This is a genomic window from Streptomyces sp. NPDC049541 (assembly GCF_044465725.1).
Lineage (GTDB): Bacteria > Actinomycetota > Actinomycetes > Streptomycetales > Streptomycetaceae > Streptomyces.
In genome coordinates, this window is record NZ_JBITLY010000001.1 from 1,291,486 (window position 1) to 1,346,406 (window position 54,921).

Here is a 54,921-nt window from a genome sequence, read left to right on the forward strand (position 1 = left end):
GAGGTACGGCGGTCGCGTCGTGGCCGGTCCTCCGGGGCGAGGTGTCGGCGCCTCCAGCCCCCGGAACGGGCCCTCCGGCCGATGGCCGTGCGGGCTTGTTCGCGGCGGTCTGCTGTGCCTGGTCGGGGCGTGGAGGTACGGCGGTCGCGTCGTGGCCGGTCCTCCGGGGCGAGGTGTCGGCGCCTCCAGCCCCCGGAACGGGCCCTCCGGCCGATGGCCGTGCGGGCTCGTTCGCGACGGCCCGCAGGTGCTGCGCCTGCTCGGGGCGTGTCGCATCGCTGCCGGCCGTGCGGGGCGGGCCGTCGGTGTTTCCCGGTGGCAGAAGGGGCAGGCCGTCGGTGTTTCCCGGTGCCAGAAGGGGCAGGCCGTCGGTGTTTCCCGGTGCCAGAGGAGGTGCCTCGATGGACGGCCGTGGGAACTCCTTCGCGACCGCCCGCAGGCGCTGTACCTCCGTGCGCCACCGTGTTGCGTAGGCGTCGACGCCGCGGCGGGCGGTGCGCAGAGCGGTGGTCAGGTCGTCGCCGTACTCGCGTGGCGGCTCCTCGGAGAGCAGTGCCACTGCTTCGGCGCCCTCGCCGGCCGTGTCCAGCAAGGCACGCCCCAGCCGCGGGTGCACCCCGAGCCGGGCCAGCGCGGCGCCCCGCTCCGTGGCCCGTCCGGCGGAGTCCACCGCCCCGATCGCCGTCAGGACGGCCCGCGCCGCCGCCATCGCACCGCCCGGCGGCGGGTCCAGCAGCGCCAGCCCGGACGCCTCCGGATCGCCCCAGCACGCCGTCTGCAGGGCGAACGCCGTCAGGTCGGCCAGCTTGATCTCCGGTGCCGGGAAACGCGGCAGACGGGCGTCCTCGGCCTCCGTCCAGCACCGGTACACCGCCCCCGGCGCCTCACGCCCGGCCCGCCCCGCCCGCTGCCGTCCGGCCGCCTGTGAGGCCCGTACGGTCGTCAGCGCGCTCAGCCCGCGCGCGTGGTCGACACGCGGCTCGCGCGCCAGCCCCGAGTCGACGACCACCCGCACACCCGGAACCGTCAGCGACGACTCGGCCACCGAGGTGGCAAGCACGACCCGGCGCCGTTCACCCGGGGTCAGCACCGCGTCCTGCACGGCGGCCGGCGCCCGACCGTGCACCTGCAGCACCTCGACGCCGCCCAGGTCCCCCAACTGCCCCGCCACGCGCGCGATCTCGCCCACGCCCGGCAGGAAGCACAGCACGTCCCCGTCCCGCTCGGCCAGCGCCCGCCGGACCGTCGACGCCACGTGTGCGAGCAGCGCCGGATCGATCCGCATGCCGTGCGGTGGCCGTACCGGACGGGCCGGCGGGGACCAGATCACCTCCACGGGGTGGGAGACGCCCTCCGCCTCGACCACCGGTGCGCCGCCCAGCAGCCGCGCCCACCCCTCGGCGTCCGTGGTCGCCGACGCGGCCACCAGCCGCAGCTCCGGCCGCAGCATCTCCCGTACGTCCCACAGGAAGGCCGCCGCGGTGTCCGCGTCCAGATGCCGCTCATGGCACTCGTCGAGCACCACCACGTCCACACCGGCCAGCTCCTGGTCGCGCTGCAGCCGCTGCAGCAGCACCCCGGTCGTCACGACCTCCACGCGGGCGCGTGGTCCGACGACCCGCTCGCCGCGCACGGTGTAGCCGACGCTCCCGCCGGCCTTCTCGCCCAGCAGCCACGCCATGCGCCGGGCAGCGGCACGGGCCGCGATACGGCGCGGTTCGGCCACGACCACGCGGCGCGCAGGCCCGTCCCCGAGCAGCCCGGCCAGCGCCAAGGGCACCAGCGTCGTCTTGCCGGTACCGGGCGGCGCCACCAGAACGGCGGTGCCGTGCCCCTCCAGCGCAGCGCTCAAGGCGGGCAGCGCACCACGTACCGGCAGCGCGTCCAAGGCGTCGTAACGGATCACGCACTCAGTCTCGTACGCACACGAAGATCGCGGTCCCCGGGATCAGGTTTCCGCGCAACGGCGACCAGCCGCCCCACTCGGAGGTGTTCCAGGCCGGCCACTCCGGCTCGACCAGGTCCACCAGCCGGAAACCCGACGCGACGACGTCCCGGACCCGGTCGCCGAGCGTCCTGTGGTGCTCGACGTAGACCGCGCGGCCCTCCTCGTCCTGCTCGACGTAGGGCGTGCGGTCGAAGTAGGAAGCGGACACGGACAGGCCCTCGGGGCCCGGCTCGTCCGGGAACGCCCAGCGGATCGGGTGGGTCACCGAGAAGACGAAACGCCCGCCCGGGCGCAGCACCCGCCGCACCTCCGTGAGGACCCGCACCGGATCGGCGACGAACGGCAGCGCCCCGTACGCCGAGCACGCCAGGTCGAAGGAGCCGTCCGCGAACGGCAGCGCGCCCGCGTCGGCACACACCAGAGGGAACGTTCCGCCGATGCGCAGCGCGTGCTGCAGCTGGCGGTGCGAGATGTCCAGGGCGACCGGGCGGGCGCCCTGGGCGGCCAGCCAGCGCGCGCACTGGGCGGCACCGGCGCCGATCTCCAGGACGTCCCTGCCCTTGAGCTCCTCCGGCGGGCCGAGCAGCTCCGCCTCCACCTCGTCGAGGCCCTCGGGACCCCACACGAAACGGTCGTCGCCGAGGAACGTGCCGTGCTCGACCTGGTACTCGTCCGCGTTCCGGTCCCACCAGCCCCGGTTGGCGCGGGCGCTCTCCGTGACGTCGGACGCGCGGCGGGTGGCCTCCGGCTCGAACGCGGAATCGGAAGATACGGGCTCTTGGATGATCGGCTCCCTCGTCGTACTCTTCCGTCACCCAGATGGCGCAGCCGGCCTCTCGACGGCGTCACGGAAGAGGTCTCTCAGGCCTGCGTGGCCTCCAGAGACAGTTCTTGTGCCGGGTATGCGGCGATCCGCCCCGGGTGTGCGCGTTCGCGCATTGACCCTGTCCGGCTGCCCCCGTATGCTACAAGTTGCGCTGCGGGCCTGCGCACCTCAGACGTAGCAGGCTGCGCTCGCATCTGTTGTATGTCCCCTCGGTTGTCGAGGCGCCATCACCAGTATCTGGATTTCCAGTTGGCTGTTGGGGCGCTTCCTTGGCTGTCCGGCTTCTTCAGAGCGATACGGGCTCCCGGCGTAGCAGTACCTACGACTTCAATGTCCGTACCGGAGCCCTTTCCCACATGACGAGCAGCACCGAGACCACCGCCACCACCCCGCAGGTTGCGGTCAACGACATCGGTAACGAGGAAGCCTTCCTCGCCGCGATCGACGAGACGATCAAGTACTTCAACGACGGCGACATCGTCGACGGCGTCATCGTGAAGGTCGACCGGGACGAGGTCCTGCTCGACATCGGTTACAAGACCGAAGGTGTCATCCCGAGCCGCGAGCTCTCGATCAAGCACGACGTCGACCCGAACGAGGTCGTCGCCGTCGGTGACGAGATCGAGGCCCTTGTTCTCCAGAAGGAGGACAAGGAAGGCCGCCTGATCCTCTCGAAGAAGCGCGCCCAGTACGAGCGTGCCTGGGGCACCATCGAGAAGATCAAGGAAGAGGACGGCATCGTCACCGGTACCGTCATCGAGGTCGTCAAGGGTGGTCTCATCCTCGACATCGGCCTCCGTGGCTTCCTGCCGGCTTCTCTCGTCGAGATGCGCCGTGTCCGCGACCTCCAGCCCTACGTGGGCAAGGAGCTCGAGGCGAAGATCATCGAGCTGGACAAGAACCGCAACAACGTGGTCCTGTCCCGCCGTGCCTGGCTGGAGCAGACCCAGTCCGAGGTCCGCCAGACGTTCCTCACGACCCTCCAGAAGGGTCAGGTCCGCTCCGGTGTGGTCTCCTCGATCGTCAACTTCGGTGCCTTCGTGGACCTGGGTGGCGTCGACGGTCTGGTCCACGTCTCCGAGCTGTCCTGGAAGCACATCGACCACCCCTCCGAGGTTGTCGAGGTCGGCCAGGAAGTCACCGTCGAGGTCCTCGACGTCGACATGGACCGCGAGCGTGTCTCCCTGTCGCTGAAGGCGACCCAGGAAGACCCGTGGCAGCAGTTCGCCCGCACGCACCAGATCGGTCAGGTCGTGCCCGGCAAGGTCACGAAGCTGGTTCCGTTCGGTGCGTTCGTCCGCGTGGACGAGGGCATCGAGGGTCTGGTCCACATCTCCGAGCTGGCCGAGCGCCACGTGGAGATCCCGGAGCAGGTCGTCCAGGTCAACGACGAGATCTTCGTCAAGGTCATCGACATCGACCTCGAGCGTCGTCGCATCAGCCTCTCGCTGAAGCAGGCCAACGAGTCCTTCGGTGCCGACCCGGCCTCGGTCGAGTTCGACCCGACCCTGTACGGCATGGCTGCCTCGTACGACGACCAGGGCAACTACATCTACCCCGAGGGCTTCGACCCCGAGACCAACGACTGGCTCGAGGGCTACGAGAAGCAGCGCGAGGAGTGGGAGCGCCAGTACGCCGAGGCGCAGACCCGCTTCGAGCAGCACCAGCAGCAGGTCATCAAGAGCCGCGAGGCCGACGCCGCCGCTGCCGCCGAGGGCGGCGAGGCTGCGGGTGCGGCTCCGGCCGCGGGCGGTGGCTCGTACTCCTCCGAGGGTGCGGACACCTCCGGTGCGCTCGCTTCCGACGAGGCGCTTGCCGCTCTCCGCGAGAAGCTGGCCGGCGGCCAGAGCTGAACGCTGGCTCGCTGAGGCTTAGCCGGTAACTGAAGGGCCGTACCTTTCGAGGTGCGGCCCTTCAGCGTTGCCCGGGGCTGTTCCTCAGCTGCGGGCCGGTGGGGGTTTCTCGCGCAGTTCCCCGCGCCCCTGAAAGCCGCTGCCCTTCCCCTGCCATGAAAAGCGCCCCCCGCCATGAAAACGCCGTAAGAGATGGCTGATCAGGCGTACCGGCGGGAATGCCCTTGCTCCAGGGGGCGTTGGAACGTACGAACACGAGGAGGAGCGGTCACTGTGCTTGATCCGCAGGGTTTGTACGCATGGGAGCCGAAGGGGCTGGCTGTCGTCGACATGGCGCTCGCCCAGGAGTCGGCCGGTCTTGTCATGCTCTACCACTTCGACGGATACATCGACGCGGGCGAGACCGGCGACCAGATCGTCGACCGGATCCTCGACTCGCAGCCCCACCAGGTCGTCGCCCGCTTCGACCACGACCGGCTCGTGGACTACCGCGCCCGCCGTCCGCTGCTGACCTTCAAGCGCGACCGGTGGACCGAGTACGAGGAGCCCACCATCGACGTGCGGCTCGTCCAGGACACCACCGGGGCGCCCTTCCTGCTGCTGTCCGGCCCCGAGCCGGACGTCGAGTGGGAGAGGTTCGCCGCGGCCGTCCAGCAGATCGTGGAGCGGCTGGGCGTGCGCCTGTCCGTGAACTTCCACGGCATTCCGATGGGCGTTCCGCACACCCGCCCCGTGGGCCTGACCCCGCACGGCAACCGCACCGACCTCGTCCCGGGCCACCGCAGCCCCTTCGACGAGGCGCAGGTCCCCGGCAGCGCCGAGTCCCTGGTCGAGTACCGCCTCATGGAGGCTGGTTTCGACGTCCTCGGGGTCGCCGCGCACGTCCCGCACTACATCGCGCGGTCCCCGTACCCGGACGCCGCCCTGACCGTCCTGGAGGCCATCACCGCGGCCACCGGCCTGGTGCTCCCCGGCATCGCGCACTCGCTGCGCACGGACGCCCACCGCACCCAGACCGAGATCGACCGGCAGATCCAGGAGGGCGACGAGGAGCTCACCACGCTCGTCTCGGGCCTGGAGAACCAGTACGACGCCGTCGCGGGCGCCGAGAGCCGGGGCAACATGCTCGCCGAGCCCGTCGACATCCCGTCGGCGGACGAGATCGGCCTCGAGTTCGAACGTTTCCTGGCCGAACGGGAAGGCGACAACTGACCTCCGGCAGTCCCGCTGTCAGTGGCAGGCCCTAAGCTTCCGCTCATGCTGACTGTGGGTCTGACCGGCGGGATCGGTGCCGGCAAGAGCGAGGTGTCGCGGCTGCTCGTCGAGTGCGGTGCCGTGCTGATCGACGCCGACCGCATCGCGCGCGAGGTCGTCGCGCCGGGGACGCCCGGGCTTGCGGCGGTCGTGGAGGCCTTCGGCGAGGAGGTGCTCGACGCCGAGGGCGGTCTCGACCGGCCGAAGCTGGGCTCGATCGTCTTCGCCGACCCCGAGAAGCTGGCCGTCCTGAACTCGATCGTGCATCCCCTGGTGGGCGCGCGCTCCCGGGAGCTCGAGGCGGCGGCCGCCGAGGACGCGGTCGTCGTCCACGACGTGCCGTTGCTCGCGGAGAACGGCCTCGCGCCGCTGTACGACCTCGTGATCGTCGTCGACGCGAGCCCCGAGACCCAGCTCGACCGGCTCGTACGGCTGCGCGGCATGACCGAGGAGGACGCACGCGCGCGCATGGCCGCGCAGGCGACCCGCGACCAGCGCAAGGAGATCGCCGACGTCCTGATCGACAACGACGTACCGCTGGAAGAGCTCCAGGCCCGGGTGAAGGAGGTCTGGGCGGACCTCGTACGCAGGGCGCAGAGGTCACCGCAGGAATAGGGCCCCCGGAACGGGGCGTTGAACCCGTCGAGTGAGGGAAGGACTCTGCCGTGCCCGAGACCAGCGGTTCCACCGGACGTACTCCGGAGACGCATGTCATCGACTTCCGTGCCGCCGAGCAGCTGCTCAACGCACGGGACCCGCGGGGCGCGGTGAAGCTGCTCGACTCCGTCATCGCCGCCCACCCGGAGAACACCGCGGCCCGGCTGCTGCGCGCGCGTGCCTTCTTCGCCGCCGCGCAACTGCGGCCCGCCGAGCTGGAGTTCACGATCGTCCTGGAGCGCGAGCCGGACAACGCGTTCGCGCACTTCGCGCTCGCCCGGACCTACCAGCGCCGGGGCGAGGCCGAGCAGGCCAAGCGCCATTTCCGGCTGGCGGCCGCGCTCGACCCCAACCCGGAGTACCTGAGGGCGGCACGGTTCGACTCCTGAGCCTCCGCTAGCGAGGCCGGCTCTCCGGTGGCCGGTACGGGGGGATGTCCCGGCCCGGCTGGTAGTGCGGGCCCTCCCGCATGTGTTTGAGGATGACGGTCATGTCGACCGTGACCACCAGCCACAGCACCCCGCACGCGGCGGCCCACCCGGGCCGGCCCACCAGAGCGAACGCGGTCGTGCCGAAGATCGCCCAGACCAGCCCCCACACGCTCAGCCAGAACCGCGCCCGCAGTGCACTGCGCGCGGTCGTAGGCTCACTGCCCGTACGCATTGGGATCATCACTCCTGTTTGCAACGTACTCTTCCGGACGGACGTTCACCAAGGGGAACGGGACTAGGGGGTCGCCGCGTGCTGCCGGATGCCGATGAGCTCGCCGAGGTGCTGCTGGACCTCGCCGTACCGCACGAGGACATCAACCAGCTCGTACGGATGGGCCGACGGGTGACGGACGACCCCGAGCTGCTGCGCGCCCTCGAGGGGTCGGTGGAGGAACTCGTCCGGGGGATGGGAGAGGTCGGCACCGCCGTCGACCTGCCCCAGCTGGACTGGGCTTCGGGGCCGCTGCAGCGCTGCTTCCCCGTGTACGTGTTCGTGGCCGCGCTGCCGTACACGCGTGCCTACCACCGTGCGCGGGGCGTTCCGGACGACGTCTCCCGGCGCACCCTCGCCGACCTCGGACGGAACATGGCCGTCCATCGCAGACGGCACCGCCGGGCGGGTGTGCAGGCGCCGTGGTGGCTCACCCACCACTTCCGGGGCGAGCTGTACCAGCTGGGCCGGCTGCAGTTCGAGCGGGCACGGCACGGGCAGCGCACCGCGCGGGTGCTCGCGGCGGCCGGCCTGGACGTGGCGCCGGGCACGCCCTGCCTGAACGTCCACATCCCGGACTACCTCGGCCCGCTGTCACCGGCGGCCTGCGAGCGCTCGCTGGCGCTGGCGACGGAGTTCTTCGCGCGGCACTACCCCGAGGAGAAGTACCGGGCCGCGCTGTGCCACTCCTGGCTGCTGGATGCGCAGTTGAAGGAGTATCTGCCGGCGGACTCCAACATCGTGCGGTTCCAGGACCGCTTCCGGGTCGCCCGCGAGGACCGGGAGCCGGCCGACAAGGAACCGGTCCAGTTCGTGTTCGGCGACCCGGAGCTGCCCGTCGAGACCCTGCCCCGGCGTACGGCGGTGGAGCGGGCGGTCGGCGACCATCTGAGGGCGGGCCGCCACTGGTACATCGGGCACGGATGGCTCCCGTTGTAGGGAATTCCACGAAAGTCCGCTGGGCGGCGATGAGTTCCCGGGCGGCGGCCGGTCTACCCCTGTGACAGCACGACGAACCGCTCACCACAGGAGAACCCCATGTCCGAGACCACCGCCCGCATCGCTTCGGCCCCCGTCGTCGCCGAGTCCGCGACCGCCCGCGGCCGGCGCGCCCGGATCGCCCTGCGCACCCTGCAGGTGCTGCTCGCCCTCTTCTACGGCATCGCGAGCGCCCTGCCCAAGCTGATCGGGAACCACTACGCGGTGGACGCCTTCGCGAAGATCGGCTGGGGCAGCACGGGCATGTACACCATCGGCGCCCTCGAACTGGCCGGTGCGGTGGCCCTGTTGATCCCGGTGCTGCAGTCGGTCGCGGCGATCGCACTGAGCGGGCTCATGGTGGGCGCGTTCGTCGTCCAGAGCACCGTCTTCGACGGCGAGAACGCCGCGACCCCGCTGATCCTGATCGTGCCGCTGGCCCTCATCGCCTGGGCCCGTCGGGGCTCCAACGGGGAACTGCTGAAGCTGGTACGACGACGGGTGTGAGGCCCGACATACGCAGGTGGCGTCCGGCCCGGGCCGGACGCCACCCCCGTATGTCAGCGTCCGCTCGGCCTCGGCTTGCCGCCCTCCATGAGCCCCCGCAGGCGTTCCATGTCGCGGCGGTCCCGCTTGGTCGGGCGGCCCGTGCCACGGTCGCGGATGCCGGCCGGGGCGGCGAAGGGCTGGCGGGGCGGCGGGGGCGGGGAGTTGTCGATGTAGCACTGGGCGGCCACGGGGGCACCCACCCGCTTGCGGATCAGCCGCTTGACGACGACGATCCGCTCCCAGCCCTCCTGCCGTACGCGCACCTCGTCGCCGATCCGCACGGTGTGCGCGGGCTTCACGCGCACCCCGTTCACCTGCACATGGCCGCCCTTGCAGGCGGCCGCGCCGACCGAACGGGTCTTGGCCAGACGTACGGCCCAGATCCAGCTGTCGATCCGCACGGTCACACCGTCCGCCGGGCCCGCGGCCTCCGCGGCGGCGATGGCGGCCGCGATCTTGGGGTCGACCGCCTCGGGTGCCGGCTGCTCGGCGGGGTCCGGCCCGCCCTTCTCCTCATCAGCTTCGGAAGCCATGCTCCCGACCTTAGCTCTCCGAAGCGGGTGAACCGACCGGCACCGGGAGGAACAGGCGCCCGACGCAGCCGCGGGTCAGCGCCCGCGTTCCACGTACTTCTTGAAGTGCTGCAGATCGGTGCGGACGATCCGCTCGATCGTGCTCGCCTGGGCGAAGCCCCGTGGGCCGCCGAAAGCCGCCCTGAGGGCGTCGGGGTCGTACTCGAGGCGGGCCTGGACCCGGGTGTGGTTCCGGTCGATCGGCTGCAGGGAGAAGGAGCCCGTCAGCTCGGGGGTGCCCATGGTGTGCCACTCCATGACGCGTTCCCCGTAGCGGTCGGAGACCTCGGCGTCGACCTCCCGGCCCCGGCCGCCGGCCTCGACGTCCAGATGTGCCCGCCCTTGCGGCTCCGCATGGGCCTCGCGGACTCCCTCCACGAAGCGTGAGTAGTTCTCCACCTGGTGGAGGCTGTCCCAGGCCTGGTCGATCGGAACTCCGACATCGACGTGTTCTTCGAGGGTGCTCATGGCCCACCTCCAGGTTCGGCTCATGGCGCGTGCCGGCGGCTATGTCGTGCCGTTCCACTCGTACGGCCCGCCGCCACGCCATTCGATCAGCTCGGGGTCGTCGACGGCCCGGTCCTCGTCGGCGGGCAGGCCCGCACGGTGCACGAAGTCCAGCACGTCGAAGAGGGTGTAGGCGGTGCCGACGCGCTTGCCGCGGATCGTCACGCGCCGTCCGCCGTCCGCCTGCGGCGCGAGCACGACGACAGGGGGTTGCACGTCCATGACTCCAGCATGGGCCGGGATCGGCGGACCCGCCGCTCGACGCCCGCCCATCCGGTGGTCATACCGTGGGGGCATGGACAGCCTGGCCGAGCTCGACGCCCGTGTCGCGGGCTGCTCCGTGTGCCCTCGGCTCGTGGAGTGGCGGAAGGAGGTCGGGCGGACGAAGCGGGCGGCCTTCCAGGACTGGACGTACTGGGCGCGCCCGGTGCCCGGCTTCGGCCCCGCCGACGCCTCGCTCCTGGTCATCGGCCTCGCGCCCGCCGCCCACGGCGGCAACCGCACCGGCCGCATGTTCACCGGCGACCGCTCCGGGGACGTGTTGTACCGGGCCATGTTCGACGTCGGCCTCGCCTCGCAGCCCACGTCGGTGACCGCGGACGACGGCCTGGAACTGCACGGCGTCCGCGTCACCGCGCCCGTGCACTGCGCCCCGCCCGAGAACAAGCCCACCCCCGGGGAGCGCGACACCTGCCGCCCCTGGCTGGTGCAGGAGCTCACGCTGCTGCGGCCGACCCTGCGCGCGGTCCTCGTGCTCGGCGCCTTCGGCTGGCAGGCCGCGCTGCCCGCGTTCACCGAGGCGGGCTGGACGGTGCCCCGGCCACGGCCCGTCTTCGCCCACGGCGCACATGTGCCGCTCGACGGCCTCGACCTCTTCGGCTGCTTCCACGTCAGCCAGCGCAACACCTTCACCGGCAAGCTCACCCCCGCGATGCTGCGGGACGTGCTGCGCAGGGCGGGGGAGGCGGCGGGACTGCCCGTGAAATGAGGGGGCGGGGACGGCCGTAGGAGCATTGCCGTGCCCGGAGAGCAGAGCGTCCTCGGTCGGGTCGGGGCCGGAATGTCCAGGGCGAAGTCAGTCGGGCATCTCGGTCTCGCCGAACAGATGCCGCACCGTCGAGCGGTAGTTGGTCCGCACATGGGCGAGGGCGTGGGCGCGGGCACGGTCCGGGTCCCCGGAGGCGATCGCCTCGTACAACTCGCGGTGTTCCACGAGGAGTTGAGGCCATTCCTCGTTCCGCCGGGTCATCCACCGCAGTCGCCCGGCGACCGGCTCCAGGGCCTCGGTCAGCAGGCTGTTGCCGGCCATCGCCACGATGCGGTCGTGCAGACGGCTGTTGACGTCCGTGATCGCTTCCGCGTCCCCCGCCTCGGTCGCGGTGGCCGCGAGGTCGAGCAGCTTCTGGACCTCGGCCAGGTCCTGCGGTGTCGCGCGGGCGGCGGCGAGCCCGGCGGCGTAGACCTCCAGGGCCTCGCGCAGTTCGAACAGCTCCTGGACGTCGTGCGGGGTGAGACGGCGTACGACCGTGCGGCGGGGCGTCTCGAAGTGGACGAACCCCTCGGTGACCAGCGCGCGGATCGCCTCGCGGACCGGCACCCGGGAGACGCCGAAACGGTCGGCCAGCTCCCGCTCGACCAGCCGGTCACCGGGGCGGAGACTGCCCGCGATGATCTCCTGCCGCAGACTCGCCAGGACCCGCTCGCGGACCGCGCCCAGGGGTTCGATCTTCGTCGTCGTGGAGCTCATGAGGCCATCTTCTCCGACACCGGGGGTGTTTTACCGAGCGTTAACAATCGCGACATCGGACGGAATGCTTGACGGCGGGACCATGTCCGCAGTTTGGTATACCAAACGGCTGCCGTCTCCACCTCCGCTCCCGTCACATGGAGGCCCCGTGTCCCTGGCCGACCGCGCCGAAGCCACCGGCGCACCAGTGTTCGTCCCCGATCCCCGGCTCACCAACGAAGACCTCGCACCCGCCGAGAAGCGGAACTGGAAGGTCTTCGACCTCTTCGCCATGTGGATGTCCGACGTCCACAACCTCGGCAACTACACCTTCGCCGCCGGACTGCTGGTCCTCGGAATGAACGTGTGGCAGGTCTTCACCTCCCTGCTCGTCGGCTTCGTCCTCATCTACATCGGCATGAACTGGATGGGGAAGATCGGCCAGCGCCACGGCGTGCCCTTCCCGGTCGTCAGCCGCATCAGCTTCGGCGTCTGGGGCGCCAACATCCCGGCCCTCATCCGGGCCGTGATCGCCATCATGTGGTACGGCATCCAGACCTACCTCGCCTCCGTCGCCGTCAACGTGATGCTGCTGGCCGCCTGGCCCGGTCTGGAGTCCTGGACGCACCACTCCTTCCTGGGGCTCAACGCCCTTGGCTGGGTGTCGTTCCTGTCGCTCTGGCTGGTCCAGGCGCTGATCATCAGTCAGGGCATGGAGTCCGTACGCAAGTTCCAGGACTTCTGCGGCCCGGCGATCTGGCTCGTCATGATCGCGCTGGCGGTCTGGGTCCTGTCCAAGGCCGACTGGAGCATCTCGCTCACCTCCACCCCGCACCCGGTCTCCACCGGTGAGCAGTGGCGTCAGTGGTTCGGTGCGATCGGCCTGATCCTCGCCACCTACGGCACGCTGATGCTCAACTTCTGCGACTTCTCCCGCTTCGCGCCCGACTACAAGACGGTCCGCCGCGGCAACTTCTGGGGCCTGCCCATCAACTCCACGGCCTTCGTGGTCGTGTCGGTGATCGTCACGGCCGGCTCGCTGAAGGTGTTCGGCCAGGCGATCACGGACCCCGCGGAGCTGGTGGCGAAGGTGGGCAACACCTGGGTGCTGGTCGTGGCCGCGTTCACCTTCGCCGTCGCCACCATGGGCGTCAACATCGTCGCCAACTTCGTCTCACCGGCGTACGACCTGGCCAACGTCTGGCCGCAGAAGATCACCTTCAAGCTCGGCGGCATGATCAGCACGGTGGCGGCCCTGGTCGTGACCCCGTGGAACCTCTTCTCCAACCCCACGGTCGTCAACTACTTCCTGGGTGGCCTCGGCGCCTTCCTCGGCCCGCTGTTCGGCGTGATCATGGTCGACTACTACCTCGTCAAGCGCGGCCGCGTCGACGTGGACGAGCTCTTCGACGCCCGCCCCGGCTCCCGCTACTACTACCGCAAGGGCGTCAACCCCAAGGCCCTGTGGGCGTTTCTGCCCTCGGCGGCGGTCGCGGCGGTGCTCGCCCTGGTGAAGACCTTCAGTGACGTCGCCCCGTACTCCTGGTTCATCGGCACGGCCCTGGCCGCCGGCCTGTACCTGGTGATCTGCCGGTCCGAGCGCGCCACCGGGCCGACTCCTGTGGAGGTCTGACGGACGTGCGGATCGTCGTCACCAACTGCAACACCACGCAGGAGATGACCGAGGAGATCGTACGAGGTGCCCGGGCCGCCGCAGGCCCGGGCACCACCGTGCTCGGCCTGACCCCCGCGTGGGGTCCGGAGTCGGCGGAGGGCTGGCTCGACAGCTACCTGTCGGCCACGGCCGTCATCGACCTGCTGCGCACCTACGAGGGCCCGTCGTACGACGCCGTCGTGATGGCCGGCTTCGGGGAGCACGGGCGGGAAGGCGTACGGGAGTTGGTGGACGTACCGGTCGTCGACATCACGGAGGCCGCGGCCCATCTGGCCTGCCTGCTGGGGCGCCGGTACGGGGTCGTGACCACGCTGGAGCGCTCCTGCGGCCAGATCGAGGACAGCCTGGAGTTGGCGGGGGTCGGGCGCAACTGCGCCGCCGTCGTCGGGACCGGCCTGGGAGTGCTCGACCTGGGCGACGCTGACCGCACGGAGGCCGCTTTCCTGACGGCTGCCGAACGGGCGCGGGATGCCGGGGCCGAGGTCCTGGTGCTCGGGTGCGCCGGGATGACCGGACTGCAGCGGGTGGTGGGGGAGAAGCTCGGGCTACCGGTGGTGGACGGGGTCGGGGCGGCCGTCAAACTGGCGGAGTCACTGGTGGCGTTGGAGCTGACGACCAGCCGGTCGGGCAGCTATGCGAAGCCGGTGCCGAAGAGGCGAACGTGGGGGGCGCCGGCCGAACTCGCGATCAACGTCCCCGACAATGAGCGCCATGAACCTTCCTGACGGACTCGTCCCGGTCGCCGACGGACTCCACCTGTGGTCCCCGGGCCACGCGGGAACCTGGGGCTTCGCGAACTGCCTGCTCATCACCTCCGGCGAGCAGGCCGCCCTGGTCGACACCCCCTACGACCGGCCGATGACCGAGGCCCTGCTCGCCGCGGCCCGCCCGGTCCTGCCGACGGGTGCGGCCGCCGTGACGACGATCGTCAACACCCATGTCAACGGCGACCACACCTTCGGCAACGGCTGCTTCCCGGGCGCCGAGATCATCGCCACGAAGGCGAGCGCGGAACACCTCTGCCGCGAACCCTCCCCGCAGCAGATGCACTTCCTCACCCACCAGACCCCCGCCGACCAGCCGCTGGGCTGGTACGCGCGCGAGCACTTCGGCCGTTATGCGTACGAGGGCGTGGAGGCCGTCCCGCCCACCACCACCTTCTCCGGCCGGTACACCCTGAACGTGGGCGACATCGAGGCCGAACTGATCGAGGTGGGCCCCGCGCACTCGGCCGGTGACCTGATGGTCCACCTGCCCGGGCAGCGGGTCGTGTGCGCGGGGGACGTCCTGTTCGCAGGGGACCACCCCGTCCACTGGGACGGCCCGCTCGCCCGGGTCGCCGCGGCCTGCGAGACGATCCTGGCCCTGCAGCCCGAGGTGGTGATTCCCGGCCACGGACCGGTGATGAGCGCCGAGGACGTCCGCGGTCACGTCACCTACCTGCGGGAACTGGAAGCCCTCGTGCACGCCCGCCACGCGGCTGGCGTCCCGGCGGGCGAGGCCGCCGCGGACATCCTCGCCGCCGGCTTCCACGACCACCTGGGCCTGCGCGAACGGATCGTGATCCTCACGGCGGTCGAATACCGGCACCTCGACGGCGACACCGGAGAGGTGGACGTGGTGGGGCTCGCGGCGCAGGCGGCGGCCTGGGCCTACCGGGACTACGGTCCCGGGAAGCCCTGAACACCGAGGCGTTCAGGGGCGTTCAGGGGCGCCACACGTACTGCACGTCCGGCTCGCGCTCCTCGTTCCCGCTGCCGTCCGTGTACTCGACGGCGACGAAGCCGTGCCGCTCGTAGAACCGGTGGGCCGGCTTGTTGACCTGGAAGGTCCACAGGCGGAGCCCGCCGGGACTGCGCTCCTTGGCGAGCGCGACGAAACGGTCACCGATACCGCGCCCACGCCAGTCGGGACGCAGATACAGCTGGGAGAGCTCGTCGTCGTGGAGCACCATCACACCGACGATGCCGCCCTCCGCTCCGGCGTCCGCGACCCAGGTCTCGCGCAGGGGTACGACGACGTCCCGGAAGTAGGTGCGCACCTCGTCGGCTGAGCGGGGGCTGACGACCGTGGGCAGGGCGGCGGCGAAGGAGGTCAGCCAGACGTCGGCCGCGGCCGCTGCGTCGGGGCCCGGGGCGGCTCGGCGGAGAGTGGGGGGAGCGGCTTCGGAAGGCACGTGTGATCCCGTCAGTCGTTGAGGGTGAGGTCGTGGTGATGGGCGCCGTAGTAGTCGACCTGGCGCGCCATGATGTCCCGCATGGAGGTGCCCCGCGGGACGCCGTAGAGCGTGCCGGGGAAGTCCAACTCCTGCTGCACGGCCCAGAGTTGGTCGTGCTCACCGGGTGCGAACAGCCGAGCGGTGGGCGTCCCGGCCGCGATCCAGCCGATGGGCAGGACGGTGCCGGGCGGCAGCACCGAGTTGACGTGCAGCACGCTGTTGATCCGCAACTCGCAGCCGGCGCCCGCTACGGCCCCCGGGAAGACGGAGGCCCCGGTGGCGACGAACACCTCGTCCTCGATGGTCGCCCCGTTGACATGGGCGTGCGGTCCGACGAGCACGGCATCACCGATGAAGGCGGGGTGCCCGGCCCGCCCGCGCACCAGCGCGTTCTCCATGACGACGACGTCCGAGCCGACGCGGACCTCCCCGTCCTCGGCGGTGAGCACGGCGCCGTGCAGCACCCTGGCCCGCTCGCCGAGGGTCACGGCACCGCACAGGACAGCCGTCGGGGCGACATACGCGGAATCGGGGACGACGGGACGCCGCCCGCGATGCTCGATCAACATGCGACCCCTTACGAAACGTGGGAAACCTCGGGAACCACGGCGGTGGCTGTAATCTCCACCAGTTGCCCCGTGTACCCCAGACACGCCACGCCGATCAGTGTCGACGAGTGCGGCCCGACACTGAGCCCGGACGCCTCGACGACGTCCCAGACGGCGGAGAGCACGGCGGTCTCACTGCTGACGACGTACACCTCGGTTGCCACGACATGCGCCAGATCGCTGCCGACCGCGTGCAGTTGCTCCTCGAGGTTCGCCAGCACCTGCTCGGCCTGCCGCACCGGATCGCCCTCCCCGACCAGCTTCCCCTCGGCGTCGAGGGGGACGGAGCCGGCGAGGAAGGCGAGCTCGGTGCCGGCCTCGACGACGGAGGCATGGGAGTAGCGGGGCGGCGGGAAGAGGGAAGGGACGGTGACTCGTCGGATCACGACGCGGCTCCTTGGCTGGGCGGCGGACAACTCACCGATGGTCCGGCCCGGCCGCCGGCAGCGCATCCGAATTTCCCTCCGCCCAGCCCGGGTCGCCGCTAGTTCCGGTACCGGAACACGATCCGGCCGCGCGTCAGGTCATACGGCGGCAGCTCCACCAGCACCCGGTCCTCCAGCAGGATCCTGATGTAGTTCTTGCGGATCTTGCCGCTGATGTGCGCGAGCACCTGGTGGCCGTTGTCGAGCTCCACGGTGAACATGGCGCTGCGCAGGCACTCGACGACCTTGCCCTCGACCTCGATGACGTTCTTGTTCCTCGTCATCGCACCAGCTCCAGGTTGCTGCTCCCCGGCCGGGCGCCGATGCCCTCGAACAGCGCAGAGGCCGCCCGGTTGGACTCCTGGACCTCGGCCCAGCCGTGGCGAACCCGGAGTGGTGCGCCGTCCCCAGCACGTGGGCGAGCAGCGCCCGCGCGATGCCGCGGCGCTGTTCACCGGCCCGCACGGCGACCAGCCCGATGCGCGGCCGGATCACCGTCACCGCCCGGACCAGCCCCAGGTAGCGGTCCGCCGCCGCGGCCACCGCGTACTTCGACGGATCGACGATGGTGTCGTCAGCGGAGCGGCGAACGACCTCCGCGGGCATCGAGTGCCATCCGACACTCGCCTCGACCTCGGCACGGATCGCGCGGTCCGCCGCCCGCAGCAGGCCCTCGTCCGCCCGACCGGCGGGCACGATCGTCACGCCCTCAGGCGGCAGGACCGCTTCGAGCCCCGTGACCTGCGGGTCGGTCGGCACGGCGTACTCCCACTCGCGGCGCCGGACCGTGAAACCGGCCCGTCGCCAGCCGGCCGTCAGCTCGACGTCGGCTTCGTCGACCACCGTGTACAGCGGCGCCGGAAGTTCCGCGAGCATCGCCTCGGCGAGCCGGTCGAAGGTGGCCTCGTGCCAGGCGTCGATGCTGACGAACAGGCGTCCGTCGGGCCGGTGCTCCGCATGCCCGCGGCCGACCACCAGGTCGTCGTCCAGTGCATGCCATTGCCGGTCCGCGACGCGCGTGATCACCACAGCGTTCTCGCCCGGGCCGGATGTGAAAGGCTTTGTGTTCATCGGAGTCTCCCTCCAGGAGTGCCTCGAACTCAGGCGCTCCTGGCGACACCGAACGTCAGCCGCCGGACCGTGACGGGTTGAGGGAGCACCCACGGGTAACTGCGTTCACGGGGCTCACCTCCATACGACGACTTCACGGTCCATCAGGAACGTAGCAGTGGGGCTCGGCCTCGCTCAAACCATTTCCGAGCGCTCGCCGTTCGGCTCCGTCTCCGGAACGTGCAGCACCGCCGTTCCCTTCCGGTGAGCGAGGCGTTCGAGGGTCCAGGTCGGGTGCTGCTGCAGCCAACGGGCGACTATGGCCTGCTCATCGGCGCGATCGTGGTCGTCGAGGAGGACCGCCGCTCCGGGGAGGAGAGCGTCGGCCAGCAGGGGTACGGCCGGGTAGCGGGCGAGCGGTGCGGACCATCCGGGAGGGCCGTCCACGAACAGCAGGCCGCAACCCCTCAGCTCGCGCCAGGCCGCCTCGCCGTACCAGGGCCAGGTCTCGCCCCGGATGGTGAACTGCTCCAGCGGAGCGAGCCGTACCTCGGCGAAGTCACCGAGACCCAGGCGGTGGAGCTCCTGCGCGGTCTGCTTGTGATAGCCGGGATCGTGTTCCAGGCTCACCACCCGGCCCGGTACGCCGAAGGTGCGCAGGGCGGTCGCGAGCCACAACGTCGAGGTGCCGCTGCCCAGTTCGACGACGAGTGCGGGGCGCCGCGACCGTATCTGCTCCACGAGGTACAGCAGCAGATCGGGGGCCGCGGCCCAGTTGTCACCCGGCGGGATGGGGGCGGAGGGCTGGAGAGCCTGTGCCAACTGCGCCAGTACGTCTCCGTCTTCGGTCTGCATGCTGCTGTTCCCCTCCATGGTGGTCGTCGCCGTACAGGGTGAGCGTGCCGCAGGCGCTGCGGCGGCTGCGCACGCCGATGAGGTGGTGTCGGTCACGCCCTGGCAGGATGGCCGGCATGGTGGAGCTGACCAGAGACGATCAGGGGTTCCTCGACACCGTCGCCGACCGCCTCGCCGCCCTTCCCACGGTCCGGGCCGTCGCCCTCGGCGGCTCCCGCGCCCAGGGCACGCACCGTCCGGACAGCGACTGGGACCTGGCCGTCTACTACCGCGGACCGTTCGACCCGGCCGATCTGCGCACCCTCGGCTGGGAGGGCGAAGTCTCGGAGGTCGGCGGCTGGGGCGGCGGTGTCTTCAACGGCGGCGCCTGGCTGACGATCGACGGCCGGCGCGTCGACGTCCACTACCGCGATCTCGACGTCGTCGAGCACGAGTTGGCGCATGCGGAGGAAGGGCGGTTCCGGGTGGAGCCGTTGATGTTCCACCTCGCCGGGATTCCGAGCTATCTGGTCGTGGCCGAACTGGCGGTCAACCGGGTGCTTCGGGGCGAGGCGCCCCGGCCGGCCCCCGTATCCGGAGAAGCTGCGGGTCTCCGCCGCCGAGCGCTGGCGCGACACCGCCCGTTCCACGCTCGCCTACGCGAAGGCCAACCACGCTCCCCAGGGCCGCCTCACCGAGGTCGCCGGTGCCATTGCCACAGCCGCCGTACAGACCGGGCACGCGGTGCTGGCGGCACGCGGGGAGTGGGTGACGAACGAGAAGCGGTTGCTGGAGCGGGCCGGACTGCGAAGGACTGACGCAGTCCTCGAGCAACTCGCCTTCGAACCGGAGGCGTTGGTGCGGGTGATCGAGAACGCGGAGGCTCTCTTCTCATCTGCAATGCAACCCTTGATCTCTCCGGTGCAACCCTTCACCGGCGGCGAATAATCCTTCGAGATTGCGCAGTTGTCGCTGCTACCGTCCCGGACGTGGCGAAACTCAATCAGATCATCGCAGTGGAGAAGGGCATCAAGTCCAAGGCGCACCAGGACCTGACGGCCGCTCATCACGGGCTGCAGAAGCCCGCTCTGCTGGCCGGTATCTCGCGTACCTACCAGCCGAAGGACGAGGAGGGCGAGCAACTGCCGCCCGAGTCGACGCGGGTGCAGGTCCAGGCCGAGGACGTGCTGCGGGAGACCGCGGCGACCCTGACCCGGCTGTTCGACGTGACCGCCACGAAGGACTGGGCCAACTGCACGGCGCGCGCCGATGTGAAGGTGGACGGGCGGGTGCTGGTCGCCGATGTGCCGGTGTCGTACCTGCTCTTCCTCGAGAAGCAGCTTGTCGATCTCAACACCTTCGTACGGAAGCTGCCCGTGCTCGACGCCTCCGAGTCGTGGGTGCAGGACCCGTCCACGGATGCCTGGAAGACCGAGCCGGTACGGACGCTGCGGACCAAGAAGGTGCCGCGGAACCACGTCAAGGCCGAGGCGACCGAGAAGCATCCCGCTCAGGTCGAGGTCTACTACGAGGACATTCCCGTCGGGTACTGGACCACCGTGAAGTTCTCCGGCGCCCTGCCCGCCCGCCGCGTCAACGAACTCCTCGACCGCGTCGAGAAGTTGCAGCAGGCAGTGAAGTTCGCGCGTGAGGAGGCGAACGGCACCGATGTCGTCGACCAGCGGGTCGGTGACGCCGTGTTCGGCTACCTGTTCGGGTAGCCTTTGAGACTCCCCGGCCCCTTGCGGCCGGGGTGCGCGAAGAGCGCAAGCTGAAGCTGAAGCTTGTCGTGACTGCGCGGTTCCAGTGGAGGTTCGAGTCCTCCCCGCGGCATCAAGAGCAATGGGAGTGATCCCCGTGCCGCGGTAGCCCAATTGGCAGAGGCAGACCGCGATCAAACTCAGACTCTCGCTCCAGACTCAGCATTCGCCGTCGATCGCCGGATCGACCGGGCCCAGGCCCCAGCGCGTCGAAATGCTGGTTCAAGTCCAGTCCGCACAGCTCGATGTGCGGTGGTCCAAAGGCAGGACGCGACGACATAACGACTGACCTGGGTTCTCAAGCGTGCCGGCGTGTGAACATGGACGGCATCCCAGGGCCCGGGGGCAGGCTACGCCCCCGGGTCCGTCCGCGTTCCTCGGGGAATTGCGTTCGTCGCGGAATTGCGTTCATAAAGAAAGCGCCCTCCGGGCCAACCGTCACGCCCCGGAAACACAATCGTCCCGTTCGCTCCCGGAACGCGATCTACCGTGGGAACCACACCTCGCATACTCGGCCACCGTCGCCCGAAGGCACACCCCGCCCTCGTCCGTACAGGAGCCCAGCCCCCGTGACCCGTCCTGCCGCCCGCACCGGCTCTGAAACCCGTCACCTCGCGCTGCCGCCCTGGCTCGCCCACGCTCTCCGCGCCCAGCGCGGCCCCATCCCCTGGAGTGCCGTCGTGCGCGGTGCTCTTGCCGCCGGGCCGCTTCTCCTCGCCGCGGTGCTCGTCGGTCGCACCTCCCTCGGTGTCGTCGCCGCCATCGCCGCCATGCTCGCCGGGATCAACGACCGGCCCGGCAGCCGCCGCGCTTCCGTCAAACGGCTCGGCGTCCCTGCGCTCGCGGGGGCCTGTGGGCTGCTCGTCGGGACGTATGCCGGGGCGCATGTCGGAGCGGTCGTGCTCACCCTCCTGCTCACCGGTGTCGGGCTGCTGGCCGGAGGCGTCAGCGTCATCGGGCCCGTCGCCTCCGGCGCGGGGACGCAGTTGCTCGTCGCCTCCGCCATCGGGGCCGGGATGCCGGTCCCGGAGGCGGGGTGGCTGCGTGCCCTGGCCTTCCTCGCGGGCGCCGGATGGCTGCTCGCCCTGCGGCTGCTGCTCCCCACCCCCGGCGCCACCGCCGGTGACTTCCGGTTCGACGGGGAGCGGGCTGCCGTGGCGGCCGTGTACGAGGCCGTCGCGGATCTGCTCGAGGCGGCGGGGTCGAAGGACGGCATCGCGCGCCGGGCCGCGCTGACCGCGGCCCTCGACCATGCGCAGGACGCCCTCGCCGGCCCCCGGCTGCGGCGTTACGCCTCCTCCGCCGCGGAGCGACGGCTGCACGCGCAGTACGCCGCGGCCCTCCCGCTCGCCGAGGCCGCGACCGCACTCGCGTGGGCCGGGGAGGCCGTCCCCGGACGGGCGTCCGAAGGGCCCCGGCGGCTCGCGGCCGCCGTACGGGAGAACACGCACACCGGGCCGCTGCCCGCGCCCCACCGCTCGGCCCCCGCCCTTCGCGCCCTCGACGACGCGCTGCTGCATGCCGCCGACGCCTTCGACCAGGGGAAAGGGGGCGACCTGCACACCCGGCGGCGTACCGCCAAGGACCTGTTCCGTCTCGCCTTCGGGGCCGGTGGTCGGGAGTACGGGCTGCGGGTCGCCCTGTGCTTCGGGGCCGGTGCGGCCGTGGCGCAGGCCCTGCACCACGCCCGCTGGTACGGGCAGCACACGCACTGGTACTGGCTGCCGGCCACCGCCGTCTTCCTCGTCAAGCCCGACCTCGGGCCGCTGGTCTCGCGGGTGTTGTGCCGGGCGGCCGGGACGGTGCTCGGGGCTCTGGTCTTCGCCGGGTTCGCTGCCGTGCTGCCCCGGCCGGAGGGTCTCATCGCTCTCGTGGCCGTCAGCGGGGCCCTCATCCCCGTCGCCACCCGGCACTTCGCCGCGCAGACCGCCGTCGTGACGGTGCTCGTACTCGCCCTGGTGATGGTCGGCGGGGAGCCGCAGGCCTCCGCCAGCCGGATCGGTGAGACCCTGCTGGCCTGCGCGATCGTCCTCATCGTCGGGCATCTGCCGATGCCGGGGCAGCGGGGCGGGACGGTGCGGGCCCGGCTCGCCGCGGCGGGCAGCGCCGCGGACGCCTACCTCGCCCATGTTCTGCGTGAGGCCCGCGACCCCATGGCCGGACCCGACTCCCGGGCCACCCGCTGGACCCTGCGCCGCGAGGCCTACCGCACACTCGCCGAAGCCGAGACCGCCATCACCCTCGCCGCCGCCGAACTCCCCGCACTCGCCCGGCACTCGGAGGGCGCGGACGAGGTCGTCGCCGTCCTCGAACAGCTCGTCGACACCACCACCGCCTGTGCCGTGCAGCTCGACGACTCCGGGCGTCTGTCCGCCCGTCAGCGGGAGCAACTCACCGAGCTGCTGAGGCAGTTCGAGAAGGGACGCGAACGGACCGGACTTCGCCTGCCCGAGCTGCCCCTCGCCGTGTAGCACCCGCGCCGTGACCACGAGGTGAACTCACGGGCGACACACGGTAATTCGCACGACAGTTCCTGTCCCGCGACGCACACTGGTGCCTTCGTGTGCCCTCGTGTGCCTTCGTGCCCCAGTCCCAGGAGAGGTTCATGTCCCAGAGGCTCCTGCACAGACTCCCGCACCTGGTCGGTGCCACCACGGCCGCCGTCGCCCTGGCGGTGCTCGCGACCGCTCCCGCGTCCGCGGACGAACCGACCGTGTCCCAGCCCCGCGTTCTCGCCCACTTCGACCTCGCCGCAGGGCAGACCCCGGAGAACATCGCCGTCGAACCCGACGGCTCCGCCGACCTGACCTTCGCCTCCGCCCGGCAGGTCGCCCACGTCACCCGGCACGGGCACACCACGATCCGCGCGACCCTGCCCGACGAGCCGAACCCGAACACCCCCGTGCTGAAGGCCGCGACCGTCTTCGGCATCGCCCGCGCGCACGACGGCACCCTGTACGTCGACTACGCCACCGGCACCGACAAGACCGGCGTCTGGCGCATCGACCCCGACGGCAGCGCACCCCGGCAGATCGCGCAGCTGCCTGCGACCGCCCTGCCCAACGGCCTCGCCCTCGACGAGCGCCACGGCGTGCTGTACGCCGCCGACTCGGCCCAGGGCATCGTGTGGCGGGTCCCGCAGGCCGGGGGCACGCCGACCGCGTGGGCCGCGGACACCGCCCTCGACCCGGTCCCGGTCACGGGCGCCGGCTTCGGCGCCAACGGCGTCAAGGTCCACGGCGGAGCCGTATGGGTGTCCAACAGCGACCAGGGCACACTGCTGCGCATTCCCGTACGGCCGGACGGCTCCGCGGGCGCGGTCCAGACCCGGGCGACCGGACTCACCAACGTCGACGACTTCGCCTTCCCCGGACCGCACGACGACACCGTGCTCGCCGCCCTGATCGGCGTCAGCGAACTCGTCGAGGTACGCCCGGACGGCACCCACTCCGTCGTCCTCACCCAGGCGGACGGGCTGTCCAACCCCACCTCCGTGGCGGTGCGCGGCTGCACGCTCTACGTCAACAGCGCCGCGTACTTCACCGAGCAGGACCCGAACCTGCTCGTCGCCCACCTGGACCGCTGACGAGCCCGACGGCGGGGCGTGCCACTCGGGTGCGCCCCGCCGAGCCGATCACTGCCCGACCCGCACCCACACCGGCGCATGGTCCGACCCCGGCTTCCCCCGCCGGTCCGCCGGATCCGGCCCCACCGACGGCAGCCGCAGCGCCCCGTCGCCCGGCAGGCCCGTCCCCGCCGCCGTCACCCGCAGGACCAGGCGGTGGCTGACCAGGATGTGGTCGATCAGTTCGCGGCGCCCGGAGTTGATGCGGGAGTAGCGCTGCTCGGCGGGGATCAGCGGGGCCACGTCCCACAGCCGTTGCGCATCGCCCTGGTCGGGATGGTCGTAGCCCGGTGTGCCGATCTCGGAGCCGGGCGGGCCGAGCAGGATCTGCGTGGTCGCGGCCTGCACCTCGTCGTTCAGGTCGCCCAGCACCGCGACGTCCCGTTCAGGTCCGTCCCCGGCCAGCAGGGTGTCCGCCAGCGCCCGCAGGGTCGCCGCCTCGGCGGCCCGCCGGTAGAGGGCGTAGGCGCCGTAGCGGGCCCGTTCGCCCTCGTCATGGGGGAAGAAACGGTTCCCCGGATAGCTCAGCAGCTTCGACTTGAGGTGGGCCACAGCCACCCGCAGCGGACCGAAGTCCGTCACGACCTCGACCGCCAGGAAACCGCGCCCCGCCGCCGACACCTGCGCACCGGAGTCGTCCTCCTGCACCGGCCGCAGCTTCTCCGGGAACGCGTTCGTGTCGGCCACCACCTCCACCGCCGTACGGCTGAGGAAGCCGACCCGGATGCCCCGGCCGTCAGGATGCCCGGACAGCGCGACATGCCAGTCGCCGTCCAGCATGCCGACCAGGTCGTCCAACGCCTCGGGCTCGCCGACCTCCTGCACGCCGAGCAGCGCCGGGTCGAGCTCCGTGATCACGGCGGCGAGTGAGGCCAGCTTCGTCTCGTAGGCGGCCTTGTCCTTGGGCCCGAAGGGGCCGCCGGGCCGGTACAGGTTCTCCAGGTTCCAGGTGCCGAGGAGCATGCCGGGCCCCTTCCAGAAGCCGTGCGGCGAGCTGTGGTGAGGACAGGGTCCCCGAGACCGGCCGTTTCCGCGACCGGACGGGACCGGATGCGCGGATCGGCTCACGCAGGCCGACGACGGCGTCGTACGTTGGCGGGATGACCGACTCTCCCGCCGACCTCGTCATCACCGGCTGCACCGTCCTCGTGCACGACGACCAGGAACGGGTCGGGTTCGAGGAGGACGCCGCCGTCGTCGTACGGGACGGGGTCGTCGAGGCGGTGACGGCCGCCTCCGCGGTCGAGCACCTCGCCGCGGCCGAGCGCATCGACGGACGCGGCCAGGTCGCCATGCCCGGCCTGATCAACTGCCACACACACGCGCCGATGGTCGCACTGCGCGGTGTCGCCGAGGACCTGCCCACCGAGGAGTGGTTCAACGACGTCGTCTGGCCCGTCGAGTCCAACCTCACCGAAAGGCATGTGGAGCTGGGGGCGCGGCTCGCCTGCGCCGAGATGATCCGCGGCGGCGTCACCTGCTTCGCGGACCACTACTTCGCCATGGACGCGGTCGCCGCCGTGGTCGAGGAGTGCGGGATCCGGGCCCACCTGGGCGAGGCGTACTTCTCCTCCCAAGGTCCCCAAGGCCGGGAGAAATCCCTGGAGTTCGCGCTACGGCACCGGGGTGGCGCCGGCGGCCGCATCACCACCGCGCTCGCCCCGCACGCGCCCTACACCGTGGACGACGCGGACCTCGCCGCCACCGCCGAACTCGCCCGCGCACACGGCCTGCCCGTCCACATCCACGCCGCCGAGAACCGCGACCAGACCGACGTCAGCCTCGAACGCCACGGCGCCACCCCCGTCGAGATCCTGCGGCGCACCGGCATCCTCGACACCGACGTCCTCATCGCGCACGGCACCGGCATCACCGAGCGCGACCTGCCCGTGCTCCAAGGTGCTACCGGCCGCGTGTCGGTGGCCACCGCGCCCCGCGGTTACCTCAAGTTCGCGTGGCCCACCACCACCCCGATCCGCGCCCTGTACGACATCGGGGTCCCCGTCGGCCTCGCCACGGACGGCGCCGCCTCCAACAACTCCCTCGACGTGTGGGAGTCGATGGCGCTCACCGCCCTCATCCAGAAGCAGACCACAGGCGACCCACGCTGGCTGACCGCCCGTCAAGCTCTGCACCACGCAACCCTGCAGAGCGCCCGAGCGGTCGGCCTCGGCCACACTCTCGGTACCCTCGCCCCCGGCCGGCGCGCGGACCTCGTGCTCGTCGACCTCACCGGCCCGCACACCCAGCCGGTCCACGACCTCGCCGCCACCCTCGTGCACAGCGCCCGCTCCTCCGACGTACGCACGACCATCGTCGACGGACGGGTACTGATGCGCGACCGTGAGCTGCTGACCCTCGATGTCCCCGCGGTCGTAGGGGAGTTGGGGGAGCGGATGCCCGCACTGCTCGACCGTGGCCATGGCCGCCGGATCCAGGATTACAAGACCTGAAAATCGGCCCAGGAGAAGCGCTTTGCCGCCAACCATGGGTGATCGAACAGTCATGCCAAGTGGTTTCACGCTACACAGGAAGGCCGGGACGTACTCATCTCACGGGAGGCCGGCCGGTGGAGCTCACGATCGATGTGGCGGTGCTGCTCGCTGTCGTCATCTTCCTGCGGGCACGGCGCAAGCCGCTGGCCCGCACCCGTTCCGACGCCTGGCTGACCGTGTTTCTCGCCCTGACCTTCGGCGTGCTGATCGCCCCGACCACCTTCGGCCAGGGCGTCTTCCACGTCGTCGGTCAACTCGCCCAGGGGATAACGCAGTCGGCCCCCAACCCGTGAGCCCCCGCGCCCTACGCTGCTCCCATGGACCCCGCCGACGGCCTCCTCGACCACCCCTACGACGTCTACCGGCGGCTGCGCGAGACCGCGCCCGTGCACCGCATCGCCGGACCGGACGGCACTCCCGCCTGGCTCGTCACCCGCTACGACGACGTACGCGCGGCCCTTGCCGACCCGCGGCTCTCGCTCGACAAACGGCACGCCACCGCGGGCACGTACAAGGGGTTCTCGCTGCCGTCGGCGCTCGACGCCAACCTCCTCAACATGGACCCGCCCGACCACACCCGTGTGCGCCGCCTGGTCGGCCGGGCCTTCACCACGCGGCGCGTCGAGCAACTCCGTACGCCGATCCGCCGCACCGCCGACCGGCTCCTCGACGCGCTCGGCCCGCACGGCACCGCCGACCTGATCGCCGCCTACGCGGCGCCGCTGCCCATCACCGTCATCTGCGACCTGCTCGGCATCCCGGACGAGCACCGCTTCGACTTCCGGATCTGGACCGACACCCTCGTCGCCCCGGCCCCGGACGCCGGGCCCGAGGCCGCCAAGGAGGCGGTGGTGGCGATGCTCGGCTACTTCACCAGGCTCCTCGCGGACAAGCGGAGCGAGCCCGCCGACGACCTGCTCTCCGATCTGATCGCCGTGCGCGAAGAGGGCGACCGGCTCAGCGAGGACGAGCTGATGTCCCTCGCCTTCCTCATCCTCTTCGCCGGCTACGAGAACACGGTGCAGCTCATCGGCAACGCCATCCTCGCCTTGCTGCAACACCCCGACCAACTGGTCGCCCTGCGCGAGGACCTGACCCGACTCACCGCCGCCGTCCAGGAGTTCCTGCGCTACGAGGGCCCCGCACTGCTCGCCATCCGGCGCTTCCCCGTGGCGGACGTGACCATCGGCGGGGTCACGATCCCCGCCGGGGAGACGGTCTGGGTCTCCCCGTCCGCCGCCGACCGCGACCCCGCCCGCTTCCCCCACCCCGACCGACTCGACCTGGCCCGCGACACCTCCGGTCACCTCGCCCTCGGCCACGGCATCCACTACTGCCTGGGTGCACCGCTCGCCCGCGCCGAGACCGAGATCGCCGTCGCCGCCCTCCTGGAGCGCTTCCCCGAACTCGCACTCGCGGACGAGGACCTGCGGTGGCGCCGCTCCCTGCGCGGCCGCGGCCTGGTCGAGCTCCAGGTGACGTATACAGAAGGGCGTCACGATTAGTGCAAAGAGTTGAACAGAAAGTAGTCGAAACCTGGCCGGGATCTTCACTAAGTGACCGGATCCTCACAGTCCGCGGTGAACGAGTGTCAACTACGTCTCAGTCCGGCAACTGGGCGAGGCGTTCGGCCCCTGGAAGGCGTTAACTCCTACAAGTACGACGCTTTCTGGAGGTGCAGGATGGTGAACGGGCGAACAGTGCTCGAACGCTTTCCCGCGGGCGGGCCGCGGGGATCGTGGCCGGCCGAGGAGTTCGCGCATGCGCGGCGCCTGGAGGGGCTGGCCGCCGAGGTCGTCATGGACCTGGCGACGGACGCGTTTCTCGTGGTCGTCCGCGGCGAGGCGACCGCCGACGCGGTCGCCTGACCGCTCCGCAGCGGCGCCGGCTCAACCGGCCTTCGGTACCGGCGCCGAGTACTGCTCGGCCTGGAGCGAGTACAGCTCCGCGTAGATACCGCCGCTCGCCAGCAGCTCGTCCGGGGTTCCGGACTCCGCCAGTCGGCCCTGGTCGAGGACGTGCACCAGGTCCGCATGGCGCACCGAAGCCAGTCGGTGGGTGATCAGTACGACGGTCTGCCCGGCCGAGGCCAGGGCGCGGATCTTCTCGAAGACCTCCAGCTCGGCCCGCGCGTCCAGGGCCGCCGTCGGCTCGTCCACGACCAGGATCCGGCCGCGCCGGTAGGCGGCCCGTGCCACGCCGAGCCGCTGCCACTGGCCGCCGGACAGCTCGTGGCCGCCGTTGAACTGGCGGGCCAGCAGGGTGTCCAGACCGCGCGGCAGATCCGCCACCACGTCCTCCGCGCCGGCCTCGGCGAGGGCCGTGGTCATGCGTTCCTCGGTCAGGGGCACGGAGGAGCGGCCGATGGCCACGTTCACGCGGGCCGTGAACGGCCAGCGCTTGAAGTCCTGGGCGACCATCGCGACCCGCTCGGCGAGCTGGTGCCGGTCCGCGGTCGCCGCGTCGACGCCGTCCCACAGGATCCGTCCGCCGTCCGGCTTGTACAGGCCCGCGAGCAGCTTGACCAGGGTCGTCTTGCCGGAGCCGTTCTCGCCGACCAGTGCCACGATCCGGCCCAGCGGGAGGGTGAGCGTGATGTCGTCGAGGGCGGGGCGGGCGGACTCGCCCGGGTAGCTGAAGGTGACGTTCTCGAAGCGGATCTCCCGCGGGTCCTCGGGCAGCGGATCGCCGCCGACCGGGATCGCCCGCTCGGCCGCCTCTACGTACAGCTTCTGCAGATCGCCCACGAACAGGGCGTCCTCGTGGAGCGAATTGACCGCCACCACCAGGTTGTCCAAGCTGGACGAGCCCGTGCGGATCGCGATCACCGCCGTACCGGCCACGGACAGCGCCATCGCACCGGCGAGCAGCAGCCCGGCGAGCGTCGCGTACGTGGCCACGCTTGCGAGGCCCGTCCAGGCCGACGCGATCACCCCGGTGCGCGCCGCAAGCCGGGCCAGCCGCGCCTGCTCGGCCTCCGCCGTCTCCGCCATGGCGCGGTAGTGCCGCAGCAGGAAGGGCCCGACCCCGTGCACCCGGATCTCGGGCGCGGCGGCCGGTTCGGTGAGCAGGCCGCTGAGCAGATAGCCGGCCCGGGCGTGCTGCACCCAGGTGTGCCAGGACTGGTAGCGCCGCCGGGCGTTCGTCAGCGCGCTCCACGCCGTCGGCAGCGTCATCGTCGCCAGCAGCGGGAGCAGGACGGGGTGCAGTACGGTCAGCACGCCCGCCGCCGCGATCAGTGAGATCAGCGCGCTCACCACGCGCGTGGAGTACGAGATCATCCGCCGCGCCGAACCGGCGCCGTACTGCGCGGTGTCCAGCAGCTTGTGGAAGGCGTGGTCCTCGATCGCGGCCAGTTCCACGGCCGCGGCCCGTTCCAGATACAGCTCGGTCGCGACCCGCTCCACCTTGGGTTCCAGGCGTCCGGTCGCGTACGTCGACGCGCCCCGCAGCAGCGCCCCGAGCAGCGCCACGGCGGCCATCGCGGCCAGCACCGGTACGGCGTCGCGCAGCCGGTCCCCGATCGCGCCGCCGGAGATCAGCCGCCCCAGCACGCTGTTCATGGCGAGCAGGCCCACCGCCTGGGCCACGCCCCGACCCGCCTCGGCCGCCAGCACGATCCGCGCCGCCCGCCGGTCGGCCTGCCAGGCGAGCCGGAAGCTGGAGCCCAGCAGGGCCGGCAGCCGCGTCACCATGGCCCGGAAGCTCAGCTCCATGAACGCGTCCCGGTGCTGGTTCCAGCCCAGGTCGTAGCGCAACGGCCCGCCGAAGAGCAGCTGTTCCGACTCGGAGACCTCGGGCGGGGCCTCGCCGCGCTTCTTCTCCCGCCTGCCCGAGCCCTGTGATGTTCCGCGCCCGTCCGAGCCCTGTGATTCCGCCACCGTCGGCCTCCCCCGATCCACGTCGACGAACGGCCACTATCGCCGGACCGGACCCTGCGGGGGAGAGCGCGTGGCGCGGCTGGGCGAGCGCGCGGGCGTACGCCCGGCAAGGGCGCGATGTTTACGCAACCACGAGGGTCATGCGGCGGCCGGCCGCGACCACGTCGGCGGCGTCCCCGTCACCCGGCACAGCGCCAGATACAGCGGGATCGGTGGGGTGTACGGGAGTGTGCCGGCCGGCCGGTGGATGAGGTCGGGGACCGCCGGGGCGTCCGGAACTAGCGCCCCGGCGGCGTACTGCGCGGGCGTCGGCCACTGAAGTGCGTAGTCGGAGTCGGACGGGACGAGCCACCACCAGTGCAGCGCGTCGGCGTACACGCACCCCACGCGCGGCAGCCGGGACAGCACCAGCGGGCCGAAGCGGGCCGGCACCTCCACGGCGTCACAGCCCATCGGGGCCGTCATGCCGTCCGGCACCGGCAGCCGCCGGGACCTGCCCGGCGTGCGCACTCCGCGCCCGAGACGGACCAGCGTGTCCAGGCTCAGCACCCCGCCGCCGGACGCAGCGCTCACCGCCATGCGGCCCCCGTCCCGTGCTGCCCGTGGTGTGCGTCCCCACCGCGTGGTGCGGCCGCCTCGTCCTCGTCACCCGAACCACCGGCCGGGCCCGGCTTGGGACGGGCTCCCCAGCCCAGGTCGCTACAGGGCCCGCAGTCATGTCGGGGCGTGTCGGCCTTGCGCGGCAGCTCCGCCCAGACCAGCAGCCCAGGACCGTGCTCATGGGCGCCCCATGCGTCGCACAGCGCGTCGATGAGGAGCAGCCCCCTCCCGTGCTCCTCCTCGGGCCGCGCCCGCGACGCATGGGGCGCACCCGGGGAGCAGCCCTCGTCATGCACGGCTATGCGCACCAACTCGTCGCCGTCGTGCAGCTCGCAGACGATGTGACTGCTCGCCGTGTGCACAAGGGCGTTGGTGACCAGCTCGGAGATGACCAGAGCCGCGGTGTCGCAGATGTCCTCGCACACCGACCAGACGTTCAGCCGGGCCCTCGTCAGGCGTCTGGCCTGCGCGGGAGAAGCCGGGTGCGCGGTCAGCTCGAAGCGGAACCGGCGCTCGGCGATGGCCCCCGCGTGGCGTGCACCGAGGCTGTGGGGGCGGCCTTCGGCGGCGTCTGTTCCTAAGGGCGCGGACGGAATCACGCTTGCCACTATCGCCCCGGCGTGAACACTTGGCAAGTGTCACTCTGAAAATTGCAGAGTGCCTGTGACGGTGTGGCAGGCCGTGGCACACTGCTCGCAACAGCACGTCACGCGGCGCCACTTGGGATCGACGGAGACCCGTACGAAACCGTACAGATCTTCGAATAGGTCTTCGAATGGCGCCGTATGGCTGTCAGCATGCTTTTTTGGACTTTCAGCGGCCACGGGAGGTGGAGGGTGAGCGAACCGCGGTCCGCGCCGACGGTCGGTCAAGTCGTCCTCGGCCGCCGCCTGTTGGAGCTGCGGGAGCACGCCGGCCTCAAGCGCGAGGAGGCCGCCCGCATCCTCCGGGTCGCCCCCGCCACCGTCCGCCGCATGGAGACGGCCGAGGTCTCCCTCAAAATCCCGTACCTCCAGCTGCTCCTGAAGTCCTACGGCGTCTCGGACGAGGAGACCGAGGACTTCGTGCGGCTGGCCGAGGAGGCCAACAGGCCCGGCTGGTGGCAGCGGTTCCACGACATCCTGCCCGGCTGGTTCTCCATGTACGTCAGCCTGGAGGGCGCCGCGAGCCTCATCCGCTCCTACGACCCCCACTTCGTTCCCGGTCTGCTGCAGACCGAGGACTACGCCCGCGGAGTCCTGCGCTCGGGTGCGATCGGCCAGACCAGCCCCGAGGACATCGAGCGCCATGTCGCCCTGCGCATACAACGCCAGGAACTGCTCACCCGCCAGGACGCGCCCCGCTTCTGGGCCGTCCTGGACGAGACCGCGCTGCGCCGCCCGGTCGGCGGCCCGGAGGTGATGCGTGCCCAGATCGACAGACTGCTCGAGGCCACGAAGCTGCCCAACGTGACCGTGCAGGTCGCGCCCTTCGCGGGCGGCCCGCACCCCGGTACGTACGGGCCCTTCGTGCTGTTCCGATTTGCCATGTCAGAACTGCCGGACATGGTCTACAGCGAGTACCTGACCGGCGCCGTCTACCTCGACGCGCGCCCCGAGGTGGCGACCCACCTCGAGGTCATGGACCGCATGGCGGCACAGGCCGCTACGGCACATCGCACGAAGGAGATCCTCGAGGATCTCCGCAAGGAGCTGTGAATGGATCGCATCAAGGCGCGGGGCCACGTCTACAACGGCATGCCCGCACGGGAGTTGGGCAGCGAGGGCTGGCTCAAGCCGTGGAGCGGCGGCAACGGCGGCAACTGCCTGGAGGCGATGAAGCTGGCCGACGGCCGGATCGCCGTCCGCCAGTCCACCGACCCGGACGGGCCCGCGCTGATCTACACCACCGACGAGATGACGGCGTTCATCGAGGGCGCCAAGGCGGGGGAGGCGGACTTCCTGTTGTCGTGACGTGTTGGTCCGGCGCCTGCTAGGACCCTTGATCAACTGCCAGTCCTGATGGTGAACCAAGTCTTGATTGTGAACTGATGGGTCATCAATTAATGGTTGAGATCGACACCAGCAAGCCGCATACCGCCCGGATGTACGACTGGTGCCTCGGCGGCAAGGACAACTACCCGGTGGACCGCGGTACGGGGCGGTGGGGGCGCAAGCCCTGACCCCGGCGGTCACCGGGAGGCGCGAGGAGGCTCGTCCGCCTCCGGCGGCAGCACCCGGCACAGTGCCTCCAACGCCGCCCCGTACGCATGCTCGGAGGGCGTCGCGTACCCCACGACCAGGCCGTCCCGGGCCGCCATGTCCGCTGCCGGGTGACGGAATGCGGCCAGTCCGTCCAGGGCGACGCCCTGCCAGTCGGCGGCCTTGACGGCGGACCGTTCCGTGCCGGGCGGCAGCCGCAGCACCGCATGCAGGCCCGCCGCCACCCCGGTGACCTCGATGTGCGGTGCGTGCGCGGCGAGCGCCGCGACGAGGCGGTCACGGCGGCTGCGGTACCGCTGCCGCATGCGCCGCACATGACGGTCGTACGAGCCGGAGACGATGAAGTCGGCAAGGCTCAGCTGGTCGAGGACGCTCGCCCACGCCTCGCGCTCGCCCTTGGCCGCGAGCACACCGTCCACATACCGCCCGGGCAGCACCATCCAGCCCAGCCGCACGGCCGGCGACAGGCTCTTGCTCACCGAGCCGAGCAGGATCACCCGCTCGGGGTCGAGCCCCTGGACCGCCCCGACGGGCCTGCGGTCGTAACGGAACTCCCCGTCGTAGTCGTCCTCCACCACCACCCCGCCACGCGCGCGTGCCCAGTCCACCACCGCTGCCCGGCGCTCCGCGTGCAGTGGTCCGCCGGTGGGGAACTGGTGCGCGGGCGTGAGCAGAACGGCCCGCTCCCGCGCCAGCCGGTCCACCCGCGCGCCCTGTTCGTCCAGGGGCAGGGGTACGGTCCGCACGCCCGCGGCCGCCAGCAGCTCCCGGTGGAACGGCAGCCCGTACGCCTCCACGGCCAGCGGCCCGGCGAGGACCCGGTCCCGGCCGCCGAAGAGCAGCCGCAGCCCGTGCGCGAAACCGGAGCAGATCACGATCCGGTCCGGCTCGGTGCGCACACCACGCGCGCGTGCCAGATACTCCGTGAGCGCCTCCCGGAGCTCGATCCGGCCGGCGGGATCACCGGGGCCGAACACCTCGTTGGGCGCCTGTTGCAATGCCCGCCGATAGGACGCCAGCCAGGCCGCACGCGGGAAAGCGGACGCGTCCGGGGTGCCCTGGCGCAGATCGTGGCGCGGGCCACGCGCGCGTGGAGGTGCCTTTCGGGGCGTCCGCGCGGCCTGCCGCAGCGGTTCGGCGCGGTCTGCCACCCGGGTGCCCGAGCCCTGCCGGGCGCTCAGCCAGCCTTCGGCGACCAGTTCCGCATACGCGTCGGCCACCGTGTTGCGGGCGACACCGAGGTCGGCGGCGAGCGAGCGGTACGGCGGCAGCCGGGTGCCGGGAGCAAGCCGCCCCTCCCGCACGGCCTCGCGCAGCGCCCCGATGAGCGCGGCCCGCCGCCCACCCGCCTCGACCAGCTCCAGATGCAGGTCGGCCCCGATCTGCTCAGCGGAATTGACCCACGAATTCGCCATGGAAATGCACCCTACAGCCGGTCTTTCAGGCCCATAGGTTGGACACATGACGACGAACACGACGCACATCACGACGACGGCCCGCCTGGACTTCGCGAAGTCCGCCCCGAAGGTCTTCCGCGCCCTCATCGGTTTCGACGCCGCCGCCCGTGAGGGACTCGACCCGGCCCTCGTCGAACTGATCCAGATCCGGGCCTCGCACCTCAACCACTGCGCGTACTGCCTGCACATGCACACCAATGACGCCCGCAAGGCCGGCGAGAGCGAGGACCGGCTGCACATGGTCGCCGTCTGGCGCGAGGCCCGCCACTTCTTCACCGAGCGGGAACAGGCCGCTCTCGCCCTGACCGAGGCGGTGACACTGGTGGCCGACGGCGGCGTCCCGGACGAGGTCTACGCGCAGGCCGCGGCCCAGTTCGACGAGCAGGAACTGGCCCACGTCCTCGCCCTGATCCTCACCATCAACACCTGGAACCGGGTGGCCCTCTCGACGGGCAAGGTGGCGGGGACGGACGAGCGGCGCCGCTAGGGCCTGCCGTTTGGATCAGCCGGGCGTCGCGGGGCCTGGCACGCCCCCCACTGCCTCAAGGGTGTGGGGGGACCCCCATTGTCCCGCTCGGGGGCAGCCGGCAAGCGCCGTCAGCTACAGCCGACCTGATCCGAACGACAGGCTCCTGCCGGACCGACGGTTGCTACACCGTCATCGGACGGTCGTACGGCCCGATGGGCGCCGGCAGCCGCGAACTCCCCGTCAGATAACGGTCGACGGCCGCCGCCACCGCCCGCCCCTCCGCGATCGCCCACACGATCAGCGACTGGCCGCGTGCGGCGTCCCCGGCCGCGAACACACCGGGCACATTCGTCGCGAACCCCGCATCCCGGGTGATCGTCCCGCGTGGCTCCATCGCCAGCCCCAGCTGGTCCACGAGGCCGTCCTCCCGGTCGGGCCCGGAGAAGCCGAGCGCGAGCAGCACGAGGTCGGCGGGGAGCGTCCGCCCGGTGCCGGGCCGTGGACGCCGGGCCGCGTCCACCTCGACCAGGTGCAGCGACCGCACATGCCCGCTCTCGTCGCCGGTGAAGCGGAGCGTGGACGCCGCGAACAGCCGGGCGTCCGCGTCCGCCGCCGGCGCCGTCTCCAGATCCCGGGCCTCCTCGTGGGCGGCCGACAACCGGTAGATCTTCGGGTACGTCGGCCAGGGTTCGGCGTCCTCGTCGCGCGTGGCGCCGGGCTGGGCGTAGATGTCCAACTGCGTGACGGACGCGGCCCCTTCGCGCACCGCGGTCCCCAGACAGTCCGCCCCGGTGTCACCGCCGCCGACGATGACGACGTGCTTCCCGGCGGCGGACATCGGGGAGCTCTCCAAGTCCCCCTCGCACACCCGGTTGGCCAGCGGCAGATACTCCATCGCCTGCTGTATCCCTGCCAACTCCCGTCCGGGTACGGGCAGTTCACGCCAGGCGGTCGCCCCCGTCGCGATCACCACGGCGTCGTACCGGGCCCGCAGCTCCGTCGCCCCGACGTCCCGCCCGACCGCCGTCGACGTACGGAACTTGGTCCCCTCGGCCCGCATCTGCTCCAGCCGCCGGTCCAGATGGTGCTTCTCCATCTTGAACTCGGGAATGCCGTACCGCATCAGCCCGCCGAGCCGGTCGTCCTTCTCGTACACGGCGACCGTGTGCCCGGCCCGTGTCAGCTGCTGGGCCGCGGCCAGCCCGGTCGGCCCGGACCCGATCACCGCGACGGTCCGCCCGGACAGCCGGTCCGGCGGCCGCGGCGGCGCGAACCCCAGCTCCCAGGCCTGGTCCGCGATGGCGGCCTCGACGTTCTTGATCGTGACCGCGGGCTGGTTGATGGCGAGCACGCACCCCGCCTCGCACGGCGCGGGACACAACCGCCCGGTGAACTCGGGGAAGTTGTTCGTGGCATGCAGCCGGTCGGCCGCCTGCCGCCAGTCGTCCCGGCTGACCAGGTCGTTCCACTCGGGTATCAGATTCCCGAGCGGACATGCGTCGTGGCAGAACGGTATGCCGCAGTCCATGCAGCGGTCCGCCTGCTTGTTGATGATGGGCAGCAGCGCCCCGGGGACGTAGACCTCGTCCCAGTCCTGGACCCGTTCCGCTACCGGGCGGCGGGGCCAGTCCTGGCGAGGCGTGGTCATGAATCCCTTGGGATCGGCCATGGCCGTCTTCCTTGCCTACGCGTACGACGAGCCGTGCGTCATCGGGCGGCACTCTTTCGGCCACGATACGACTCCCGGGCCCCGTGCGCAGGGGAGATGGACAGCGCTTTCCGCCCTGCCTCCCGTCCTGCCCTTCCGCTCAGGTCAGCGCCAGCACGTACGCCACCGCAGAACCGGCCGAGGCGACCATCCGCACGTGGTTCCAGAACGTCCACTCGCGTATGTACGACGGCCAGTACGCGGCGGCTTCCGGGGTGCCCGGATCCAGCTTGGCCAGTATGTCGTTGCGCGGCACGTTCGCGACCATGGTCACCCCGAACGAGCCGAACAGATACAGCGCGCTGCCCACCAGCAGCTCCGCCCTCCCGTCCTCCGGCCACAGCACGAACGTCACCACGGCGAGCACCGCGCACAGCACCGCCGACCCCACGAACACCAGCATGAACGCCGGCATCACCGCGGTCGCATTGATCGCGTTCATCGCGGCCACGCCCTGCGCGGGAGGCAGCGCGGCGAGCCCCCTCATCACAAACGTCGAGAAACCGCAGAACACCCCGGCCACCAGACCGGTCCCGAGCACACCCAGCACCGTCAGCCAGAAATACGGTCCAGCGATCATGTCGTCAACTCCCGCGTAGAGCCGAGATCTTCCCCGGCACCTCCCGTCACCCCAAGTGAATTCCCGTACGAGCACAGTGACCATGGCCGAGGGACGCGGCCACATACGCGAGCGTCCAGGCGCGATCCGGCGACTGCGGGTCGCGACGCGGGTTGGCCGGCTGCTGTCGGAGTCGCCGCTTGCGGCGCGGGTCGGCTGGCTGGCGTGGGAGCCGGTCGTGGTGGCGGCGTGAGCGGGCTGGCTGCCGCCGGATTTGATCGCGACTTCGGTGTCGACCGGCTGGCTGCCGTTGCAGCCGCTGCTTGCGGTGCCGGTGGGCTGGCTGGCGTGGGAGTCGGTCGTGGTGGCGGCGTCAGCGGGCTGGCTGCCGTTGGAGCTGATCGTGGTGGCGGTGTCGAGGGGCTGGTTGCTGTCGGAGCCGCTGCTTGCGGTGCCGGTGGGCTGGTTGGCGCGGGAGTCGGTCGTGGTGGCGGCGCCAGCGGGCTGGCTGCCGTTGGGGCTGATCGTGGTGGCGGTGTCGAGGGGCTGGTTGCTGTCGGAGCCGCTGCTTGCGGTGCCGGTGGGCTGGCTGGCGCGGGAGTCGGTCGTGGTGGCGGCGCCAGCGGACCGGCTGCCGTTGGAGCTGATCGCGGTCGCGGCGCGGGTCGGCTGGCTGCCGTCGCAGTCGCCGCTTGCGGTGCCGGTGGGCTGGCTGGCGCGGGAGTCGGTCGTGGTGGCGGCGCCAGCGGGCTGGCTGCCGTTGGAGCTGATCGCGGTCGCGGCGCGGGTCGGCTGGCTGCCGTCGCAGTCGCCGCTTGCAGTGTCGGTCGGCTGGATGCCGCGGGAGCTGATCGTGGTCGCGACGCCAGCGGACCGGCTGCCGTCGGAGCCGATCGCGACCTCGGCGCCGACGGGTCGGCTGCCGCCCGATCTGCCTTCGGCAGGGGCCCCGTGCCTGTAGCCGACGCCTCGGTGCGTCTTGCAGAACGGTCCCGGCCTGTCACCGGCCCACCCGAGCCTCTCGCCAGCACGCCCGGCTCTTTCGTCAAGGGGCCTCGGCCATTCGGTAACCGAGTCCGGTTCTTCATCAAGGAACCCCCGTGTTGCGTCAATGGCCTCGCCTTTCGCCAACCGACCCGGGCCTTCTGCCGACGGCCCCGGATTTTGTGAATCGACCCGCTCTGTCGCTGGCGGGCCTTGGCCTTTCGTGGCGCGACTGCGGCCCTGCCGTCAATGGGTCTCGTCCTTTCGTCAACCGGGCCCGGTTCCTCGCCAACGAAACCCCGTCTTGCGCCAATGGCCCTGCCTGTCATCAATTGACCTGGTTCTTTTGCCGATGGCCCCCTCCCTTCGTGAGTCGTCCTCGGCCTTGTCGCCATGGGCCTCGCCCTTTCGTGGGCGACCGCGGCCTGTCACGCACGGACCTTGGCCTTTGCCAATGGACCGCGGCCTGTCGCCGATGGGCTTCGACCTTTCTGGACCTGACCGGGGGCCTTCCTCAGCGGATCCGCCTTTCCGGCCTTGCGCCTGCGGGCCCCGTACTCGCGCGCCCACGGCCCCCGGCCTTTCGCCACCCATCCCGCGTCACGCCGGCACCCGCCCCCGCGTCAACCGACCCCCGCCCCTCCCGAGCGCCACCCCCGCAGCACCGTCTCCACCGCCGCCCCTATCCGTCGACGGGCCTCGTGCCGTGGTACCCCGCTCATCAGCAGCTGGTCGTACGGCGTGTCCATGTGCCGTACGGAGGCCGCGACCGCCGAGACCACCGCCGTCTCGGACAGTGCCCGCCCCGCCGCGCTCCGGCCCACCCGCCCGCTGCCCCGCACCGACGCATGCGCCGCGATCGCCCGGGCCCGCTCCGCCGGGCACCCGGGAAACAGTCGTCGTATCTCCGCCGCGAACGCCTCCGTGAACCGCAGGTCCTCCGCGATCCGCCGCCGGGCGTCCCGCACCCGGCGCCGCCGCCGCGCCTCCGCGTCCGCCAGGCACCGCTCCTCTGCCCGGGCGAGCCCCGCCTCCTCGACCAGGACGCCCTGCCGCTCGTACCGCGCTTTGCGCCGGTTGAAGCGCACCACGACCGCCGACAGCGCACTCTCCTCCCGCGACCGCCGGGTCAGCGCGGTGTCGCCGCGCGGCAGGAACACCAGATGCCCGAGGTCGGCACAGTCGAGACACCGCGGTGCGCCCTCCTCGAGCACAAGCAGCGGCAACGGCCCCGCATGACACTCCCCGCAGTGCCGTCTCTTGATCGGCTGGAAGACGACAATCCCGGTGCGGTGCGCAGGAGTTGCAAGACGTGCCATAGGTGTTTCCTTCCCCCCGAGGGCACGGCGGACTACCGCGAAATCACGCCCACTGCACCCCCGCCCTCCACCCCTCTTCCACGCCGCCCCCTCTTGGGCGCGAGGCGTACCCCGGCCGACGGCTGACGCATCATGGGCGATGTGCGACTCGAAGCGATCACCTGGGACCGGCTCGGCGACCTCCTGGCCGAGCGACTGCTCGACCTCAAGCCCACCGACGGCAGCCCCTGGCCCCGCATCGCCTTCGACGGAGCCCCGGCGGCCCACCCGCGAGACCTCGCCGAACGCGTCGCCGAAGCCCTGCGGGTACGCGGCCGCCCCTCGCTGACCGTCGGCGCGGAGGGCTTTCTGCGACCCGCCTCCGTCCGTCTCGAGTACGGCCACCACGACGTCGACGCCTATTACGACGGCTGGTTGGACACCGGCGCCCTGTGGCGCGAGGTGTTCGGCCCCCTCGAACCCGACGGCGACGGACGCGTCCTGCCCGACCTGTGGGACCCGGTCACCGACCGCGCCACCCGCAGCCCCTACACCCAACTCCCGCGCGGCGGCTTCCTGTTGCTGCACGGCCCCCTCCTGCTGCGTCACTGGTTCCCCTTCGACCTCACTGTCCATGTCCTCCTCTCACCCGCCGCCCTCCGCCGCCGCACCCCCGAGGCCGACCACTGGACACTCCCCGCCTTCCAGCGCTACGCGGACGAGACCGACCCGGCGGGCATGGCCGACGTCCTGGTGCGAGCCGACGACCCGCGCCATCCGGCCTGGAGGGGTTGAACCACCGAGGGGTTGATCGGCAAACCCCTTTTACATGCATGCGCATGTAGTTACTGTGGTCCCATGACGACCTCCTCGAGTGATCCCGTCCCCTTCACCGACTCCGTCCGCACCCTCCTCGACGGCAAGAACTTCGCCAGCGTCGCCACCCTCGGCCCCGACGGCGCCCCGCAGAACTCAGTGGTCTGGATCAAGCGGGAGGGCGACACCGTGCTCTTCTCCTCCACCGACGGGCGCCAGAAGGTGCGCAACCTCCGCCGCGACCCCCGCATCAGCCTCTCGGTCTTCGATCTCGCCGACCCCTACACCTCGGTCGAGATCCGCGGCACCGCCGAGATCCTCCCCGACGAGGGCAAGCGGCTCCCGTACGAGCTCTCGCACAAGTACCTCGGCATCGACCCGCCCGGCGAGAAGGACGACGAGGTCCGCGTGATCATCCGCATCGTCCCGCGGAAGATCGTGGGTTTCTCGGCCTGAGGCTTCTGGGCGGCGTCTGCCGGCCGCCCGTCACCGCCTGGTTCCGGGTGCAGGTGCCGGGCCGCGCGGCGACAATGTAGGGCGCCGGGACTAGCGGTGCCTCCCCGCACCGCGCCGGCCGTCCGGCACCGGGAGGTACTCCATGACCACCGCCGGAGACATCATGCACCGTGGCGCCCAGTGGATCCCCGCCCACGAGACACTGGACCGCGCGGCCCAGCTGATGCGCGAACTGAACGTCGGAGCCCTGCCCATCAGCGACCAGAACGAACGGCTCTGCGGCATCCTCACCGACCGCGACATCGTCATCGGCTGCGTGGCCATGGGCCACGACCCGGCCAAGGTCACCGCCGGCGAGATGGCCCACGGCACCCCCCGCTGGATCGACGCGAACGCCGACGTCAGTGACGTGCTCCGGGAGATGCAGGACCACCAGATCCGCCGGCTCCCCGTCATCGAGAACAAGCGGCTGGTCGGCATGATCAGCGAGGCCGATGTGGCCCGGCATCTGACGGAGGAGCAGATCGCCGACTTCGCCCACAGCGTGTACGCGCGGAGCACGACGCGCTGACCCGCCCGACGGAGCGCCTCACAGCCAGCCGCTGCGCCGGAAACCGCGGTACAGCACCAGGCACGCCACCGCCATCACGCCTATGACCAGGGGGTAGCCGAAACTCCAGTGCAGCTCCGGCATGTAATCGAAGTTCATGCCGTACACACCGCAGACCATCGTCGGTACGGCGATCACCGCGGCCCAGGCCGTGATCTTCCGCATGTCCTCGTTCTGCGCGACCGTGACCTGCGCGAGATGGGCCTGCAGGATCGAGTTGAGCAGTTCGTCGAAGGAGGCGATCTGCTCCTTCGCCCGCATGACATGGTCGAGGACGTCCCTGAAGTAAGCCTGTATCTCCGGGTCGACCACGCGGATGGGCCGGGTCGCCAGGTCCTCGACGGGGCGGCCGAGGGGGACCACGGCCCGCTTCAGCTCGAGGAGTTCACGCTTGAGCTGGTAGATCCGGCCGGGGTCGGCCCGCGCGCCGTTCTCCGCGAACACGTCCATCTCCACCTGGTCGATGTCCGCCTGCACCGAGTCGGTGACGAGCAGATAGTCGTCGACCACATGGTCCGCGATCGCGTGCAGCACCGCGGCCGGCCCCTTCGCGAGTTGCTGCGGGTCGGCCTCCAGTCCCTCGCGCAGCGGCCCCAGCGAACCATGCATCCCGTGCCGGACCGTGATGACGAAGTCCTCGCCGACGAACACCATGATCTCGCCGGTGTTCACCACCTCGCTGGTCGCCGTCAGCTCCTCGTGCTCGACGTAGCAGACCGTCTTGAACACCGCGAACAGCGTCTCGCCGTACCGCTCCAGCTTCGGGCGCTGATGGGCCTCGATCGCGTCCTCGACCGCCAGCGGATGCAGATCGAAGAGCTCGGCGATGCCGGCGAACTCCTGGTCGGTCGGCTCGTGCAGACCCAGCCACACAAACCCGTCGCCCTTTTTCCGCACCCGCTCCACGGCGTCGACCAGATCACTCCCTCCGGGCACCCGCACGCCGTCCCGGTACGTCACGCAGTTCACCACCGAGGAGCCCAGCGGGGACCGGGCCGGGTGACTCAGGTCGACGCGTGGCCGACGCCTTGCCAGCCGTGCCACCTTGCGCAGGCCGCCCACCCCGCTGAGGTGGGTGACCTTGCGCAGATTCCCTGCCATGGACATATGGATCTCCTTGCGTGGATCTCCGGGCTCGATGCGCGGTTCGCGGTTCGCCCCCGTGGTGAGCCGCTTGTCTGTGCCTTGGCGCGCCAGTGTGCCAGGTCTGTGTAAGGGGTGGGTGAGCCTGTGGGAACAGGGCATTCCGTTTGGTTCCCGCCTGTGGACGAAGGGGTTGGCCCACGGAACGTCTGCCCGGCTTGCGGGAGGTGACTCGTCGCCGCTTCCCGCAAGCCGGGCAACTGGGATGATCGCGTCATGAACCGATCCGACGGCTATCTGCTCGACAACCGGCAGACCGAGGCGGCAGAGCGCTTCGACGCCTTCGCCTCCCTCTTCGACCCCACCACCTTCCGGCACCTCGAAAGGCTCGGCCTCGCCTCCGGCTGGCGCTGCTGGGAGGTCGGCGCGGGCGGCACCTCGGTGGTGTCCTGGCTGGCCGAGAAGGTCGGCCCGACCGGGCAGATCGTCGCCACCGACATCGACACGTCGCTGCTCGCCTCCGTGGCCCGCCCACCGGTGGACGTGCGCGTCCACGACGTGGGCGCCGAGGAACCGCCGGGCGAGGGCTTCGACCTGGTGCACGCCCGGCTCGTCCTTGTCCATGTGCCGGACCGCGAACGGGCGTTGCGGTCGATGATCAAGGCCCTGCGGCCCGGCGGCCGGCTCCTGATCGAGGATGCCGACCCCGCCCTGCAGCCCCTGGTCTGCCCCGACGAGCACGGCCCCGAGCAACGACTCGCCAACCGTCTGCGGCACGGCTTCCGGCAGCTGCTCGCCGACCGTGGCGCCGACCTCTCCTACGGCCGCCGCCTGCCACGCCTGCTCCGCGAGGCCGGCCTGCACGGCGTCGAAGCCGATGCGTACTTCCCGCTCACCTCCCCGGCCTGCGCCGCCCTGGAGTCGGCCACGATCCGCCAGATCCGCGGCACCCTCGTCACCGCGAACCTCGCCACGAACGAGGACATCGACCGCCACCTGGCGAACATCGAGGCCGGTGGCATGGACCTGGCCACGGCCCCGATGATCTCGGCATGGGGGAGCAAGGCGTAGTCCCTCGAGCGGGAGCTCCGACACCCTTGCGGCCAGAAGGAGGCGGTACCAGCCTGAAGGACATGACGGACAACACGCCACGTCTCGACCATGTCGTCCTGTGGGTACACGACCCTGTCGCCTCGGCGGACTTCTACGAGAAGGCGGTCGGGCTTCGCCCCCTGAGGATCACCGAGTTCTCCGCGGGGAAGGCGTCGTTCCCGTCGGTACGGCTCAACGACGAGACCATCCTCGACCTCATGCCCCACTCCATGGCGGAGCACATGAAGATGCTCCCCGGTGCCGCCGACAGCGCGGGCCACCCCGTCAACCACGTCTGCCTGGCCCTGCCCGGCGACGACTTCGACGCCCTGCACGGCCGCCTCCAGGAACGCGCCGTACCCGTCTCCGAGTTCTCCTACGACTCCTACGGCGCCCGCGGAAAGGCCAGGCGCAGCTTCTACTTCCGCGACCCGGACGGGAACGTCTTCGAGGCCCGGCACTACGACTAGCGAGGTGCCCTGGGTCCAGCGGGGTGCCCACGCGCGCATGGCACCCCATCGGCATGGGGGAGTCTGCTACCGCCTCCGCGTCCCGCCACCCTGCGCACGCCCCCGGAGCCCGGGTCTCAGAACAGCGGCTCGGGCAGTACCCCCTCCAACGCGAGGAGTTTGCGCTTGGTCTCCAGACCGCCCCCGAACCCGCCGATGCCCCCGTCGCTCTCCACCACCCGGTGGCAGGGCACGACGACCGGCAGCGGATTGGAGCCCATGGCCATTCCCACCGCCTGGGCCGCGCCCGGCTGACCCACCCGGCCGGCCAGGTCGCCGTACCCCACGACCGCGCCGTAGGGCACCCCCGTGGCCAGTTCGCGCAGAACCTGCCGGTTGAAGCCCGAGATCAGCGACCAGTCCAGCGGCAGCTCGAAGTCCCGCCGCTCGCCCGCGAAGTACGCCTCGACCTGCCGTATCGCCTCGGCCAGCAGGGGCGAGCCGGGTGCCTCGACGGGCTCGCGGCCCAGCCGGGACGCCAGCCGCTCGAGCGCCCTGTCACGCACCGCGTCCGTGGCGTGGAACACGACGTTGACCAGGCCCTCGCCGGTCGCGGCCAGTAGCAGCGGACCGATCCCGGTACCGACCACCGCCCACACGACCTGCTGTTCGTACTGCCCATCGCTGTCCATGCGCCCACCGTACGACCCGCCACTGACAACGCCCCGACACCGGAGCTCAGGGCTCCTGCAGTGCGGCCCGGACCACGTCGGGCTCGTTGGTGATGATGCCGTCCACGCCGTACCGGGTGATCTGCCGGGCGGTGTCCGCATCGTTCACGGTCCATGTGAAGACGCTGAGCGGCTTGCCGTGGGGTCCCGTGAACGCGTGCACAGCGGCGACGTAAGCCATCGAGACGGAGCCGACGGAGGGATTGATCCCGTCGGTGAAGCGCGCGTAGGCGGGCAGGTCCGAGAACTGCGGTGTACCGAGGAAGCTGGTCCTGACGGCCGGCTTCAGGTCGTGGACGATCCGCAGGCTGTCCGCGCTGAAGCTCTGCACGATCAGCCGGTCGGCCAGGTGCTGCGGGTCGAGCCAGCCGTCGTTGCCGAGCACCTTCAGGGTCTGCTGTTCGATGCCCGGATACAGCTCGGGATTCTTGATCTCCAGCAGCAGCTTCTGGTGGTTGTGCTCGACCCGGCGCATGTACTCGTCCAGCGTCGGCACGCGCGCGCCCGCATAGCGGCGGCCGAACCAGCTCCCCGCGTCGAGGCGCGCGATCTCGGCCGCGGTGAAGTCCTTCACCTCCCAGGACGTCCGGCAGGGGAAGACCTCCTCGACGTCGGTCGTGCGCTGCAGGCTGTCGTCGTGGATGACGACGAGCTCACCGTCCTTGGTGCGCTGGACATCGTTCTCCACCCAGGCGATGCCCAGCCGGGCCGCCTTGTCGATGGAGGCCAGGGTGTTCTCGGGCGCGTAGGCGGACGCCCCCCGGTGCCCGATGACCAGCGGCCGTGCGTCGACGTCGCCGGCCCGCGCGGCGGAGCCGGGCAGCAGCAGGCCGGCGGTCCCCAGGAGCGCGGTGGTGAAGGCGGCGACTGCGCGCGCGTGCATGCGTACTCCTCGCGTCGTGTGAACACGGACAGCTCAACTGTGACAGCAGAGCGTCAACGACGGTGGCGTACAGAACGACCACACATTGAACGGAGTCGCCCAAGTCCGCTCACTGGGGCCGCACAACTGGGGCAACGACGTGTTTCTTTGCCGGAAAATCGTTCGACCATTCTGGTGGGGGTCATACTCTCTGCCTCAACCCTGACCGCTCGGGCGGTGCTGGGAGGGGGCGCATTTCAGGGAATTCCGGGACGTAAGAGGGCGGGAAGGGCAGCCGCGCATGCAAGGCACGGTCGACGGATTCAGCTACGGACTCGTCACACCGGTGGTGGCCTATCTCATGGCCTCCCTCGGTGGCGCCCTGGGGCTGCGCTGCACGACCAGATCCATGCTCGTCGCCCACTCCTGGCGGCCCGGCTGGCTGGCCCTCGGGTCGGCGGCCATCGGCTCCGGCATATGGACCATGCACTTCGTCGCGATGATGGGGTTCACGGTCAAGCAGGCGCCGATCCACTACGACAAGCCGATCACGTTCGCCAGCCTCGGTGTCGCCATTGTCATGGTGGGTATCGGGATCTTCATCGTCGGTTACAAGGGCACGAAGGGAACGGCCCTGTTCACCGGGGGCACGATCACCGGCCTGGGAATCGCCTCGATGCACTATCTGGGCATGGCCGGAATGCGCCTGAACGGACGGCTGGAATACAACACGGCGACCGTCGCCGCCTCCGTCGTCATCGCGATGGTGGCCGCAACCGCCGCCCTGTGGGCGGCCGGACAGGTCAGGGGCTTCCTGTGGAGCGTGGGCGCGAGCCTCGTCATGGGACTCGCCGTCAGCGGCATGCACTACACGGGCATGGCGGCCCTCAGCGTCCACCTCCACGACACGGCGGCCACGGCCGCCGGGGACTCACCGGCCGCACTGCTGTGGCCCATGCTGGTGGGCCCGCTCGCCTTTCTCCTGCTCGCCGCCGTGGTCGTGATGTTCGACCCGCTGATGGTCATGGGCAAGCCCGCCCTGAGCCCCGCCGAGAGCAAGCCGGGCGTCCCGGCCCACCCGGCCGTCCATCACCAGGCCCACCGCCCCCCGCTCCGCCCCGCCCGGCAGCCGGGCCGACGCAGCTACCGCACCCCGCAAAACCGCTGATCGGCCCGCGTTGTCAGTGCCGGGTCGTACGGTTGATTCCATGCGGCCCGTTTCCAACATCGAACGCACGGTGGCGCCCTTCGAGGTCGTCAGCCCCTATCAGCCCAGCGGCGACCAGCCGCAGGCCATCGCCGAGCTCGCCCGGCGCATCGAAGCAGGCGAGAAGGACGTCGTCCTGCTGGGCGCGACCGGCACCGGCAAGTCCGCCACCACCGCGTGGATGATCGAGAAGCTTCAGCGCCCCACCCTGGTGATGGCGCCGAACAAGACCCTGGCCGCCCAGCTGGCGAACGAATTCCGCGAGCTGCTGCCGAACAACGCGGTCGAGTACTTCGTCTCGTACTACGACTACTACCAGCCCGAGGCCTACGTCCCGCAGTCGGACACCTACATCGAGAAGGACTCCTCGATCAACGAGGAGGTCGAGCGCCTGCGCCACTCCGCGACGAACTCGCTGCTCACCCGCCGGGACGTCGTCGTGGTCGCCTCGGTCTCCTGCATCTACGGCCTCGGCACGCCGCAGGAGTACGTGGACCGCATGGTCCCCCTGAAAGTCGGCGACGAGATCGACCGCGACCAGCTGCTGCGCCGCTTCGTCGACATCCAGTACACACGCAACGACCTGGCCTTCACCCGGGGCACCTTCCGGGTCCGCGGCGACACCATCGAGATCTTCCCGGTATACGAGGAACTCGCCGTCCGCATCGAGATGTTCGGCGACGAGATCGAGGCGCTCTCCACGCTCCACCCGGTCACCGGCGAGATCATCAGCGACGACCAGCAGCTCTACGTCTTCCCGGCCTCCCATTACGTGGCGGGACCGGAGCGCCTGGAGCGGGCCGTCAACGACATCGAGAAGGAACTCGGCGAGCGGCTGGCCGAGCTGGAGAAGCAGGGCAAACTTCTGGAGGCCCAGCGGCTGCGGATGCGCACCACGTACGACCTCGAGATGCTCCGCCAGATCGGCTCCTGCTCCGGCGTCGAGAACTACTCGATGCACTTCGACGGCCGCTCGCCCGGGTCCCCGCCGAACACCCTGCTCGACTACTTCCCGGACGACTTCCTCCTCGTCATCGACGAGTCACACGTCACCGTCCCGCAGATCGGCGCGATGTACGAGGGGGACGCCTCCCGCAAGCGCACCCTCGTCGACCACGGCTTCCGCCTGCCCTCCGCCCTCGACAACCGGCCGCTGAAGTGGGAGGAGTTCCAGGAGCGCATCGGGCAGACGGTCTATCTGTCGGCGACCCCGGGCAATTACGAACTCTCGCGCGCCGACGGCGCCGTGGAGCAGATCATCCGCCCCACCGGCCTGATCGACCCGGAGGTCGTGGTCAAGCCCACCGAGGGCCAGATCGACGACCTGGTGCACGAGATCCGCACCCGGACCGAGAAGGACGAGCGCGTCCTGGTCACCACCCTCACCAAGAAGATGGCCGAGGACCTCACGGACTACTTCCTGGAGCTCGGCATCCAGGTCCGCTATCTGCACAGCGACGTCGACACCCTGCGCCGCGTCGAGCTGCTGCGCGAACTGCGCTCCGGCGAGTTCGACGTCCTGGTCGGCATCAACCTGCTGCGCGAGGGCCTCGACCTGCCGGAGGTGTCCCTGGTGGCCATCCTCGACGCCGACAAGGAAGGCTTCCTGCGTTCCGGTACGTCGCTGATCCAGACCATCGGCCGCGCCGCGCGCAATGTCTCCGGCCAGGTCCACATGTACGCCGACAAGATCACCCCGGCGATGGAGAAGGCCATCGAGGAGACCAACCGCCGCCGGGAGAAGCAGGTCGCGTACAACACGGCCCACGGCATCGACCCCCAGCCGCTCCGCAAGAAGATCAACGACATCGTCGCCCAGATCGCCCGCGAGGACGTCGACACGGAGCAGCTGCTCGGCTCGGGCTACCGCAAGCTGAAGGACGGCAAGGGTGCCAAGGCACCCGTCCCCGCCCTCGGCTCCAAGGCGGCCGGTGGTGCCAAGTCCGCCAAGGGCAAGGCCAAGGAAACGGTTCCGACCGACCGTCCCGCCGCCGAACTCGCCGAGCAGATCGAGGAGATGACGGCGCGCATGCGCGCCGCCGCCGCCGACCTCCAGTTCGAGATCGCGGCGCGGCTGCGCGACGAGGTCTCCGAGATGAAGAAGGAACTGCGCCAGATGAAGGAGGCGGGCCTGGCCTGAGCACCCGCTGCCGCTGCCGGACCTCGGCCCTGCGCTCTGTGTTGCAAGACCGACACAAAGTACGGGTCGGGGTGCGGCACTCTCGGTGGCCCTGCGTAGGGTTTTGGGCAACCGCGGACTTTGCGGCAACAGGGGACAGTTCGAGAGGGGAACAGCGCGTGACCGTCAACATGACCAAGGGTCAGGCCATCAGTCTGCAGAAGAACGACGGAGGCAGCCTGACCGCGGTCCGCATGGGTCTCGGCTGGCAGGCGGCTCCCCGGCGCGGCCTGTTCGGCTCGCGCACCCGGGAGATCGACCTGGACGCCTCCGCCGTCCTGTTCGCCGACAAGCAGCCGGTCGACGTGGTCTTCTTCCGCCACCTGGTGAGCGACGACGGCTCCGTGCGCCACACCGGTGACAACCTGGTCGGCGGCGTGGGCCAGGGTGGCGACGACGAGGCGATCCTCGTGGACCTGGCGCGCGTCCCGGTCCACATCGACCAGATCGTCTTCACCGTGAACTCCTTCACAGGTCAGACCTTCCAGGAGGTGCAGAACGCGTTCTGCCGCCTGGTCGACGAGACCAACGGCCAGGAGCTCGCCCGCTACACGCTGGCGGGCGGCGGCGCCTACACGGCCCAGATCATGGCGAAGGTGCACCGCTCGGGCCCGGGCTGGACGTTGACGGCCCTCGGCACCCCGGCCAACGGCCGCACCTTCCAGGACCTGATGCCGGCGATCCTGCCGCACCTGTAGAGCCACCTGCCAGGGCCCGCCGCGAAAGACGGGCCCTGGCGGCACACGACACGACCTACCAGCGACACAGGGGGACGAGGGCGATGACGGCCGAGCTGGTGCGGGGGCAGAACCACCCGCTCTCCCAGTCCCGTCTGGAGATCCGGGTTGCAGCCGGCACGCCGCTCGTGGCCTCGGCCACGCTCAGCGACGAGAACGGCAAGGCCCGTGGCGTCGATTGGGTGGCCCATCCCGGCGCGCCCACCCTGCCCGGGCTCGAGGTCTCCAAGCAGGCGGCCGCCGACCACCGTCTCGCGGTGGACCTGGACGCCATGCCGGAGGCCGTGCACCGGGTCAATGTGCTGCTCGCCCTGCCCACGGCGGGCGGGCAGGGCCCGGTCCGCTTCGGCACGGTCGCCGCCCCCTTCGTGGCGGTCACCGGCCTGGACGGCACCGAGGTCGCCAGCTACACGATCACCGGTCTGGACGCCGAGTGCGCCGTCGTCGCCCTGGAGCTCTACCGCCGGCAGGGCGCCTGGAAGGTGCGTGCCGTCGGCCAGGGATACGCGGGCGGCCTCGCCGAGCTCTTCGCCGACCAGGGCCTGACCGAGGCCCACCGCCTGGCGGGCGTCATCAACGATGCAGTGGCCCAGGGCCTGGCCCGCTCGGTGCCGGCACCCCCGCAGCGCACCGCGGAGGGGGACCGCACCCGCCGGGCCGCCGCCCCGGCGCACGGACCCGACCAGGGCGGTCCCGCGGCACCGCAGGGCGCCCCCGGTGCCGTACCACCACAGACCACATCTCCGTATGGACCACAGGGCACCCGGCCGGGATACCCGACGGATCCTTCCGCCATCACGCAGCCGTCCTCGCCCGCCGCCGGCCCGGTCGACTACAGCCACCCGGGCCGGCAGGCCGCCGCTCCGCCACCGCCCCCGCCGACGGTGTCTCCGGCCCCGCCAGGACAGCCGGCGCCGCCGGTCGCGGGTGACGCGACCGGCTGGTCCATGGACGAGCGGTTGTACAACCAGGTCTGGGGCATGTTCGAGGACCTGGCCCGCACCACGGCCGCCTACCGCAGCGCCGTCGACTTCGCCGACTCGCGCATGGAGAAGGAGCTCGACCAGGCCCTGTCCGACCCGCGCAGCAGAATCGGCGGACAGGGCGAGGCGGCGCGCGAGGCGGCCCGTGCCAAGCACGCGCAGCTGGTCGACCAGGCCAGGGCGGCGCTCGACCGGGACCTCGCCCAGCTCGCCGCCGAGGCGGAGGTCGTCGAGCCCGCGCTGCCGCCCGCGTACGCGCGCTGGGACAACCCCGTCTGGCACGGCTATCGAGTGCCGATGGAGATCCCCATGGCCCTGCGCCTGGGCGACCTCTCGCTGCCCGAGAGCGAGCTGCTGCGCATCCCGATGCTGGTGCGCCTGCCGCTCGAACGCGGCCTGTGGATCGACAGCGGACGTCCCGCCTCGCTCGACGACTCCTCAGCAAGCGCCGATGAGCTGGGGCGCCTCGCGATGGACACGGCGGTGGCGCTCGCGGCACGACTGCTCGCGGTCCACCCGGCGGGCGAGTTCACCGTGCATGTCATCGACCCGGCAGGCTCCGCAGCTCAGGCGCTCGCACCGCTGGTGCACAGCGGTGTGCTCGCGACCCCGCCCGCCCTGGGCGCGGCGGGCGTGGCGGACGTCCTGACCCGGCTGACCCAGCGTGTCGACCTGGTGCAGATGGCGGTGCGCGGTGGTGCGGCCGACTCGCTCCCGCCCGGCCTGGACACCGCCGAGCAGCTCCTGATCGTCAATGACTTCCCGCACGGCTTCGACGACCGGGCGGTGACCCAGCTGCGCTACCTGGCGGACGAGGGCCCGGCCGTGGGCGTCCATCTGATGATGGTCGCGGACCGCGAGGAGGCCGCCGGCTACGGGCCTCTGCTCGACCCCCTGTGGCGTTCGCTGCTGCGCCTCACCCCGCTGCCCGACGACCATCTCGCCGACCCGTGGGTCGGCCATGCCTGGACATACGAACCCGCCCTCGTGCCCCCCGGCAGCCAGGTGCTCCAGCAGGTGCTCACCCAGGTGGCAGCGGCTCGCACCAAGTACCGGTAAAGGCATGCCGACCTGGCACTTTGACCTTCCCTTTGCTAATTGCTTTACCTTTCCTTGGTGATTGGGGTACTGTAGTCCTCACGGAGGGGAGTACTCCCTGTCGACTGCGGCGTACCCGTCAATACGGATCAGAGCTGATCCCGGGGCGTCGGCCCACCGTGGGTGGAAGAGACCTCCGGCAGCGCGACGACGCTGGTCATTGCCGTTACGTATTGCCGGAGGCACAGTGGATGTTTCCCCGACCCTGTGGGTCCTGACCATCGTGGGCCTTGCCGCCCTGATCGCGGTCGACTTCTTCATCGGCCGCAAGCCGCACGACGTCTCGATCAAGGAAGCCGGGATCTGGACGGTCGTCTGGATCGCCCTGGCCGGGCTCTTCGGGCTCGGTCTGCTCCTCTTCGGTGGCGGCCAGGCCGGCGGAGAGTTCTTCGCGGGCTTCATCACCGAGAAGTCCCTGAGCGTCGACAACCTCTTCGTCTTCGTCCTGATCATGGCGAAGTTCGCGGTGCCCTCCCAGTACCAGCAGCGGGTGCTGCTCGTCGGCGTCCTCATAGCCCTGGTCCTGCGGGCGATCTTCATCGCCGCCGGTGCGGCGATCCTCGCCAGCTTCGCGTGGGTCTTCTACCTCTTCGGCGCCTTCCTCATCTGGACCGCCTGGAAGCTCATCCAGGAGGCCCGGGCCGACGAGGAGGACGAGGAGTTCGAGGAGAACAAGCTGCTCAAGGCCGCTGAGCGCCGCTTCGGCGTCGCCGACCGCTACCACGGCACCAAGCTGTGGATCCAGCAGAACGGCAAACGGGTCATGACTCCGATGCTGGTCGTGATGCTCGCGATCGGCACCACCGACGTCCTGTTCGCGCTCGACTCGATACCCGCGATCTTCGGCCTGACCCAGGACCCGTACATCGTCTTCACCGCCAACGCCTTCGCGCTGATGGGCCTCAGGCAGCTGTACTTCCTCATCGGCGGACTGCTGAAGAAGCTGGTTCACCTCAGCTACGGCCTGTCGATCATCCTCGGCTTCATCGGCGTCAAGCTGGTGCTGCACGCACTGCACGAGTCCGGCGTCCACGTCCCGGAGATCTCCATCCCGGTCTCCCTCGGCGTGATCTGCTCGGTCCTCGTCGTCACCACCATCACCAGTCTGCGGGCGTCGAAGAAGCAGGCGGCGGCCGAGACGGCGCACGGCGAGAGCGAAGGCGCTGCGAAGGACAGCATCCAGGCCTGACTGCGACGGACGTAGAAACAACCAGCACCGGGAGCGGTGCGCGGCGAATTGCCGACGCCCCCTCCCGGTGCTTGCTTGTTTGCTGAGCGCGTTCCCCGGCTGGGAGCGCCCTGGCCGGGTGGAGGTACCCATGAAGTTCGTGCAGATCATCACCTTTGAGACCGAGCGCCTGGAGGAGATGCAGCAGCTGGTCCAGGAGGCGAGGGAGCGCAGCGCCGGCCGGGCGGGCGGCCCCACGCACAGCATGCTCCTCAAGGACCGGGACAACCCCCGCCGCTATCTGGCGCTGATCGAATTCGAGTCGTACGAGGACGCGATGCGGAACAGCAACGACCCCGAGACGACCAGGATGGCGGAGCAGATGAGCGCACTGGGCATTGGGGAGCGCACGTTCACCAACTGCGACCTGCTGGAGACGACCGAGCTCAAGTAGCCGCGCACCATCCCGCGGGGGCCCCGCACCGCCGGGGTGCGGGGCCCGTACGCCTCTGCAACGATCGCTGCATGATCGCTCGGCTCGGGTCGCTCACGGCGCAGTGGACGTCCGTCGTGCCGGTGCTCGCGATCGTGCTGCTGGCCTTCACCTGGGGACGCGATCTGCCCGCCGCGGTGGTCGCCGTGGTCACCCTCGTGCTCGCCGGCGCCGTCCTCGCCGCCGTGCACCATGCGGAGGTGGTCGCCCACCGGGTCGGCGAACCCTTCGGTTCGCTCGTGCTCGCCGTCGCCGTCACGGTCATCGAGGTCGCCCTGATCGTCACCCTGATGGCAGACGGCGGCGGCAAGAGCTCGACCCTGGCCCGGGACACGGTCTTCGCGGCGGTGATGATCACCTGCAACGGCATCGTCGGACTCTGTCTGCTGGTCGCCTCCGTGCGCCACGGCACCGCGGTCTTCAACCCCGAAGGCACCGGCGCAGCGCTCGCCACCGTCGCCACCCTGGCCACGCTCAGCCTGGTACTGCCGACCTTCACCACCAGCAAGCCGGGCCCGGAGTTCTCGGGCGTACAGCTCACCTTCGCCGCGATCTCCTCGCTGATCCTCTACGGCCTGTTCGTCGCGACCCAGACCGTGCGGCACCGCGACTACTTCCTGCCCATCAGCCGCCAGGGCGGGGTGATCACCGCGGACGACCACGCGGACACCCCCGCGGTCCGCACCGCGTGGATCAGCCTGGGCCTGCTCGGTCTCGCGCTGATCGGAGTGGTCGGACTGGCCAAGGGCGTGTCGCCGACGATCGAGTCCGCGGTGGAGGCCGCCGGACTGCACCACGCGGTCGTCGGAGTGATCATCGCCCTGCTGGTGCTGCTCCCGGAGACCATCGCGGCCCTGCGCTCCGCCCGCCGAGACCGGGTGCAGACCAGCCTGAACCTCGCCCTCGGCTCCGCCATGGCCAGCATCGGCCTGACCATCCCCGCGGTCGCCCTGGCGTCCGTCTGGCTCTCCGGCCCGCTCGTCCTCGGCCTCGGCTCCACACACATGGTGCTGCTCGCCCTGACCGTGGTGGTGAGCTCGCTGACGGTGGTGCCGGGCAGGGCCACGCCGCTGCAGGGCGGGGTCCATCTGGTGCTGTTCGCGGCGTACCTGGAGCTCGCGGTCAATCCATGACCGGCTCCGCGACGACCACCGCCGCCGGCCGGGTCTCCGGCAGCAGCGCGAAGCACCCCAGGCTCAGCAGCGCGATCCCCGTCAGATAGGCGCCCACGCCCCACGGCACCCGGCCGCCGTGCCCGGCCAGCGTCGTCGCCACGATCGGTGTGAGCGCGCCCCCGAGCACCCCGCCGAGGTTGTAGCCGACGGCCGCTCCCGTGCAGCGCACCCGCGGCTCGTACAGCTCGGGCAGATACGCGGCGATCACTCCGAGCATCGTGACGAACGCGAGCAGCGCCCCCAGGATGCCGGCGAACATCAGCAGCGGCTCACCGGTCGCGAGGAGGTGGACCGTCGGAAACATCCACGCAGCGGCGGCGGTGCACCCCACCAGGCACATCGGCCGCCGACCATAGCGGTCCC

General features: G+C 70.9%; 57 protein-coding genes and 3 pseudogenes (1 of these 60 only partly in view). 35 read left to right on the plus strand and 25 right to left on the minus strand.

Annotation, left to right across the window (positions count from 1 at the left end):
- Together ACIBW9_RS05885 and ACIBW9_RS05890 are read right to left on the minus strand one after the other, a co-directional pair.
- On the minus strand, positions 1-1,906 hold a 1,906-nt coding region (locus ACIBW9_RS05885; protein WP_398951563.1), incomplete at its 3' end, for a helicase-related protein.
- A gap of 4 nt (positions 1,907-1,910) precedes the next feature.
- Positions 1,911-2,732, minus strand: a complete 822-nt coding sequence (locus ACIBW9_RS05890; RefSeq protein ID WP_398952125.1) for a class I SAM-dependent methyltransferase — start codon at positions 2,730-2,732, stop codon at positions 1,911-1,913.
- Positions 2,733-3,130: 398 nt separating this feature from the next.
- Here ACIBW9_RS05890 and rpsA point away from each other — a divergent pair, with 398 nt between their 5' ends.
- The 4 genes from rpsA (at position 3,131) to ACIBW9_RS05910 (ending at position 6,927) form a co-directional block, all read left to right on the plus strand.
- Positions 3,131-4,627, plus strand: a complete 1,497-nt coding sequence (gene rpsA, locus ACIBW9_RS05895) for a 30S ribosomal protein S1 (RefSeq protein ID WP_099928071.1) — start codon at positions 3,131-3,133, stop codon at positions 4,625-4,627.
- 273 nt (positions 4,628-4,900) lie between these two features.
- Positions 4,901-5,839 (plus strand): PAC2 family protein, encoded by a 939-nt coding sequence (locus ACIBW9_RS05900; RefSeq protein WP_099928070.1) that lies wholly within the window; start codon positions 4,901-4,903, stop codon positions 5,837-5,839.
- A 45-nt stretch (positions 5,840-5,884) separates the two neighbouring features.
- Positions 5,885-6,496, plus strand: coding sequence for a dephospho-CoA kinase (coaE, locus tag ACIBW9_RS05905; protein WP_398951565.1), 612 nt, complete (start codon positions 5,885-5,887; stop codon positions 6,494-6,496).
- A gap of 50 nt (positions 6,497-6,546) precedes the next feature.
- Positions 6,547-6,927: a tetratricopeptide repeat protein gene (locus ACIBW9_RS05910; protein WP_398951567.1), complete on the plus strand. Its 381-nt coding sequence runs from the start codon at positions 6,547-6,549 to the stop codon at positions 6,925-6,927.
- Positions 6,928-6,934: 7 nt separating this feature from the next.
- On the opposite strand, the gene ACIBW9_RS05915 is transcribed toward ACIBW9_RS05910, so the two are convergent.
- On the minus strand, positions 6,935-7,210 hold the full coding sequence (locus tag ACIBW9_RS05915) for a DUF6343 family protein (protein WP_398951569.1): 276 nt from the start codon (positions 7,208-7,210) through the stop codon (positions 6,935-6,937).
- A 69-nt stretch (positions 7,211-7,279) separates the two neighbouring features.
- On the opposite strand from ACIBW9_RS05915, the gene ACIBW9_RS05920 reads away from it, so the two are divergent.
- On the plus strand, positions 7,280-8,179 hold the full coding sequence (locus tag ACIBW9_RS05920; RefSeq protein ID WP_398951571.1) for an acyltransferase domain-containing protein: 900 nt from the start codon (positions 7,280-7,282) through the stop codon (positions 8,177-8,179).
- A gap of 99 nt (positions 8,180-8,278) precedes the next feature.
- Positions 8,279-8,725 carry a DoxX family protein gene (locus tag ACIBW9_RS05925; protein WP_398951573.1) on the plus strand — a complete coding sequence of 149 codons (447 nt, stop codon included), beginning with the start codon at positions 8,279-8,281 and terminating at the stop codon, positions 8,723-8,725.
- Positions 8,726-8,778: 53 nt separating this feature from the next.
- Here the strand turns inward: ACIBW9_RS05925 and ACIBW9_RS05930 are convergent, their stop codons facing one another.
- The 3 genes from ACIBW9_RS05930 to ACIBW9_RS05940 all read right to left on the minus strand — a co-directional run bounded on the left by ACIBW9_RS05930 (position 8,779) and on the right by ACIBW9_RS05940 (position 10,068).
- Positions 8,779-9,300: an RNA-binding S4 domain-containing protein gene (locus ACIBW9_RS05930; protein WP_398951575.1), complete on the minus strand. Its 522-nt coding sequence runs from the start codon at positions 9,298-9,300 to the stop codon at positions 8,779-8,781.
- Positions 9,301-9,375: 75 nt separating this feature from the next.
- On the minus strand, positions 9,376-9,807 hold the full coding sequence (locus ACIBW9_RS05935; RefSeq protein WP_398951577.1) for an SRPBCC family protein: 432 nt from the start codon (positions 9,805-9,807) through the stop codon (positions 9,376-9,378).
- Between the two features lie 39 nt (positions 9,808-9,846).
- The gene (locus ACIBW9_RS05940; RefSeq protein WP_398951579.1) at positions 9,847-10,068 is read right to left on the minus strand and encodes a hypothetical protein; all 222 of its coding nucleotides are present in this window, start codon (positions 10,066-10,068) and stop codon (positions 9,847-9,849) included.
- 73 nt (positions 10,069-10,141) lie between these two features.
- On the opposite strand from ACIBW9_RS05940, the gene ACIBW9_RS05945 reads away from it, so the two are divergent.
- On the plus strand, positions 10,142-10,834 hold the full coding sequence (locus ACIBW9_RS05945) for a uracil-DNA glycosylase (RefSeq protein ID WP_398951581.1): 693 nt from the start codon (positions 10,142-10,144) through the stop codon (positions 10,832-10,834).
- 87 nt (positions 10,835-10,921) lie between these two features.
- Here the strand turns inward: ACIBW9_RS05945 and ACIBW9_RS05950 are convergent, their stop codons facing one another.
- Positions 10,922-11,593: a GntR family transcriptional regulator gene (locus tag ACIBW9_RS05950; RefSeq protein WP_398951583.1), complete on the minus strand. Its 672-nt coding sequence runs from the start codon at positions 11,591-11,593 to the stop codon at positions 10,922-10,924.
- A gap of 148 nt (positions 11,594-11,741) precedes the next feature.
- On the opposite strand from ACIBW9_RS05950, the gene ACIBW9_RS05955 reads away from it, so the two are divergent.
- The 3 genes from ACIBW9_RS05955 to ACIBW9_RS05965 are packed head-to-tail and all read left to right on the plus strand — an operon-like array spanning position 11,742 to position 14,930.
- Positions 11,742-13,205: an NCS1 family nucleobase:cation symporter-1 gene (locus ACIBW9_RS05955; RefSeq protein ID WP_398951585.1), complete on the plus strand. Its 1,464-nt coding sequence runs from the start codon at positions 11,742-11,744 to the stop codon at positions 13,203-13,205.
- Between the two features lie 5 nt (positions 13,206-13,210).
- On the plus strand, positions 13,211-13,972 hold the full coding sequence (locus tag ACIBW9_RS05960) for an aspartate/glutamate racemase family protein (protein ID WP_398951587.1): 762 nt from the start codon (positions 13,211-13,213) through the stop codon (positions 13,970-13,972).
- Complete coding sequence (locus tag ACIBW9_RS05965) at positions 13,959-14,930, plus strand: MBL fold metallo-hydrolase (RefSeq protein ID WP_398951589.1); 972 nt, start codon at positions 13,959-13,961, stop codon at positions 14,928-14,930. The genes ACIBW9_RS05960 and ACIBW9_RS05965 overlap by 14 nt, the downstream gene beginning before the upstream one ends.
- Before the next feature lie 22 nt (positions 14,931-14,952).
- On the opposite strand, the gene ACIBW9_RS05970 is transcribed toward ACIBW9_RS05965, so the two are convergent.
- The 6 genes and pseudogenes from ACIBW9_RS05970 to ACIBW9_RS05995 all read right to left on the minus strand — a co-directional run bounded on the left by ACIBW9_RS05970 (position 14,953) and on the right by ACIBW9_RS05995 (position 18,403).
- Positions 14,953-15,423 carry a GNAT family N-acetyltransferase gene (locus tag ACIBW9_RS05970; RefSeq protein WP_398951591.1) on the minus strand — a complete coding sequence of 157 codons (471 nt, stop codon included), beginning with the start codon at positions 15,421-15,423 and terminating at the stop codon, positions 14,953-14,955.
- Positions 15,424-15,434: 11 nt separating this feature from the next.
- The gene (locus ACIBW9_RS05975) at positions 15,435-16,034 is read right to left on the minus strand and encodes a gamma carbonic anhydrase family protein (RefSeq protein ID WP_398951593.1); all 600 of its coding nucleotides are present in this window, start codon (positions 16,032-16,034) and stop codon (positions 15,435-15,437) included.
- 8 nt (positions 16,035-16,042) lie between these two features.
- Positions 16,043-16,459 carry a RidA family protein gene (locus ACIBW9_RS05980; protein WP_398951595.1) on the minus strand — a complete coding sequence of 139 codons (417 nt, stop codon included), beginning with the start codon at positions 16,457-16,459 and terminating at the stop codon, positions 16,043-16,045.
- A 98-nt stretch (positions 16,460-16,557) separates the two neighbouring features.
- Positions 16,558-16,782 carry a translation initiation factor IF-1 gene (gene infA / locus ACIBW9_RS05985; protein WP_398951597.1) on the minus strand — a complete coding sequence of 75 codons (225 nt, stop codon included), beginning with the start codon at positions 16,780-16,782 and terminating at the stop codon, positions 16,558-16,560.
- Positions 16,779-17,569: pseudogene (locus ACIBW9_RS05990) on the minus strand (GNAT family N-acetyltransferase). The gene infA and the pseudogene ACIBW9_RS05990 overlap by 4 nt, the downstream one beginning before the upstream one ends.
- Before the next feature lie 174 nt (positions 17,570-17,743).
- Entirely contained in the window at positions 17,744-18,403 is a 660-nt protein-coding gene (locus tag ACIBW9_RS05995; protein WP_398951599.1) for a class I SAM-dependent methyltransferase, read from the minus strand.
- Between the two features lie 116 nt (positions 18,404-18,519).
- Here ACIBW9_RS05995 and ACIBW9_RS06000 point away from each other — a divergent pair.
- The 4 genes and pseudogenes from ACIBW9_RS06000 (at position 18,520) to ACIBW9_RS06015 (ending at position 23,728) form a co-directional block, all read left to right on the plus strand.
- Positions 18,520-19,330: pseudogene (locus tag ACIBW9_RS06000) on the plus strand (nucleotidyltransferase domain-containing protein).
- 41 nt (positions 19,331-19,371) lie between these two features.
- A complete protein-coding gene (locus tag ACIBW9_RS06005) occupies positions 19,372-20,103 on the plus strand; it encodes a hypothetical protein (protein ID WP_344403934.1) in 732 nt (243 codons plus the stop codon).
- A 608-nt stretch (positions 20,104-20,711) separates the two neighbouring features.
- The gene (locus ACIBW9_RS06010) at positions 20,712-22,613 is read left to right on the plus strand and encodes an FUSC family protein (RefSeq protein ID WP_398951601.1); all 1,902 of its coding nucleotides are present in this window, start codon (positions 20,712-20,714) and stop codon (positions 22,611-22,613) included.
- Between the two features lie 134 nt (positions 22,614-22,747).
- A complete protein-coding gene (locus ACIBW9_RS06015) occupies positions 22,748-23,728 on the plus strand; it encodes a hypothetical protein (protein ID WP_398951603.1) in 981 nt (326 codons plus the stop codon).
- Between the two features lie 48 nt (positions 23,729-23,776).
- Here the strand turns inward: ACIBW9_RS06015 and ACIBW9_RS06020 are convergent, their stop codons facing one another.
- Positions 23,777-24,730, minus strand: a complete 954-nt coding sequence (locus ACIBW9_RS06020) for an endonuclease/exonuclease/phosphatase family protein (protein WP_398951605.1) — start codon at positions 24,728-24,730, stop codon at positions 23,777-23,779.
- Between the two features lie 137 nt (positions 24,731-24,867).
- On the opposite strand from ACIBW9_RS06020, the gene ACIBW9_RS06025 reads away from it, so the two are divergent.
- The 4 genes from ACIBW9_RS06025 (at position 24,868) to ACIBW9_RS06040 (ending at position 28,130) form a co-directional block, all read left to right on the plus strand.
- On the plus strand, positions 24,868-26,220 hold the full coding sequence (locus ACIBW9_RS06025) for an amidohydrolase (RefSeq protein WP_398951606.1): 1,353 nt from the start codon (positions 24,868-24,870) through the stop codon (positions 26,218-26,220).
- Between the two features lie 116 nt (positions 26,221-26,336).
- The gene (locus ACIBW9_RS06030; protein WP_351469439.1) at positions 26,337-26,555 is read left to right on the plus strand and encodes a hypothetical protein; all 219 of its coding nucleotides are present in this window, start codon (positions 26,337-26,339) and stop codon (positions 26,553-26,555) included.
- Positions 26,556-26,579: 24 nt separating this feature from the next.
- Positions 26,580-27,767: a cytochrome P450 gene (locus ACIBW9_RS06035; protein WP_398951608.1), complete on the plus strand. Its 1,188-nt coding sequence runs from the start codon at positions 26,580-26,582 to the stop codon at positions 27,765-27,767.
- A 177-nt stretch (positions 27,768-27,944) separates the two neighbouring features.
- Positions 27,945-28,130, plus strand: a complete 186-nt coding sequence (locus ACIBW9_RS06040) for a hypothetical protein (RefSeq protein WP_398951610.1) — start codon at positions 27,945-27,947, stop codon at positions 28,128-28,130.
- Between the two features lie 21 nt (positions 28,131-28,151).
- On the opposite strand, the gene ACIBW9_RS06045 is transcribed toward ACIBW9_RS06040, so the two are convergent.
- The 3 genes from ACIBW9_RS06045 to ACIBW9_RS06055 all read right to left on the minus strand — a co-directional run bounded on the left by ACIBW9_RS06045 (position 28,152) and on the right by ACIBW9_RS06055 (position 31,351).
- A complete protein-coding gene (locus tag ACIBW9_RS06045) occupies positions 28,152-29,978 on the minus strand; it encodes an ABC transporter ATP-binding protein (protein WP_398952127.1) in 1,827 nt (608 codons plus the stop codon).
- Positions 29,979-30,281: 303 nt separating this feature from the next.
- The gene (locus ACIBW9_RS06050) at positions 30,282-30,722 is read right to left on the minus strand and encodes a hypothetical protein (RefSeq protein WP_398951612.1); all 441 of its coding nucleotides are present in this window, start codon (positions 30,720-30,722) and stop codon (positions 30,282-30,284) included.
- A complete protein-coding gene (locus tag ACIBW9_RS06055; protein ID WP_398951614.1) occupies positions 30,713-31,351 on the minus strand; it encodes an ATP-binding protein in 639 nt (212 codons plus the stop codon). Before ACIBW9_RS06055 ends, ACIBW9_RS06050 begins: the two co-directional genes overlap by 10 nt.
- Before the next feature lie 228 nt (positions 31,352-31,579).
- Here ACIBW9_RS06055 and ACIBW9_RS06060 point away from each other — a divergent pair, with 228 nt between their 5' ends.
- The 3 genes and pseudogenes from ACIBW9_RS06060 to ACIBW9_RS06070 form a co-directional block, all read left to right on the plus strand.
- Positions 31,580-32,440: a helix-turn-helix domain-containing protein gene (locus ACIBW9_RS06060; RefSeq protein WP_398951616.1), complete on the plus strand. Its 861-nt coding sequence runs from the start codon at positions 31,580-31,582 to the stop codon at positions 32,438-32,440.
- Positions 32,441-32,695 (plus strand): DUF397 domain-containing protein, encoded by a 255-nt coding sequence (locus ACIBW9_RS06065; RefSeq protein WP_344403925.1) that lies wholly within the window; start codon positions 32,441-32,443, stop codon positions 32,693-32,695.
- A gap of 77 nt (positions 32,696-32,772) precedes the next feature.
- Positions 32,773-32,886 (plus strand): annotated as a pseudogene (locus tag ACIBW9_RS06070) (SAM-dependent methyltransferase); the annotation flags it as partial.
- Positions 32,887-32,913: 27 nt separating this feature from the next.
- Here ACIBW9_RS06070 and ACIBW9_RS06075 read toward each other — a convergent pair.
- Positions 32,914-34,359, minus strand: a complete 1,446-nt coding sequence (locus ACIBW9_RS06075) for a PLP-dependent aminotransferase family protein (RefSeq protein ID WP_398951619.1) — start codon at positions 34,357-34,359, stop codon at positions 32,914-32,916.
- A gap of 46 nt (positions 34,360-34,405) precedes the next feature.
- Between ACIBW9_RS06075 and ACIBW9_RS06080 the strand changes: the two genes are divergently transcribed.
- Positions 34,406-34,888 carry a carboxymuconolactone decarboxylase family protein gene (locus ACIBW9_RS06080; protein WP_398951621.1) on the plus strand — a complete coding sequence of 161 codons (483 nt, stop codon included), beginning with the start codon at positions 34,406-34,408 and terminating at the stop codon, positions 34,886-34,888.
- A gap of 163 nt (positions 34,889-35,051) precedes the next feature.
- On the opposite strand, the gene ACIBW9_RS06085 is transcribed toward ACIBW9_RS06080, so the two are convergent.
- Together ACIBW9_RS06085 and ACIBW9_RS06090 are read right to left on the minus strand one after the other, a co-directional pair.
- On the minus strand, positions 35,052-36,539 hold the full coding sequence (locus ACIBW9_RS06085; protein ID WP_398951623.1) for a glutamate synthase subunit beta: 1,488 nt from the start codon (positions 36,537-36,539) through the stop codon (positions 35,052-35,054).
- 139 nt (positions 36,540-36,678) lie between these two features.
- Positions 36,679-37,158, minus strand: coding sequence for a DUF1772 domain-containing protein (locus ACIBW9_RS06090; RefSeq protein ID WP_398951625.1), 480 nt, complete (start codon positions 37,156-37,158; stop codon positions 36,679-36,681).
- 268 nt (positions 37,159-37,426) lie between these two features.
- On the opposite strand from ACIBW9_RS06090, the gene ACIBW9_RS06095 reads away from it, so the two are divergent.
- Positions 37,427-38,098: a hypothetical protein gene (locus tag ACIBW9_RS06095; RefSeq protein WP_398951627.1), complete on the plus strand. Its 672-nt coding sequence runs from the start codon at positions 37,427-37,429 to the stop codon at positions 38,096-38,098.
- Positions 38,099-38,744: 646 nt separating this feature from the next.
- Here ACIBW9_RS06095 and ACIBW9_RS06100 read toward each other — a convergent pair.
- Positions 38,745-39,440, minus strand: a complete 696-nt coding sequence (locus tag ACIBW9_RS06100; RefSeq protein WP_398951629.1) for a DUF2293 domain-containing protein — start codon at positions 39,438-39,440, stop codon at positions 38,745-38,747.
- Positions 39,441-39,572: 132 nt separating this feature from the next.
- Between ACIBW9_RS06100 and ACIBW9_RS06105 the strand changes: the two genes are divergently transcribed.
- The 3 genes from ACIBW9_RS06105 (at position 39,573) to ACIBW9_RS06115 (ending at position 41,262) form a co-directional block, all read left to right on the plus strand.
- Positions 39,573-40,214 (plus strand): uridine kinase, encoded by a 642-nt coding sequence (locus ACIBW9_RS06105; protein ID WP_398951631.1) that lies wholly within the window; start codon positions 39,573-39,575, stop codon positions 40,212-40,214.
- Between the two features lie 63 nt (positions 40,215-40,277).
- Positions 40,278-40,691, plus strand: coding sequence for a PPOX class F420-dependent oxidoreductase (locus ACIBW9_RS06110; protein ID WP_398951633.1), 414 nt, complete (start codon positions 40,278-40,280; stop codon positions 40,689-40,691).
- 142 nt (positions 40,692-40,833) lie between these two features.
- Positions 40,834-41,262: a CBS domain-containing protein gene (locus tag ACIBW9_RS06115; RefSeq protein WP_398951635.1), complete on the plus strand. Its 429-nt coding sequence runs from the start codon at positions 40,834-40,836 to the stop codon at positions 41,260-41,262.
- 18 nt (positions 41,263-41,280) lie between these two features.
- Here ACIBW9_RS06115 and corA read toward each other — a convergent pair whose 3' ends face one another.
- On the minus strand, positions 41,281-42,408 hold the full coding sequence (corA, locus tag ACIBW9_RS06120) for a magnesium/cobalt transporter CorA (protein WP_398951637.1): 1,128 nt from the start codon (positions 42,406-42,408) through the stop codon (positions 41,281-41,283).
- Positions 42,409-42,660: 252 nt separating this feature from the next.
- Here corA and ACIBW9_RS06125 point away from each other — a divergent pair, with 252 nt between their 5' ends.
- Together ACIBW9_RS06125 and ACIBW9_RS06130 are read left to right on the plus strand one after the other, a co-directional pair.
- Positions 42,661-43,455: a methyltransferase gene (locus ACIBW9_RS06125; protein ID WP_398951639.1), complete on the plus strand. Its 795-nt coding sequence runs from the start codon at positions 42,661-42,663 to the stop codon at positions 43,453-43,455.
- A gap of 62 nt (positions 43,456-43,517) precedes the next feature.
- Positions 43,518-43,946, plus strand: coding sequence for a VOC family protein (locus ACIBW9_RS06130; RefSeq protein WP_398951641.1), 429 nt, complete (start codon positions 43,518-43,520; stop codon positions 43,944-43,946).
- A 116-nt stretch (positions 43,947-44,062) separates the two neighbouring features.
- On the opposite strand, the gene ACIBW9_RS06135 is transcribed toward ACIBW9_RS06130, so the two are convergent.
- Complete coding sequence (locus ACIBW9_RS06135; RefSeq protein WP_398951643.1) at positions 44,063-44,617, minus strand: methylated-DNA--[protein]-cysteine S-methyltransferase; 555 nt, start codon at positions 44,615-44,617, stop codon at positions 44,063-44,065.
- A gap of 46 nt (positions 44,618-44,663) precedes the next feature.
- Positions 44,664-45,539, minus strand: a complete 876-nt coding sequence (locus tag ACIBW9_RS06140) for a glycerophosphodiester phosphodiesterase (protein ID WP_398951645.1) — start codon at positions 45,537-45,539, stop codon at positions 44,664-44,666.
- Between the two features lie 280 nt (positions 45,540-45,819).
- On the opposite strand from ACIBW9_RS06140, the gene ACIBW9_RS06145 reads away from it, so the two are divergent.
- From ACIBW9_RS06145 to ACIBW9_RS06175, 7 genes are all read left to right on the plus strand, one after another.
- Entirely contained in the window at positions 45,820-46,686 is an 867-nt protein-coding gene (locus tag ACIBW9_RS06145; RefSeq protein WP_398951647.1) for an MHYT domain-containing protein, read from the plus strand.
- Positions 46,687-46,726: 40 nt separating this feature from the next.
- Entirely contained in the window at positions 46,727-48,865 is a 2,139-nt protein-coding gene (gene uvrB, locus ACIBW9_RS06150; RefSeq protein WP_398951649.1) for an excinuclease ABC subunit UvrB, read from the plus strand.
- A gap of 158 nt (positions 48,866-49,023) precedes the next feature.
- Entirely contained in the window at positions 49,024-49,602 is a 579-nt protein-coding gene (locus ACIBW9_RS06155; protein WP_398951651.1) for a TerD family protein, read from the plus strand.
- Positions 49,603-49,685: 83 nt separating this feature from the next.
- Positions 49,686-51,683, plus strand: a complete 1,998-nt coding sequence (locus ACIBW9_RS06160; RefSeq protein ID WP_398951653.1) for a TerD family protein — start codon at positions 49,686-49,688, stop codon at positions 51,681-51,683.
- A gap of 226 nt (positions 51,684-51,909) precedes the next feature.
- A complete protein-coding gene (locus ACIBW9_RS06165) occupies positions 51,910-52,911 on the plus strand; it encodes a TerC/Alx family metal homeostasis membrane protein (protein ID WP_398951655.1) in 1,002 nt (333 codons plus the stop codon).
- Between the two features lie 130 nt (positions 52,912-53,041).
- On the plus strand, positions 53,042-53,344 hold the full coding sequence (locus ACIBW9_RS06170) for a hypothetical protein (RefSeq protein WP_398951657.1): 303 nt from the start codon (positions 53,042-53,044) through the stop codon (positions 53,342-53,344).
- Positions 53,345-53,415: 71 nt separating this feature from the next.
- Complete coding sequence (locus ACIBW9_RS06175) at positions 53,416-54,516, plus strand: calcium:proton antiporter (RefSeq protein WP_398951659.1); 1,101 nt, start codon at positions 53,416-53,418, stop codon at positions 54,514-54,516.
- On the opposite strand, the gene ACIBW9_RS06180 is transcribed toward ACIBW9_RS06175, so the two are convergent.
- Positions 54,506-54,921, minus strand: partial view of an MFS transporter gene (locus ACIBW9_RS06180; protein ID WP_398951661.1) — the final stretch only. It continues 856 nt past the right edge of the window; the window shows 416 of its 1,272 coding nt (coding positions 857-1,272); the start codon falls outside the window, past its right edge; its stop codon occupies positions 54,506-54,508. The two genes, ACIBW9_RS06175 and ACIBW9_RS06180, sit on opposite strands and share 11 nt — an antisense overlap.

Excerpts from the sequence above, each read along its gene's own strand:
- rpsA (WP_099928071.1), top strand. The coding sequence starts at position 3,131 with ATGACGAGCAGCACCGAGACCACCGCCACCACCCCGCAGGTTGCGGTC.
- coaE (WP_398951565.1), top strand. The coding sequence starts at position 5,885 with ATGCTGACTGTGGGTCTGACCGGCGGGATCGGTGCCGGCAAGAGCGAG.
- ACIBW9_RS05915 (WP_398951569.1), bottom strand. The coding sequence starts at position 7,210 with ATGATCCCAATGCGTACGGGCAGTGAGCCTACGACCGCGCGCAGTGCA.
- ACIBW9_RS05925 (WP_398951573.1), top strand. The coding sequence starts at position 8,279 with ATGTCCGAGACCACCGCCCGCATCGCTTCGGCCCCCGTCGTCGCCGAG.
- ACIBW9_RS05930 (WP_398951575.1), bottom strand. The coding sequence starts at position 9,300 with ATGGCTTCCGAAGCTGATGAGGAGAAGGGCGGGCCGGACCCCGCCGAG.
- ACIBW9_RS05935 (WP_398951577.1), bottom strand. The coding sequence starts at position 9,807 with ATGAGCACCCTCGAAGAACACGTCGATGTCGGAGTTCCGATCGACCAG.
- ACIBW9_RS05940 (WP_398951579.1), bottom strand. The coding sequence starts at position 10,068 with ATGGACGTGCAACCCCCTGTCGTCGTGCTCGCGCCGCAGGCGGACGGC.
- ACIBW9_RS05945 (WP_398951581.1), top strand. The coding sequence starts at position 10,142 with ATGGACAGCCTGGCCGAGCTCGACGCCCGTGTCGCGGGCTGCTCCGTG.
- ACIBW9_RS05950 (WP_398951583.1), bottom strand. The coding sequence starts at position 11,593 with ATGAGCTCCACGACGACGAAGATCGAACCCCTGGGCGCGGTCCGCGAG.
- ACIBW9_RS05965 (WP_398951589.1), top strand. The coding sequence starts at position 13,959 with ATGAACCTTCCTGACGGACTCGTCCCGGTCGCCGACGGACTCCACCTG.
- ACIBW9_RS05975 (WP_398951593.1), bottom strand. The coding sequence starts at position 16,034 with ATGTTGATCGAGCATCGCGGGCGGCGTCCCGTCGTCCCCGATTCCGCG.
- infA (WP_398951597.1), bottom strand. The coding sequence starts at position 16,782 with ATGACGAGGAACAAGAACGTCATCGAGGTCGAGGGCAAGGTCGTCGAG.
- ACIBW9_RS05995 (WP_398951599.1), bottom strand. The coding sequence starts at position 18,403 with ATGCAGACCGAAGACGGAGACGTACTGGCGCAGTTGGCACAGGCTCTC.
- ACIBW9_RS06015 (WP_398951603.1), top strand. The coding sequence starts at position 22,748 with ATGTCCCAGAGGCTCCTGCACAGACTCCCGCACCTGGTCGGTGCCACC.
- ACIBW9_RS06020 (WP_398951605.1), bottom strand. The coding sequence starts at position 24,730 with ATGCTCCTCGGCACCTGGAACCTGGAGAACCTGTACCGGCCCGGCGGC.
- ACIBW9_RS06025 (WP_398951606.1), top strand. The coding sequence starts at position 24,868 with ATGACCGACTCTCCCGCCGACCTCGTCATCACCGGCTGCACCGTCCTC.
- ACIBW9_RS06035 (WP_398951608.1), top strand. The coding sequence starts at position 26,580 with ATGGACCCCGCCGACGGCCTCCTCGACCACCCCTACGACGTCTACCGG.
- ACIBW9_RS06040 (WP_398951610.1), top strand. The coding sequence starts at position 27,945 with ATGGTGAACGGGCGAACAGTGCTCGAACGCTTTCCCGCGGGCGGGCCG.
- ACIBW9_RS06045 (WP_398952127.1), bottom strand. The coding sequence starts at position 29,978 with ATGGAGCTGAGCTTCCGGGCCATGGTGACGCGGCTGCCGGCCCTGCTG.
- ACIBW9_RS06050 (WP_398951612.1), bottom strand. The coding sequence starts at position 30,722 with ATGGCGGTGAGCGCTGCGTCCGGCGGCGGGGTGCTGAGCCTGGACACG.
- ACIBW9_RS06065 (WP_344403925.1), top strand. The coding sequence starts at position 32,441 with ATGGATCGCATCAAGGCGCGGGGCCACGTCTACAACGGCATGCCCGCA.
- ACIBW9_RS06075 (WP_398951619.1), bottom strand. The coding sequence starts at position 34,359 with ATGGCGAATTCGTGGGTCAATTCCGCTGAGCAGATCGGGGCCGACCTG.
- ACIBW9_RS06080 (WP_398951621.1), top strand. The coding sequence starts at position 34,406 with ATGACGACGAACACGACGCACATCACGACGACGGCCCGCCTGGACTTC.
- ACIBW9_RS06085 (WP_398951623.1), bottom strand. The coding sequence starts at position 36,539 with ATGGCCGATCCCAAGGGATTCATGACCACGCCTCGCCAGGACTGGCCC.
- ACIBW9_RS06090 (WP_398951625.1), bottom strand. The coding sequence starts at position 37,158 with ATGATCGCTGGACCGTATTTCTGGCTGACGGTGCTGGGTGTGCTCGGG.
- ACIBW9_RS06100 (WP_398951629.1), bottom strand. The coding sequence starts at position 39,440 with ATGGCACGTCTTGCAACTCCTGCGCACCGCACCGGGATTGTCGTCTTC.
- ACIBW9_RS06105 (WP_398951631.1), top strand. The coding sequence starts at position 39,573 with ATGGGCGATGTGCGACTCGAAGCGATCACCTGGGACCGGCTCGGCGAC.
- ACIBW9_RS06110 (WP_398951633.1), top strand. The coding sequence starts at position 40,278 with ATGACGACCTCCTCGAGTGATCCCGTCCCCTTCACCGACTCCGTCCGC.
- ACIBW9_RS06115 (WP_398951635.1), top strand. The coding sequence starts at position 40,834 with ATGACCACCGCCGGAGACATCATGCACCGTGGCGCCCAGTGGATCCCC.
- corA (WP_398951637.1), bottom strand. The coding sequence starts at position 42,408 with ATGTCCATGGCAGGGAATCTGCGCAAGGTCACCCACCTCAGCGGGGTG.
- ACIBW9_RS06125 (WP_398951639.1), top strand. The coding sequence starts at position 42,661 with ATGAACCGATCCGACGGCTATCTGCTCGACAACCGGCAGACCGAGGCG.
- ACIBW9_RS06130 (WP_398951641.1), top strand. The coding sequence starts at position 43,518 with ATGACGGACAACACGCCACGTCTCGACCATGTCGTCCTGTGGGTACAC.
- ACIBW9_RS06135 (WP_398951643.1), bottom strand. The coding sequence starts at position 44,617 with ATGGACAGCGATGGGCAGTACGAACAGCAGGTCGTGTGGGCGGTGGTC.
- ACIBW9_RS06140 (WP_398951645.1), bottom strand. The coding sequence starts at position 45,539 with ATGCACGCGCGCGCAGTCGCCGCCTTCACCACCGCGCTCCTGGGGACC.
- ACIBW9_RS06145 (WP_398951647.1), top strand. The coding sequence starts at position 45,820 with ATGCAAGGCACGGTCGACGGATTCAGCTACGGACTCGTCACACCGGTG.
- uvrB (WP_398951649.1), top strand. The coding sequence starts at position 46,727 with ATGCGGCCCGTTTCCAACATCGAACGCACGGTGGCGCCCTTCGAGGTC.
- ACIBW9_RS06160 (WP_398951653.1), top strand. The coding sequence starts at position 49,686 with ATGACGGCCGAGCTGGTGCGGGGGCAGAACCACCCGCTCTCCCAGTCC.
- ACIBW9_RS06170 (WP_398951657.1), top strand. The coding sequence starts at position 53,042 with ATGAAGTTCGTGCAGATCATCACCTTTGAGACCGAGCGCCTGGAGGAG.
- ACIBW9_RS06175 (WP_398951659.1), top strand. The coding sequence starts at position 53,416 with ATGATCGCTCGGCTCGGGTCGCTCACGGCGCAGTGGACGTCCGTCGTG.